General features: G+C 69.2%; 47 protein-coding genes, 1 tRNA gene and 1 riboswitch. Of the genes, 30 read left to right on the top strand and 18 right to left on the bottom strand.

Annotated features, from left to right (window positions below; genetic code table 11):
- Positions 1–51: 51 nt before the first annotated feature.
- Entirely contained in the window at positions 52–417 is a 366-nt protein-coding gene (locus ACFVUT_RS36135) for a hypothetical protein (protein WP_389660260.1), read from the bottom strand.
- 402 nt (positions 418–819) lie between these two features.
- Between ACFVUT_RS36135 and ACFVUT_RS36130 the strand changes: the two genes are divergently transcribed.
- The gene (locus ACFVUT_RS36130) at positions 820–3,219 is read left to right on the top strand and encodes an immune inhibitor A domain-containing protein (protein WP_389660257.1); all 2,400 of its coding nucleotides are present in this window, start codon (positions 820–822) and stop codon (positions 3,217–3,219) included.
- A 124-nt stretch (positions 3,220–3,343) separates the two neighbouring features.
- On the top strand, positions 3,344–3,679 hold the full coding sequence (locus ACFVUT_RS36125; RefSeq protein WP_389660254.1) for a hypothetical protein: 336 nt from the start codon (positions 3,344–3,346) through the stop codon (positions 3,677–3,679).
- A gap of 129 nt (positions 3,680–3,808) precedes the next feature.
- Here ACFVUT_RS36125 and ACFVUT_RS36120 read toward each other — a convergent pair whose 3' ends face one another.
- A complete protein-coding gene (locus ACFVUT_RS36120; protein WP_389660251.1) occupies positions 3,809–4,393 on the bottom strand; it encodes a nicotinamidase in 585 nt (194 codons plus the stop codon).
- A gap of 203 nt (positions 4,394–4,596) precedes the next feature.
- The gene (locus ACFVUT_RS36115) at positions 4,597–5,925 is read right to left on the bottom strand and encodes a nicotinate phosphoribosyltransferase (RefSeq protein WP_389660248.1); all 1,329 of its coding nucleotides are present in this window, start codon (positions 5,923–5,925) and stop codon (positions 4,597–4,599) included.
- An 87-nt stretch (positions 5,926–6,012) separates the two neighbouring features.
- Here ACFVUT_RS36115 and clpS point away from each other — a divergent pair, with 87 nt between their 5' ends.
- The 7 genes from clpS to ACFVUT_RS36080 all read left to right on the top strand — a co-directional run bounded on the left by clpS (position 6,013) and on the right by ACFVUT_RS36080 (position 10,780).
- Complete coding sequence (gene clpS, locus ACFVUT_RS36110; RefSeq protein WP_389660245.1) at positions 6,013–6,318, top strand: ATP-dependent Clp protease adapter ClpS; 306 nt, start codon at positions 6,013–6,015, stop codon at positions 6,316–6,318.
- Between the two features lie 46 nt (positions 6,319–6,364).
- Positions 6,365–6,949 (top strand): DUF2017 domain-containing protein, encoded by a 585-nt coding sequence (locus ACFVUT_RS36105; RefSeq protein WP_389660242.1) that lies wholly within the window; start codon positions 6,365–6,367, stop codon positions 6,947–6,949.
- Positions 6,950–7,174: 225 nt separating this feature from the next.
- The gene (locus tag ACFVUT_RS36100; protein WP_389660272.1) at positions 7,175–8,614 is read left to right on the top strand and encodes an amino acid permease; all 1,440 of its coding nucleotides are present in this window, start codon (positions 7,175–7,177) and stop codon (positions 8,612–8,614) included.
- Between the two features lie 108 nt (positions 8,615–8,722).
- Positions 8,723–9,154, top strand: a complete 432-nt coding sequence (locus ACFVUT_RS36095; RefSeq protein WP_389660239.1) for a Mov34/MPN/PAD-1 family protein — start codon at positions 8,723–8,725, stop codon at positions 9,152–9,154.
- Positions 9,155–9,322: 168 nt separating this feature from the next.
- The gene (locus ACFVUT_RS36090) at positions 9,323–9,448 is read left to right on the top strand and encodes a putative leader peptide (protein ID WP_389660236.1); all 126 of its coding nucleotides are present in this window, start codon (positions 9,323–9,325) and stop codon (positions 9,446–9,448) included.
- 103 nt (positions 9,449–9,551) lie between these two features.
- Entirely contained in the window at positions 9,552–9,830 is a 279-nt protein-coding gene (locus tag ACFVUT_RS36085; protein WP_389660233.1) for a MoaD/ThiS family protein, read from the top strand.
- Positions 9,830–10,780: a PLP-dependent cysteine synthase family protein gene (locus tag ACFVUT_RS36080; protein WP_389660230.1), complete on the top strand. Its 951-nt coding sequence runs from the start codon at positions 9,830–9,832 to the stop codon at positions 10,778–10,780. The genes ACFVUT_RS36085 and ACFVUT_RS36080 overlap by 1 nt, the downstream gene beginning before the upstream one ends.
- A 276-nt stretch (positions 10,781–11,056) precedes the next feature.
- Here ACFVUT_RS36080 and ACFVUT_RS36075 read toward each other — a convergent pair whose 3' ends face one another.
- Complete coding sequence (locus ACFVUT_RS36075) at positions 11,057–11,329, bottom strand: type II toxin-antitoxin system PemK/MazF family toxin (protein ID WP_389671126.1); 273 nt, start codon at positions 11,327–11,329, stop codon at positions 11,057–11,059.
- Between the two features lie 406 nt (positions 11,330–11,735).
- Between ACFVUT_RS36075 and ACFVUT_RS36070 the strand changes: the two genes are divergently transcribed.
- On the top strand, positions 11,736–12,488 hold the full coding sequence (locus ACFVUT_RS36070; RefSeq protein ID WP_389660224.1) for an MBL fold metallo-hydrolase: 753 nt from the start codon (positions 11,736–11,738) through the stop codon (positions 12,486–12,488).
- A gap of 53 nt (positions 12,489–12,541) precedes the next feature.
- On the opposite strand, the gene ACFVUT_RS36065 is transcribed toward ACFVUT_RS36070, so the two are convergent.
- Positions 12,542–13,852 (bottom strand): PTS transporter subunit EIIC, encoded by a 1,311-nt coding sequence (locus tag ACFVUT_RS36065; RefSeq protein ID WP_389660221.1) that lies wholly within the window; start codon positions 13,850–13,852, stop codon positions 12,542–12,544.
- Between the two features lie 223 nt (positions 13,853–14,075).
- Here ACFVUT_RS36065 and ACFVUT_RS36060 point away from each other — a divergent pair, with 223 nt between their 5' ends.
- The 4 genes from ACFVUT_RS36060 (at position 14,076) to rdgB (ending at position 16,537) form a co-directional block, all read left to right on the top strand.
- Complete coding sequence (locus ACFVUT_RS36060; protein ID WP_014156020.1) at positions 14,076–14,309, top strand: glucose PTS transporter subunit EIIB; 234 nt, start codon at positions 14,076–14,078, stop codon at positions 14,307–14,309.
- Positions 14,310–14,606: 297 nt separating this feature from the next.
- Positions 14,607–15,344, top strand: coding sequence for a ribonuclease PH (gene rph, locus ACFVUT_RS36055; protein ID WP_389660216.1), 738 nt, complete (start codon positions 14,607–14,609; stop codon positions 15,342–15,344).
- 176 nt (positions 15,345–15,520) lie between these two features.
- Positions 15,521–15,913: a hypothetical protein gene (locus ACFVUT_RS36050; RefSeq protein ID WP_389660213.1), complete on the top strand. Its 393-nt coding sequence runs from the start codon at positions 15,521–15,523 to the stop codon at positions 15,911–15,913.
- 21 nt (positions 15,914–15,934) lie between these two features.
- Positions 15,935–16,537 (top strand): RdgB/HAM1 family non-canonical purine NTP pyrophosphatase, encoded by a 603-nt coding sequence (gene rdgB, locus ACFVUT_RS36045; protein WP_389660210.1) that lies wholly within the window; start codon positions 15,935–15,937, stop codon positions 16,535–16,537.
- Between the two features lie 52 nt (positions 16,538–16,589).
- Here rdgB and ACFVUT_RS36040 read toward each other — a convergent pair.
- The 4 genes from ACFVUT_RS36040 to ACFVUT_RS36025 form a co-directional block, all read right to left on the bottom strand.
- A tRNA-Leu gene (locus ACFVUT_RS36040) sits at positions 16,590–16,664 on the bottom strand.
- A gap of 11 nt (positions 16,665–16,675) precedes the next feature.
- A complete protein-coding gene (locus tag ACFVUT_RS36035) occupies positions 16,676–17,512 on the bottom strand; it encodes an HNH endonuclease (protein ID WP_389660207.1) in 837 nt (278 codons plus the stop codon).
- A complete protein-coding gene (locus tag ACFVUT_RS36030; RefSeq protein ID WP_389660204.1) occupies positions 17,509–18,129 on the bottom strand; it encodes an HNH endonuclease in 621 nt (206 codons plus the stop codon). The genes ACFVUT_RS36035 and ACFVUT_RS36030 overlap by 4 nt, the downstream gene beginning before the upstream one ends.
- Positions 18,130–18,332: 203 nt before the next feature.
- Positions 18,333–20,414: a beta-galactosidase gene (locus tag ACFVUT_RS36025; RefSeq protein ID WP_389660201.1), complete on the bottom strand. Its 2,082-nt coding sequence runs from the start codon at positions 20,412–20,414 to the stop codon at positions 18,333–18,335.
- A gap of 297 nt (positions 20,415–20,711) precedes the next feature.
- Between ACFVUT_RS36025 and ACFVUT_RS36020 the strand changes: the two genes are divergently transcribed.
- The 3 genes from ACFVUT_RS36020 to ACFVUT_RS36010 are packed head-to-tail and all read left to right on the top strand — an operon-like array spanning position 20,712 to position 24,078.
- Complete coding sequence (locus tag ACFVUT_RS36020; protein WP_389660198.1) at positions 20,712–21,851, top strand: Gfo/Idh/MocA family protein; 1,140 nt, start codon at positions 20,712–20,714, stop codon at positions 21,849–21,851.
- A complete protein-coding gene (locus ACFVUT_RS36015) occupies positions 21,848–22,831 on the top strand; it encodes a sugar phosphate isomerase/epimerase family protein (protein WP_389660195.1) in 984 nt (327 codons plus the stop codon). Before ACFVUT_RS36020 ends, ACFVUT_RS36015 begins: the two co-directional genes overlap by 4 nt.
- A complete protein-coding gene (locus tag ACFVUT_RS36010; protein WP_389660192.1) occupies positions 22,816–24,078 on the top strand; it encodes an ROK family protein in 1,263 nt (420 codons plus the stop codon). Before ACFVUT_RS36015 ends, ACFVUT_RS36010 begins: the two co-directional genes overlap by 16 nt.
- 89 nt (positions 24,079–24,167) lie before the next feature.
- Here the strand turns inward: ACFVUT_RS36010 and ACFVUT_RS36005 are convergent, their stop codons facing one another.
- Both ACFVUT_RS36005 and ACFVUT_RS36000 read right to left on the bottom strand, forming a co-directional pair.
- Positions 24,168–25,142, bottom strand: coding sequence for a sugar phosphate isomerase/epimerase family protein (locus ACFVUT_RS36005; protein ID WP_389660189.1), 975 nt, complete (start codon positions 25,140–25,142; stop codon positions 24,168–24,170).
- Positions 25,139–26,590 carry an FAD-dependent oxidoreductase gene (locus ACFVUT_RS36000; RefSeq protein ID WP_389660186.1) on the bottom strand — a complete coding sequence of 484 codons (1,452 nt, stop codon included), beginning with the start codon at positions 26,588–26,590 and terminating at the stop codon, positions 25,139–25,141. The genes ACFVUT_RS36005 and ACFVUT_RS36000 overlap by 4 nt, the downstream gene beginning before the upstream one ends.
- A 248-nt stretch (positions 26,591–26,838) precedes the next feature.
- On the opposite strand from ACFVUT_RS36000, the gene ACFVUT_RS35995 reads away from it, so the two are divergent.
- From ACFVUT_RS35995 to ACFVUT_RS35985, 3 genes are read left to right on the top strand one after another with little or no spacing between them, the layout of a single operon-like run.
- Positions 26,839–27,798, top strand: a complete 960-nt coding sequence (locus ACFVUT_RS35995) for a carbohydrate ABC transporter permease (protein ID WP_389660183.1) — start codon at positions 26,839–26,841, stop codon at positions 27,796–27,798.
- The gene (locus ACFVUT_RS35990) at positions 27,795–28,685 is read left to right on the top strand and encodes a carbohydrate ABC transporter permease (RefSeq protein ID WP_389660180.1); all 891 of its coding nucleotides are present in this window, start codon (positions 27,795–27,797) and stop codon (positions 28,683–28,685) included. Before ACFVUT_RS35995 ends, ACFVUT_RS35990 begins: the two co-directional genes overlap by 4 nt.
- 24 nt (positions 28,686–28,709) lie before the next feature.
- Positions 28,710–30,062 (top strand): ABC transporter substrate-binding protein, encoded by a 1,353-nt coding sequence (locus ACFVUT_RS35985; protein WP_389660177.1) that lies wholly within the window; start codon positions 28,710–28,712, stop codon positions 30,060–30,062.
- Between the two features lie 193 nt (positions 30,063–30,255).
- Here the strand turns inward: ACFVUT_RS35985 and ACFVUT_RS35980 are convergent, their stop codons facing one another.
- The 3 genes from ACFVUT_RS35980 to bcp all read right to left on the bottom strand — a co-directional run bounded on the left by ACFVUT_RS35980 (position 30,256) and on the right by bcp (position 33,421).
- A complete protein-coding gene (locus ACFVUT_RS35980) occupies positions 30,256–31,149 on the bottom strand; it encodes a trypsin-like serine peptidase (protein WP_389660174.1) in 894 nt (297 codons plus the stop codon).
- A gap of 136 nt (positions 31,150–31,285) precedes the next feature.
- On the bottom strand, positions 31,286–32,782 hold the full coding sequence (gene proP, locus ACFVUT_RS35975; protein WP_389660171.1) for a glycine betaine/L-proline transporter ProP: 1,497 nt from the start codon (positions 32,780–32,782) through the stop codon (positions 31,286–31,288).
- A gap of 171 nt (positions 32,783–32,953) precedes the next feature.
- Positions 32,954–33,421 carry a thioredoxin-dependent thiol peroxidase gene (bcp, locus tag ACFVUT_RS35970; RefSeq protein WP_389660168.1) on the bottom strand — a complete coding sequence of 156 codons (468 nt, stop codon included), beginning with the start codon at positions 33,419–33,421 and terminating at the stop codon, positions 32,954–32,956.
- 128 nt (positions 33,422–33,549) lie between these two features.
- Between bcp and ACFVUT_RS35965 the strand changes: the two genes are divergently transcribed.
- From ACFVUT_RS35965 to ACFVUT_RS35955, 3 genes are all read left to right on the top strand, one after another.
- Positions 33,550–33,870 carry a DUF3618 domain-containing protein gene (locus ACFVUT_RS35965; RefSeq protein WP_389660165.1) on the top strand — a complete coding sequence of 107 codons (321 nt, stop codon included), beginning with the start codon at positions 33,550–33,552 and terminating at the stop codon, positions 33,868–33,870.
- A gap of 61 nt (positions 33,871–33,931) precedes the next feature.
- The gene (locus tag ACFVUT_RS35960; protein WP_389660162.1) at positions 33,932–34,270 is read left to right on the top strand and encodes a GroES family chaperonin; all 339 of its coding nucleotides are present in this window, start codon (positions 33,932–33,934) and stop codon (positions 34,268–34,270) included.
- Positions 34,271–34,458: 188 nt separating this feature from the next.
- Positions 34,459–34,522, top strand: a riboswitch (guanidine-III (ykkC-III) riboswitch).
- Positions 34,523–34,558: 36 nt separating this feature from the next.
- Positions 34,559–34,879 carry a DMT family transporter gene (locus tag ACFVUT_RS35955; RefSeq protein ID WP_389660159.1) on the top strand — a complete coding sequence of 107 codons (321 nt, stop codon included), beginning with the start codon at positions 34,559–34,561 and terminating at the stop codon, positions 34,877–34,879.
- Here ACFVUT_RS35955 and ACFVUT_RS35950 read toward each other — a convergent pair.
- A complete protein-coding gene (locus tag ACFVUT_RS35950; RefSeq protein WP_389660156.1) occupies positions 34,873–37,272 on the bottom strand; it encodes a transglycosylase domain-containing protein in 2,400 nt (799 codons plus the stop codon). The genes ACFVUT_RS35955 and ACFVUT_RS35950 overlap by 7 nt on opposite strands.
- Before the next feature lie 172 nt (positions 37,273–37,444).
- On the opposite strand from ACFVUT_RS35950, the gene ACFVUT_RS35945 reads away from it, so the two are divergent.
- From ACFVUT_RS35945 to ACFVUT_RS35930, 4 genes are all read left to right on the top strand, one after another.
- Complete coding sequence (locus ACFVUT_RS35945) at positions 37,445–38,245, top strand: ABC transporter permease (RefSeq protein ID WP_389660269.1); 801 nt, start codon at positions 37,445–37,447, stop codon at positions 38,243–38,245.
- Positions 38,246–38,309: 64 nt separating this feature from the next.
- A complete protein-coding gene (locus ACFVUT_RS35940; RefSeq protein ID WP_389660266.1) occupies positions 38,310–39,155 on the top strand; it encodes an ABC transporter permease in 846 nt (281 codons plus the stop codon).
- A gap of 92 nt (positions 39,156–39,247) precedes the next feature.
- Positions 39,248–40,258, top strand: a complete 1,011-nt coding sequence (locus tag ACFVUT_RS35935) for an ATP-binding cassette domain-containing protein (RefSeq protein WP_389660263.1) — start codon at positions 39,248–39,250, stop codon at positions 40,256–40,258.
- A gap of 183 nt (positions 40,259–40,441) precedes the next feature.
- The gene (locus ACFVUT_RS35930) at positions 40,442–41,140 is read left to right on the top strand and encodes a DUF1707 domain-containing protein (RefSeq protein WP_389660153.1); all 699 of its coding nucleotides are present in this window, start codon (positions 40,442–40,444) and stop codon (positions 41,138–41,140) included.
- A 224-nt stretch (positions 41,141–41,364) separates the two neighbouring features.
- Here the strand turns inward: ACFVUT_RS35930 and ACFVUT_RS35925 are convergent, their stop codons facing one another.
- Together ACFVUT_RS35925 and ACFVUT_RS35920 are read right to left on the bottom strand one after the other, a co-directional pair.
- Positions 41,365–41,577, bottom strand: a complete 213-nt coding sequence (locus ACFVUT_RS35925; protein ID WP_389660150.1) for a DUF397 domain-containing protein — start codon at positions 41,575–41,577, stop codon at positions 41,365–41,367.
- A 2-nt stretch (positions 41,578–41,579) separates the two neighbouring features.
- A complete protein-coding gene (locus ACFVUT_RS35920) occupies positions 41,580–42,458 on the bottom strand; it encodes a helix-turn-helix domain-containing protein (protein WP_389660147.1) in 879 nt (292 codons plus the stop codon).
- Between the two features lie 222 nt (positions 42,459–42,680).
- On the opposite strand from ACFVUT_RS35920, the gene ACFVUT_RS35915 reads away from it, so the two are divergent.
- Positions 42,681–42,998, top strand: coding sequence for a recombinase family protein (locus ACFVUT_RS35915; RefSeq protein WP_389660144.1), 318 nt, complete (start codon positions 42,681–42,683; stop codon positions 42,996–42,998).
- Positions 42,995–43,567 (top strand): ATP-binding protein, encoded by a 573-nt coding sequence (locus ACFVUT_RS35910; protein ID WP_389660141.1) that lies wholly within the window; start codon positions 42,995–42,997, stop codon positions 43,565–43,567. The genes ACFVUT_RS35915 and ACFVUT_RS35910 overlap by 4 nt, the downstream gene beginning before the upstream one ends.
- Positions 43,568–43,663: 96 nt before the next feature.
- Here the strand turns inward: ACFVUT_RS35910 and ACFVUT_RS35905 are convergent, their stop codons facing one another.
- Complete coding sequence (locus tag ACFVUT_RS35905; protein ID WP_389660138.1) at positions 43,664–44,914, bottom strand: SGNH/GDSL hydrolase family protein; 1,251 nt, start codon at positions 44,912–44,914, stop codon at positions 43,664–43,666.
- A 196-nt stretch (positions 44,915–45,110) separates the two neighbouring features.
- Between ACFVUT_RS35905 and ACFVUT_RS35900 the strand changes: the two genes are divergently transcribed.
- Positions 45,111–46,493 (top strand): DUF445 domain-containing protein, encoded by a 1,383-nt coding sequence (locus ACFVUT_RS35900; protein WP_389660135.1) that lies wholly within the window; start codon positions 45,111–45,113, stop codon positions 46,491–46,493.
- The last annotated feature ends 156 nt before the right edge of the window (positions 46,494–46,649 follow it).

Raw genomic sequence — 46,649 nt, 5'->3', positions numbered from 1 at the left:
CTCCGTACGGACCCGATCACCGGGTCCGTACGGAGACCGAGGCCGTACGCGTCAGTTCCGCAGGGAGTGCTCGCCCAGGAGTTCGTCCACACGCGCCGCGGCGCGCTGCTCGGCCGTGCGGACCGGCCGGACCGGGGCCTGGGTTCCGTCGAGGGCGAGACCCTCGGCCTCGACGGCGGCGGAAACCGCATCCTGGTTCGTACGGGCTGCGGCCCCGGCCTTCGCCGACTTCGCTGTTGCCGCCCGGGCCGGGTGGGGTACGGTCACGGCCACCAACAGACCGAGCGCGAGCGCCGCGGCTGCGATGACAGCGATGCCGAGGCCCGACTCCGTACGGGAGAGCAGCAGCATGGCGAGGGTCGAGAAGACGACGGTGACCGAACCGTAGGAGAACTGTGCGGCAGTGATACGCGGCATGTCGGTATCCGTCCTCGGGGCATCGGATGGGCAATCGCTCAACAAGGACGCCCTGTCAAGCGACTCTACGACGGTGGATGCCCGAGAGGAACCGGTAGTAAGCGTCACCTAACCCGCGGTACCGGTGCACGGGGGGCGCACGGAGTCACTCCGATCCCCGCCTGCGGGGCGTGACGCGCCGGTTGCCCGCCTGATGGCCGTCAGCAGCCGTCCGACAGCCGTTCAGCGGCCGTCCGGATAACGGAAATCCACTCCTGCATAGTGCACTTGGCCTGTGCAAGTCAAGATCTGTCTTTTCTCGCGTAACTCCGGTCGAATGTCGTCACTTGTGACGCGTTACCGCGCGCGGCCCTCCACACCCCCTCAGGCCGCAGCCGCGGGCGCCGGGGAGGACTGCATCAAGTGACCACTAAAAGACGGGCGCTTCGCACCGCAGCGGTTGTCGTGGCCATGGCCGCCACGGCCGCCACGGCGTCGGCATTCGCCACCGCCCAGGCGGATGAACACATATCCGGGGCGAAGACGACGGTAGTCGACCGCCGTGACCCGGGCTCGGCCCAGGGCACCTCGCACGATCTGGAGGGCCCCTTCAGCGAGCAGCAGGCCGCCCAGCGTCAGGCCGCTCTGGAGCAGGTCATAGCCGGCGACAAGAAGGTGTCGAAGCGGGACGGCTCCAAGGTCGTCAAGCTCGACGACAAGAAGTACGTCGAGCTCGGCCGTGAGAAGACCGACAAGATCTTCACGATCCTGGTGGAGTTCGGCGACCAGGTCGACGACACGACCATGTTCGACCCGGACGGCGACGGTCCCGAGCCGGCCGTTCCGAAGTACGGCGGCACTCCTGGCCCGCTGCACAACACGATCGCCAAGCCGGACCCCAAGAAGGACAACAGCACCGCCTGGCAGGCCGACTACAACCAGGCGCACTTCCAGGACCTCTACTTCGGTACGGGTGCCGGGAAGAACTCGCTGAAGACGTACTACGAGAAGACGTCCTCCGGGCGCTACTCGGTCGACGGCGAGGTCTCCGACTGGGTCAAGGTCCCGTACAACGAGGCGCGTTACGGTTCCAACTACTGCGGCTCGACCAACTGCGCCAACGCCTGGGACATGATCCGCGACGGCGTGAACGCCTGGGCCGCCGACCAGAAGGCCCAGGGCCGTACTCCCGAGCAGATCAAGACGGACCTCGCGCAGTACGACCAGTGGGACCGTTACGACTACGACAACGACGGCGACTTCAACGAGCCCGACGGCTACATCGACCACTTCCAGATCGTCCACGCCGGTGAGGACGAGTCCGCGGGCGGCGGCGTCGAGGGCACCAACGCCATCTGGGCGCACCGCTGGTACGCGTACGGCACCAACGCCGGTGCGACCGGCCCGGAGGACAACAAGGCCGGCGGCACCCAGATCGGCGACACCGGCCTCTGGGTCGGCGACTACACCGCGCAGCCCGAGAACGGCGGCCTGGGCGTCTTCGCCCACGAGTACGGCCACGACCTCGGCCTGCCCGACCTGTACGACACCACCAACCGCGCCGAGAACTCGGTCGGTTTCTGGTCCCTGATGTCGGCCGGTTCCTGGCTCGGCACCGGCAAGGGCCAGATCGGTGACATGCCCGGCGACATGACCGCCTGGGACAAGCTCCAGCTGGGCTGGCTCAACTACGCCGAGGCCAAGGCCGCGACGAACTCCACCCACAAGCTGGGCGTGTCCGAGTACAACACCAAGGACAAGCAGGCGCTCGTCGTCACGCTGCCCGACAAGGCCGTCACCACCGCTGTCACCAAGCCCGCCGAGGGCTCCACGCAGTGGTGGAGCGACATGGGCGACGACCTCAACAACACCCTGACCCGCTCGGTCGACCTGACCGGCAAGTCCACCGCCTCCCTGGACCTCGCCGGCTGGTGGGACATCGAGAAGGACTACGACTACCTCTACACCGAGGTGTCGGAGAACGGCGGCACCAGCTGGACGGCGCTCGACGGCACGGCCAACGGCAAGGCCATCCCGCGCGACGCCAGTGACAAGCCGGCCCTGACCGACGTCTCCGGCGCGTACCAGTCCCTCTCCTACCCGCTGGACGCCTACGCGGGCAAGAAGATCGACATCCGCTTCCGCTACACCACCGACGGTGGCGCGGGCGGCATCGGCTTCGCCGCCGACACCATCGCCGTCACCGCCGACGGTGCCGTGGTCTTCTCGGACAACGCCGAGGGTGACGACAACGGCTGGACCGCCAAGGGCTTCTCCCGCGTCGGCGAGTCGTTCACCAAGGACTACCCGCAGTTCTACATCGCGGAGAACCGCCAGTACGTCAGCTACGACCAGACCCTCAAGGTCGGCCCGTACAACTTCGGCTTCTCCACGACCCGTCCGGACTGGGTCGAGCACTACCCGTACCAGAACGGTCTGCTCATCTGGCTCTGGGACACCTCCCAGAAGGACAACAACGTCTCGACCCACCCGGGCAAGGGCCTGATCCTGCCGATCGACGCCCACGCCAAGCCGCTGAAGTGGGCGAACGGCACGGTCATCCGCAACAAGATCCAGCCCTTCGACGCGCCCTTCAGCCGGTACGCGACCGACGGCTTCACGCTCCACAACGCCGACGTCGCGGTGAAGATCAAGCCGCAGCTCGGCATCCCGGTCTTCGACGACCACAAGGGAACCTACTGGTACGAGGAGAACAAGACCGGAAGTGTTCAGGTCGCTGACACGAACACCCGGATCACGGTCGTCAGCGAGCCGCGCGACGGCTCCACGATGATCGTCAAGGTGGGGGCCTCGCACAAGTAACCCCGCATCACCGCAGGTCAGAGCTTGATCGGCCGTCGCCCTCTAGCGGGCGGCGGCCGATCGTGTTTAGGTGCCTCTTATTCAGATCCTTATTGACACGACGTCTCACGGGGGAGCGCGGAGCATGGCAGGCGGAGGGTTCAGCAAGTTGCCGAACGGCAGTGTGGTGGTCGCCATCACCCTGACCGGCCCGACGGACGGAACGGGTCCGGGCGCACCCGTCCGGGTCCTGGTCCACGCGGCCAGCAGAACCCGCGCGCTCACCCGGCTGCGCAATCTGGGGCTGCGCGCCGTCTACCTCCGCGGCAACGCCGAGCCCCCCACCCCGGACGAGGTCACCGCCGTGCTGCACCACCCGGACGGGGTGCTCTGGCGCGGGCGGCCGGAGCAGGCCCAGGAGCTCTGGCACCCGATCCGGGCGCTGCTCCGCCCGCCCGTACCGGCCCGCCGCCCGGCCTGAGGCACGGGGCACGGGGGCTCGGGGGCACGGGGGCACGGGGCTCGGCGCACGGGATGCGGGGCTCGGGGACACGGCGCTCGGCTTCTGCCGGGCTCGTACCGGGCTTACGCGCGGCTCCTGGCCCCGCCGCTACACCACGGCTTTGCCGGAGAGCTTCACGCCGGACCTGCGGAGCTCCTCAAGGGCCCTCTCCGTGGTCTCCTCCGCGACACCCGCGGTCAGGTCGAGCAGCACATGGGTGGTGAAGCCCGCCCGGACCGCGTCGAGCGCGGTCGCCCGCACGCAGTGGTCGGTCGCGATGCCGACCACGTCGACCTCGGTGACGCCGCGGTCGCGCAGCCAGTCGGCCAGCCCCACGCCGTTCTCGTCGAGACCCTCGAAGCCGCTGTACGCCGCGGCGTAGGCGCCCTTGTCGAACACGGCGTCGATCGCCCCCGAGGCGACCGCGGGGGCGAAATTGGGGTGGAAGCCCACCCCCTCCGTACCGGCGACGCAGTGGGCGGGCCAGGAGTGCTCGAAGTCCGGGTCCGCGGAGAAGTGGCTGCCCGGGTCGATGTGGTGGTCACGAGTGGCCACCACGTGGCGGTATCCGGCCTGGGCCTCGCCGATCAGGTCGGTGATGGCGGCGGCGACGTCCGTGCCCCCCGTCACGGCGAGGCTGCCGCCCTCGCAGAAGTCGTTCTGGACGTCCACGACGATCAAGGCGCGGTGCATGGCGGGTGTCCTTCGGTGGGGGACGGGTCGGCGGTCATGGCATGGGCGGTCTTCGAGGCTAGTGCGCACCGGACATTTCGGAGCGGCTCGGGGAGGGGCGCGGCGGACGAGCCGGTCGTCGGCGGACGTCATCGGATCCGCCCGGCGCTCGCGGGCGAAGCGGTCGCCGGACGACGCCCGTCACTTTCCCCTCACCCGCTCCCTCACACATACTCCGTAGGAATCACCGGCTCTCCGCGGGACAGCTGGATCGCCGACATCGGCAGTCCCGCCCGCGCCGCGATGTGCCGCTCACGCGCCGTGTCCAACGGTTCACGGGCGATCGCCCGGCCGCCCCTGACCAGCTCTACCAGCAGCTGCCGGTCGGCCAGCTCCGGCGGTACGGGACCGGTGCCGATCACCTCCGCCTCGGCGACCCCGTACTCGTCCAGCCGGCGCGCGGCCCACTTGCGACCGCCCACCGACGACTTCGCGCCGAGCGACTTCTTGGCGACCGGGTGCAGCGGCTCCGCCGGGTCGGCGGACCCGGCTCGGGCGACCAGCTTGTAGACCATGGAGCAGGTGGGCTGCCCGCTGCCGGTCACCAGCTGCGTGCCCACCCCGTAGGCGTCGACCGGCGCGGCGGCCAGCGACGCGATCGCGTACTCGTCCAGGTCCGACGTCACCACGATCTTCGTATCGGTGGCGCCCAGCTCGTCCAGCTGCTGCCGGACCCGGTGGGCGACCAGCAGCAGATCCCCGGAGTCGATCCGTACCGCCCCCAGGTCGGGCCCGGCGATGTCGACGGCCGTACGGACCGCTTCGGCGACGTCGTAGGTGTCGACCAGGAGCGTCGTGCCCCGGCCCAGCGAGTCGACCTGGGCCCGGAACGCGTCGCGCTCGGTGTCGTGGAGCAGCGTGAAGGCGTGGGCGCTCGTCCCGACGGTCGGGATGTTGTAGCGGAAGCCCGCGGCCAGGTCGGAGGTGGTGTCGAAGCCGCCGACGTACGCGGCACGCGCCGACGCCACCGCGGACAGTTCATGTGTGCGTCGTGCACCCATCTCGATCAGTCCGCGCCCGCCCGCCGCGGCGGACATCCGCGACGCGGCGGCGGCGATCGCCGAGTCGTGGTTGAGGATCGACAGGATCACCGTCTCCAGCAGGACGCACTCGGCGAAGGAGCCCTCGACGCGCAGGATCGGCGAGCCGGGGAAGTACACCTCGCCCTCCGGGTAGCCCCAGATGTCACCGGTGAAGCGGTAGTCGGCCAGCCAGGCAAGGGTGGGCCCGTCGACGATGTCCTGTTCGCGCAGGAAGGTGAGCATCTCGTCGTCGAAGTGGAAGTTCTCCACCGCGTCCAGCACCCGTCCGACGCCCGCGAGGACGCCGTAGCGCCGCCCCTCGGGCAGTCGGCGGGTGAAGGCCTCGAAGACCGAGTGCCGGTCGGCCGTGCCGGCCTTCAGCGCGGCCTGCACCATCGTGAGCTCGTACTGGTCGGTGAAGAGCGCGGTCGACGGCACACCGACCCGTCGCCCAAGGTCCGCAGAGTTCATGTTCGGGATGCTACCCCTATTTCGTCAAAGTGACGAGATCTCGGGTCGCTTGTGCATCGGCCCCTCCCGGGTGGCAGCATGGGGTAAGTGAGCGTCGCCCCCACAGAGATCGAGCGTCCCGAATCGGCCGAGGAGACTGTCGTCGTCCCCGAGCCCGACGTCCCCTGGGTGACGCTGGTCCACAACGACCCGGTCAACCTCATGAGCTATGTGACCTATGTCTTCCAGGCGTACTTCGGCTACTCCAAGGACAAGGCGCACAAGCTCATGCTGGACGTCCACCAGAAAGGCCGCGCCGTCGTCTCCAGCGGCACCCGCGAGGAGATGGAACGCGACGTCCAGGCCATGCACGGCTACGGGCTGTGGGCCACCCTCACACAGGACCGCAACTAGTCCGGATCCCTTCCTGCCCCGCCCGACCCACCATCGGAGAGAACCCATGGCCGGCCATTTCGAGGCCACCCCCGGCGGCGGTGCGGCCGTCGCGCTCGACGAGGTGGAGATCGCGATCCTGCGCTCCCTCGCCGTCCAGCTCCTGGAGCTGATCGGACCCGGCGACGAACCCGCCGAGGGCGCGGACCCGCTCGCCGCCCTCTTCGCCGAAGGGCCCAGCAAACCGCCCACCGATCCCGCCCTGGCCCGCCTCTTCCCCGACGCGTACGGCGACGACGACAACGAACTGCGCGCGGCCTCCTCCGAGTTCCGCCGCTTCACCGAGAACGATCTGCGCGCCCGCAAGCGCGGCGACGCCCTCGCGGTCGTCCGCACCCTGGACGCCCTCACCATCGGCGGCGACGGCGGCGCCGTACTGGAACTCACCGGTGACGAATGCCGCAGCTGGCTCGGCGCGCTCAACGACCTCCGCCTCACCATCGGCACCCGCCTGGAAGTGTCCGACGACGACGAGGACCAGGCGGGCTCGCTCTACCGGCTCCCCGACAGCGATCCGCGCAAGCCGATGGTCATGGCCTATCTCTGGCTCGGCGCGCTCCAGGAAACCCTTGTGGAAACCCTGATGCCGTAACTCCAGCGAGCGGGAATGTGTTTCACCCGGGTGCGGACCCTCCGAACGCTCTTTCCTTGTGTCCGTCCGGCGCGCGCTCGCATACATGGAGCGCTCGCATCACCTGAACGGACTTCCCGCGGGCGCCAGGAAACCCCTCTCCGCTTTCTCCCGCCGAATGCGCCGGATACTGTCCGATGAATCGCCTCGACGGCGCGGATCGGCGTGGAGAAAGGCGTGACACACATGTCATCGGCGCAGACAGACAAGGGACAAGGCGACCGTCGGCCCGTGGCGGCCCCGCAGGCCGGCACGACGGGCGAGGGGTACCGGCGATCCCTGGGTGCCCGCCAGATCCAGATGATAGCCATCGGCGGGGCCATCGGAACGGGCCTCTTCCTCGGCGCGGGAAAGGCGATAGCCAAGGCAGGACCCAGCCTCGTCCTCGCCTACGCCGTCGCCGGCCTGGTGATCTTCTTCATCATGCGTGCCCTGGGCGAACTCCTCATGTACCGCCCCGTTTCGGGCTCCTTCTCGGAGTACGCGCGCGAATTCGTCGGCCCCTTCGCGGGTTTCGTCACCGGCTGGACCTACTGGCTGTTCTGGGTCGTCACCGGAATCACCGAAGTCACCGCAGCCGCCCAGTACATGACGTTCTGGTTCAGCATTCCACCATGGGTTTCGGCGCTGATCTTCACCATCATCCTGTACGGCGTGAACCTGATCTCCGTAAAACTCTTCGGTGAACTCGAATTCTGGTTCTCGATGGTCAAGGTCACTGCCATCGTCGGCATGATCCTCATCTGTGCCGGAATTCTGACCCTGGGCTTCTCCGACGCCGGGGACACCGCGTCCGTCACACATCTCTGGAGCGACGGCGGCTTCTTCCCGCACGGCGTCACGGGCACCCTGATGACCCTGCAGATCGTGATGTTCGCCTTCCTTGCCGTGGAACTCGTCGGAGTCACCGCAGGGGAGTCCAAGGACCCGCAGACCGTCCTGCCCAGGGCCATCAACACCGTGCCGTGGCGCATCGCCGTCTTCTACGTCGGCGCCCTCGTCATGATCCTCTCCGTCGTCCCGTGGACCGAGTTCCAGCCCGGCATCTCGCCGTTCGTCGCCGCCTTCCAGAAGATGGGCCTCGGCATCGGCGCCGGCATCGTGAACTTCGTCGTGCTGACCGCCGCCCTCTCCTCCTGCAACTCCGGCATGTACTCCACCGGCCGCATGCTCCGCGACCTCGCGCTCAACGGCCAGGGCCCGCAGCTCTTCACCCGGCTCACCAGGAACGGCACCCCGCTCGTCGGCACCACCTTCTCCGCCGCCCTGATGCTCGTCGGGGTCTGGGTCAACTACCGATGGCCCGGCGACGCCTTCACCTACGTCGTCTCCTTCGCCACCATCTCCGGCATGTGGGCCTGGATCATGATCCTCGCCTGCCAGCTCCGCTACCGCGGGCTCGCCGACCGCGGCGTGCTGCCGCAGTCCACGTTCCGGGCCCCCGGCGCCCCGCTCACCAGCGTCTTCGCCCTGGCCTTCATCGGTGTCGTCATCGTGATGATGGGCATCGACAAGGACACCAGGATCTCGCTGTACTGCGCCCCGCTCTGGGCGGCCGTCCTCGGCGTCTCGTACCTGGTGCTCAAGGCCCGCGACCCCGGGAACAAGACCTTCGCGAAGAACTGAACGAAGCCTCCTCCCCGGACGGCCCGCTGCCCCCACGGCCGCGTCCACCATGCGGGCCCCCTCGTACCACGCCTCGGTACGTCGGGGCCGCATGCCTATCCTGGCGCCATGCTGACCATCACCCAGGCGCTCCACGACCAGATCGTCGCGCACTCCCGCGCCGACCACCCCGACGAGGCGTGCGGCGTGGTCGCGGGACCGGCCGGAACCGGTCGAGCCGAACGGTTCATCCCCATGCTCAACGCCGCCCGCTCACCCACGTTCTACGAGTTCGACTCGGGCGACCTGCTCAAGCTCTACCGGGAGATGGACGACCGGGACGAGGAGCCCGTGATCGTCTACCACTCCCACACCGCGACCGAGGCCTACCCCTCCCGCACCGACGTCACGTACGCCAACGAACCCGGCGCCCACTACGTCCTCGTCTCCACCGCCGACACCGACGGCGCCGGCCCCTTCCAGTTCCGTTCCTACCGGATCGTGGACGGCGAGATCACCGAGGAGGAGGTCGAGGTCGTCGAAGCCTACGAGGCCGCCTGACATCGACCAGGGCATCGCTCGCAGCACCCGATCCCGGCACCCGATCCCGGCACCCGACCGCCGGACGGGACCGCGTCCCACACGGTCCCGTCCACCTGTCGAACACCAACCATCCAGCAGGTGAGATCACATTCCGATGTACGGACCGGGAATCGATACGATGACCCCATGGTTCTCCATGACGTGAGCGAACAGACGCCGGGCACGCTGCTCGTCGCGCGGCTGCACGTCGACCTGTGCAGGCTCTCCAGCGCCATCTGTACGAGCCGCCTGCCCGCCGGCCGCACGGCCTGAGCCGGGCTCGCGGCCCGAGCACCCCTTCATCCTGCACCACCCCCGCGCGGGGGCAGAGCCGCGCGCCCCACGCCACCTTCCGCTTTCGACAGGAGCGCACATCATGGCCATCGAGGTCCGCATCCCGACCATCCTCCGCACCTACACCGACGGCGCCAAGGCCGTCCAGGGCAACGGAGCGACTCTCGCCGACCTCTTCACGGATCTGGACAGCCGCCACAACGGCATCCGCGAGCGCATCGTCGACGGCGACCAGCTCCGCCGCTTCGTGAACGTCTACCTCAACGACGAGGATGTCCGCTTCCTCGACGGCATCTCCACCGAGCTCAGCGACGGCGACAACGTCACCATCCTTCCGGCCGTCGCCGGCGGCATGAACTGATGCGGTACGACAGCCCGCTCGCCGCGGTGGGCAACACCCCGCTCGTCCGCCTGCCCCGGCTGTCGCCGTCGGAGGACGTCCGCATTTGGGCCAAGCTGGAGGACCGCAACCCCACCGGCTCGATCAAGGACCGCCCCGCGCTCCACATGGTCGAGCAGGCGGAGAAGGACGGCCGGCTGACGCCCGGCTGCACCATCCTGGAGCCCACCAGCGGCAACACCGGCATCTCCCTCGCCATGGCGGCGAAGCTCAAGGGCTACCGCATCGTGTGCGTCATGCCGGAGAACACCTCCCAGGAACGACGCGACCTGCTCACCATGTGGGGCGCCGAGATCATCTCCTCCCCGGCGGCGGGCGGCTCCAACACCGCCGTACGCGTCGCCAAGGAACTGGCCGCCGAGCACCCCGACTGGGTCATGCTCTACCAGTACGGCAACCCGGACAACGCCGGCGCCCACTACGCCACCACCGGCCCGGAGATCCTCACCGACCTGCCGTCCGTCACCCACTTCGTGGCAGGTCTCGGCACCACCGGCACCCTCATGGGCGTCGGCCGCTACCTGCGCGAACACAAGCCGGACATCAAGATCGTCGCCGCCGAGCCGCGCTACGACGACCTCGTCTACGGCCTCCGCAACCTCGACGAGGGCTTCGTGCCCGAGCTCTACGACGCCTCCGTCCTCACCACCCGTTTCTCCGTCGGCTCGGCGGACGCCGTCACCCGCACCCGCGAACTCCTCCAGCAGGAAGGCATCTTCGCGGGCGTCTCCACCGGCGCCGCACTCCACGCCGCGATCGGAGTGGGGAACAAGGCCGTCAAGGCGGGGGAGTCCGCCGACATCGTCTTCGTCGTCGCCGACGGCGGCTGGAAGTACCTGTCGACGGGCGTCTACACGGCCCCGACGACCGAGGCGGCCATCGAAACGCTGCACGGCCAGCTCTGGGCCTGAGGGCGCAGGGCGTCGCGTCCGTACCTCCGCGGGCTCATGGGGCTCGGAACGAAACGCCGTAGTGCCGGGGGAAAGGGACCAGGCCGTGTCGTCGAACGACACGGCCCAAGAGCGGTCGTCGTGCGCCCACCGGGGATCGCGGGACAGCCCCGAGGCACCGCACCGCACCGGATCGCCGAGCGGCCGAGTAGCTCCGCTGCTGGGCCGCCTCGGCGTCTCGGAATCGCACGCATCACACCGGGTCCGCTTTCCGGCCGAAGGCCACCCGGCAGGCTTTCATCCGAGCGTCCGCACCCGCTCCCACACCGCCGCGTCCACCACACCCACCCGTCGCCGGAACTCCCGCACGGCCATCTCCCGCACCTCGTCCGTCTCCAGGAAGCTCGTCCGCCCCCGCGCATCCCCCACGGTCCCCGCCGGCAGCGCGATCACTCCGGGCCGCCCCTCGTGGTACTTGCTCGTGATCTTCGCGACGCGCGCCGAGCCGTCCCGCACCGACAACACCAGGCACGGCCGGTCCTTCGCCCCGGGCCCGTCCTCGTACGGCACCTCGGCCCACCAGATCTCACCCGGCCGCGGCCTCCGCTCCGGCCCACGCCCCGGCCCCGCCGGCGGACGCGTACGCCCGCCCGGACGCCCACCCGAACGCGTCCCCGCCGATCTGCCGGAACGACCCCTCGGCCGCCGCCCGCCCCGCCCCCGCCCATCAACCACCGCCGAGACGAGCCCGAGCAGCACCACACCAGCGAACGCGATCCACCACCAGGACATGTCCATGCCCCGACCGTACCGGCGTCCCCCGCCTCTTCCATCGAACCGGTGACAGAGCAGGTGAGTTCCCCCACAACGGACGGCCGTGGAGGAGCGACCGGCAGTTTCGCACCTTACGCTCGACAAACCGCTCAACAGACCGCACGAACCCTCCCCGTTCCCACGTCTCGGAGGTTCACGCTCCATGAAGCTCACCGTCGTCGGCTGCTCCGGCTCGTTCCCGTCCGCGGGATCAGCATGTTCGAGCTACCTCGTAGAGGCCGACGGCTTCAGGCTGCTCCTCGACATGGGCAACGGCGCCCTCGGCGAGTTGCAGCGCCATGTAGGTCTCTACGACCTCGACGCCATCTTCCTCAGCCACCTCCATGCCGATCACTGCATCGACATGTGCGCGTACTTCGTCGTCCGCTACTACCGGCACGACGGCGGCCGTCCCGCCCCGATCCCGGTCTACGGCCCCGACGGCACCGAGCAGCGGCTGACCACCGCCCACGCCGACACCCCGTCCGAACGCGCGATGAGCGAGGTCTTCGACTTCCACACACTGAAACCCGGCTCGTTCGAGATCGGCCCCTTCTCGGTCCGTACGGAGAAGGTCTGCCACCCCGTCGACTCGTATGCCATCCGGATCGAGCACGGTGGCCGCTCGCTCACGTACTCCGGCGACACGGGTGTCTGCGACGCCCTGGACGAGCTTGCCGAAGGCGCCGACCTGTTCCTCTGCGAAGCATCGTTCATCCACGGCAAGGAGGACATCCCGGACCTCCACCTCAACGGCCGCGAGGCGGGCGACATCGCTGCCCGCGCCGGAGTGGGACGTCTCGTCCTCACCCACATCCCGCCGTGGACCGACGCCGATCACAACCTGGCCGACGCCCGCCTCCTCTTCGACGGGCCGGTGGACGTGGCGGCACCGGGCGCGGTCTATGAGGTCTAGGCCGTGTCCGGCAAATCCCGCCTGCCCGGTCGGGCCGAAGCCCCTTTCACGTGCTACTTCGTGAGGTTCCTCTCGATCTCCTCCTCCAACTCGTCGGGCTCTCGGCCCGGCGTCTGGAGATTGAATCTGGTGATCGCGAACCGGAAGATCGCGTAGTACGCGGCGGCGAATACCAGGCCGATCGGAATGATCAGCCACGGTTTGGTCGCCAGGCTCCAGTTGATGACGTAGTCGATCAGCCCGGCAGAGAAACTGAAGCCGTCCTTGACGCCGAGCGCCCAGGTCACCGCCATCGAGACACCGGTGAGCACCGCGTGGATCGCGTAGAGCAGCGGTGCGACGAAGAGGAACGAGTACTCGATCGGTTCGGTGATCCCCGTCACGAACGAGGTCAGGCCGACCGAGAGCATCATGCCGCCCACCGCCTTCCGGCGATGCGGCTTGGCGCAGTGGTAGATCGCCAGCGCCGCCGCGGGAAGAGCGAACATCATGATCGGGAAGAAGCCCGACGTGAACTGACCGGCCGTCGGATCCCCCGCCAGGAACCGGTTGATGTCACCGTGCACGACCGTCCCGTCCGGCTTCGTGAAGTCGCCGAACTGGAACCAGACGAAGGTGTTCAGGAACTGGTGCAGACCGATGACCAGCAAGGCACGGTTGGCGATACCGAAGATGCCCGAACCCACCCAGTCCAGATCCACCAGCCACTTGGAGAAACTGGTCAGGCCGTCACCGATCGGCTGCCAGAGCCACGCGCACAACGCCGCGAAGAGAAGGCCGACGAACGCCATGAGGATCGGGACGAGCCGGCGGCCGTTGAAGAAGCCCAGCCAGTCCACCAGTTTGACCCGGTGGTAGCGCTGCCAGAACCAGGCGGACAGCAGGCCCATCACGATCCCGCCGAACACCCCGGGATTCTGGTACTCCGCAGCCGTGACCTTGGCGTCGCCGGTGACGCAGGTGCCGAACCAGGTGCCGCCCGAGGTGAACGTCGATCCCGGCGCGCAGTCCACCGGGAAGGCGTGAAGTACCGCGTAATAGACGAGGAAGCCCGCCACGGCGGCGAGTGCGGTCGAACCGTCCGACTTCTTCGCCATGCCGATGGCGACGCCGACGCAGAACAGCAGCGGCAGGCCCAGCCCCGAGTCGAGCAGCGCGCCGCCCGCCGCCGCGAACACCTTGGCGACGTTGTTCCAGCCCAGGCCCTCGTCGCCGAATACGTCCGGCTGGCCCAGCCGGTTGAGGATGCCCGCCGCCGGCAGCACGGCGATCGGGAGCTGGAGGCTGCGGCCCATCTTCTGGAGGCCCTGGAAGAAGCTGTTCCACCACGTCTTCTGTGGCACTGCGGCGCTGCTTGAACTCATCGGCGTCCTCCCCGGAACACGGTGCGTTCGTCGGCCCACACGCAAGGGTGTAGACCAATTGAGGTGTGGCGCGTAACCCGCCTGGAAGACAGGGCGCCGCTGATCGTCATCCTTGGGGAGGGGTCAGCCACTCGCCCGCGAAGCTGGGCCAAACGTGCGTTACGGTGACGAAACGGACCCATGGTGGGTCGTCACATGCGTGGGAACATCCAGGGAGAAGGCCATGGCCAGCAAGGCTGAGAAGATCGTCGCCGGGCTCGGCGGTATCGAGAACATCGACGAGATCGAAGGCTGCATCACGCGCCTGCGCACCGAGGTCCATGACCCCAGCAAGGTCGACGAAGCCGCACTCAAGGCCGCCGGAGCCCATGGCGTCGTCAAGATGGGCACCGCGATCCAGGTCGTCATCGGTACCGACGCCGACCCCATCGCCGCCGACATCGAAGACATGATGTGACCGGCCGCCGAACCCTTCACTGAGCCCGCGCCCCTCAGCGCCACGCAGGCCCCGCCCACCCGGCCGGGGCCTGTACCGCCCCGAACGACAGCCACCCCGGCGGACCCGAGCCCGGCCGCACGCGACCGGCAGCCACCCCAGCCGACATCCGAACGGGCTGAACGGGCTGAACGGGCCGAAACGACAGCCGGAACCTGAACGGGCCGAAACGACAGCCGGGCTCTCCCGCGGTCACTGTCCGGAGCACTCCTCGGCACCCGAACGGCCGTCACCCGGGCACCCGATAAAGTCGACGCCATGTCTCGCATCGACGGCCGCACCCCCGAACAGCTCCGTCCCGTCATCATCGAACGCGGATGGAGCAAGCACGCCGAAGGCTCCGTGCTCATCTCCTTCGGCGACACCAAGGTCTTCTGCACCGCCTCCGTCACCGAAGGCGTCCCCCGCTGGCGCAAGGGCAGCGGCGAAGGCTGGGTCACCGCCGAATACTCCATGCTGCCCCGCTCCACCAACACCCGGGGCGACCGCGAGTCCGTACGCGGCAAGATCGGCGGGCGCACCCACGAGATCAGCCGACTCATCGGCCGCTCCCTGCGCGCCGTCGTCGACTACAAGGCCCTCGGCGAGAACACCATCGTCCTCGACTGCGACGTCCTCCAGGCCGACGGCGGCACCCGCACCGCCGCCATCACCGGCGCCTACGTCGCCCTCGCCGACGCCGTCGCCTGGGCCCAGCGCAAGAAGCTCATCAAGCACGGCCGCAAGCCGCTGACCGACACCGTCTCCGCGATCAGCGTCGGCATCGTCGACGGCGCCCCCCTCCTCGACCTCTGCTACGAGGAGGACGTCCGCGCCGAGACCGACATGAACGTCGTCTGCACCGGCGACGGCCGCTTCGTCGAAGTCCAGGGCACCGCCGAGGCAACCCCCTTCGACCGCAAGGAACTGGGAGCCCTCCTCGACCTCGCCACCGCGGGCTGCGCGGAACTCACCACCTTCCAGACAGAGGCACTCGCCCGCACCCTCGGCGCGTGACACCCGCCCGCACCCGCGGCGCGTGACACCACCCCGCACTTCCGGCGCGTGACGCCGTCGCTCGACCCGGACGAAGAAGCAACCGAATACGCACCGCAACGCGTCGTTACGAGCACGGGCGCACGGGTCGAACCGTGCGCCCGTCCGTGTATCCGCACTCGGGGAGGAACCCCACCATGGCCAAGGCCACCCGCCGACGCCGCACCACCGTCGCGCTGACCCTGACCACTCTCACCCTCACCGCCGCAGTCGGCTGCGGAGCCGTCGACAAGGCACTCGACTGCGTCCGCACCGCCGACGCCATCGCCACCAGCGTCAGCAACCTCCGACAAGCCGTCTCCAACGCCTCCAACGACCCCACCCAGGCATCCGAAGCACTCGACGAGATCGACAAGGAACTGGGCAACCTCGACGACACGACGGACAACACCGACCTCTCCAAGGCCGTCGACGACCTCCAGGCCGGCGTCAAGAACGTCCGCGACTCCATCGACCAGGGCGACACCACCCCCGACCTCACCCCGGTCACGGACGCCGCCAAGGAGATAGGCAACGTCTGCACCCCCTGACCACCCCCGATACTGGGTGACATGACCCGCCTGATTCTCGCCACCCGCAACGCCGGAAAGATCACCGAACTCCACGCGATCCTCGCCGACGCCGGCCTCGACCACGAACTCGTCGGCGCGGACGCGTACCCCCACATCCCCGACGTCAAGGAAACCGGCGTCACCTTCGCCGAGAACGCACTCCTCAAGGCCCACGCCCTCGCGAAGGCCACCGGCCATCCCGCCGTCGCCGACGACTCCGGCCTCTGCGTGGACGTGCTCGGCGGCGCCCCCGGTATCTTCTCCGCCCGCTGGGCCGGCACCCACGGCGACGACCGCGCCAACCTGGGCCTGCTCCTGGCCCAGCTCTCCGACATCGACCACCCCCACCGCGCCGCCCACTTCGCCTGCGCGGCAGCGCTGGCCCTGCCCGACGGCACGGAACGCGTGGTCGAAGGCCGCCTGGTGGGCACCCTGCGCCACACCCCGTCCGGCACGAACGGCTTCGGCTACGACCCGATCCTCCAGCCGGACGGCGAGACGCGCACCTGCGCGGAACTGACCCCGGCGGAGAAGAACGCGATCAGCCACCGGGGCAAGGCGTTCCGTGCGCTGGTACCGGTGGTGCGGGAGCTGGTGGGGTGACATGCAGATGGTCGCCACCGTCGAAACGAAGGTGGCGACCATTTCTTGCCTGTGGGCCCGGTGGGACTCGAACCCACGACACACCGGACCTAAACCGGCGCCCTCTGGCCAGCTGGGGTACGGACCCGCACGCCCACTCTACTGTGCGCGGCCACGTCGGTTCGAGAAGGATTCGGTCTGGCTGTGGCAGGACGGACACAGGTATCGCAGGTTCTCGCGGCGGTTGTCGATCGGGTCGCCGTTGATGTGGTCGATCTCCAGGACGAGTCGTTTGCCCTGCCAGAGATCGCCGATACCGCAGGCGGCACACTCGTGCGGGACACCCAGATCATCAAGGGCACGGCGTAGAAGAGCAGTTCTCGTCCGGGGTGCGGGTGGGGCCGGCCGTCTCAGAATGTCCATCGCGGACTTGCGGTACGGGGAGGAGGTTCCGAGGAAGTGGCCTTGGCCTGTGAAGTGGTCGGTTGAGATGCCGTGTGCTTCGATGCTCCGTTTCACGAGAGCGCGACCGGCACCGTTGTCGGCGAGGCCGAGGAGCTTGAGTGTGTTCGCGAGGCTCAGTGATGTCTCCACGGCTGAGGCCAACGCGGCTCGGTCCAGAACGCCAACTGCGTATCGGCGACCGCGAGTGAAATGCGAGGTGTCGATGTTGTATTGATCGAGTTTCTTGCGGATATGGCCGTACGGACTGTCCCGCGGCGGGAGGTCCAGGTACTCCAGCACTTCTCGGATGCTGTGGGAGTGTGCCGCGGCTTTGGCGAGAAGTTCTTTCGAGTACGAGCGGCGTTCTCGCTCCGGCAGTGGTTCCTCGCGGAAATGGGACACGTCTATGCCGTAGTGCCGCAGTCGCCGGTTCAGGTAGCTGCGCGATCCGCTGCCGAGCGTGGCGCCGAGTCTGCGCATCAGATCCACCATGCTGGACGACTCGGCGGCGGCTGCTGCCAGCCGGTCGCGCGTGTACGGGGGAGCGCTCACGCCGCCCTCCGCTTCCGCCCGCGATACGTGTCCGTCGCAGAGTGGCAGTTGGGGCAGAGGAACTGCAGGTTTTCGGCTCGGTTGTCCCACCAGTTGCCGTTCCTGTGATCGACCTCGAGCCGCAGTGGTTTGTCGTTCCATACGGTGCCTGTGCCGCACTCTGTGCAGCGCTCCGGTATCCCGATCCGAAGGAGTTCCCGACGGAGCCGTGCGCCGTCCGTCCGCCCGTCTCGTGGAGAGCCCAGCATGAGCGGTTTGTTGCGTGAGCCTCCGGGGTTGCCTCGGCGCACCGCGAAATGGGATACATCAATGCCCAGAGATGCGATCCGCCTGCTGATGTGTGTGTGGCTGCCGCCCACAGGGCTGATCCCCAGTCGTCGCAGGACCTCCGTGACCGAGGAAGAGTGCGCGACCGCCTCCCTCAGGGCCTCTTCCGTGTAGCGCACCCATTTCTTCTGCAGGTGCGAGGTGTCGATCTTCGCCTCAGCCATCTTCTGGCGCAGGTAGCGCCTGCTGCCCGCCGTGGGAGTGCCCCCGCACCAGCGGACCGCGTCGTCGAAGTTGGTCACCTCACGTGCTGCCTCTTCGAGCAGCTCACGGGTGTATCGAACCGCCATCGATCCCTCCGCATCCGACCGCGCGTTCGCAGCCTCGTACGGAGCAACGAACCGTTTGCCGGATGGGTGCGTCCGAAATGCGGTGAGATGTGGAACGGCCCGTCCCGCTTCGGCTGAAGAGGCACGGGCCGTTCCCGGGGGCGGGGTTTGGAGGCAGGCGTCCGGGGCGGTGAGCCGTCCAGCGGGCGCTGGGCCGTGCGCTTCTACACGGCCGTGCGCTTCGAAGTGGCCGTGTGCTCCGAAGCGGTCGCGTCCTTCGGGGCGTCCTCCCGTACGACCGTGAAGCCGCGCGCCGGCAGATCGAAGGGGCCGGTGCGGGGGAGCCCGGTGGTGAGGTCGTGGCCGTGTGCGGTCAGGGTGACCGGGTGGTGGTTGTGGTTGAGGAGGAAGAGGTGGCTGCCGTCCGGGCCGGTGCGGCGGACCGCCTCGACGCCCTCCGGAACCTGCGCGGTGGGCCGGACGTCCTCGGGGAGGAAGGCCCGCAGCAGTGCGTCGACGGCGTCGGGGTCGAGGTGGGCGGAGACGTACCAGGCCTCACCCCGGCCGTGCGCGCGCCGTGTGACGGCGGGCAGCCCGGCGAGCGGACCCGTGGTGTACGCGGCGACGGCGGTCGCGGCCGTGGTGTGGACGTGCTCGCTCCAGGCGGTGTACGACCAGCCGTTGTCGAGGGTGTCCCGGGTGTCGTCGAGCAGCGGACGGAACTCCTCGACGTACACGCCCAGCAGATCACGGAAGGCGCCGGGGTAGCCGCCGAGGCGGACGCGGTTCGTGGGGTCGACGATGCCGGAGAGGTGGGTGACCAGGGCATGGCCGCCCCCGTGGACGTACTGCTCCAGGCGCTCGGTGAAGTCGTCGTGGGTCAGGTACAGGGCGGGCACGACGACCGCGGCGTACGAGGTGAGGTCGGCGGTGGGCGGGACCACGTCGGCGAGGACGGCGCGGCGCCACAGTGCCGCGTGGTAGCGGCGCGGGATCTCGGTGATGTCGAGGTCCTGGTGGGGGCGCGCGGTGGCGTTCCAGGCCCACGCGGCCTCGTCGTCGACGAGCAGCGCGACACGGGCGGGCTCGACGGTGCTCCCGGCGACCGGTGCCAGGGCGCGCAGGGTGGCGCCGAGCTGTGTCACCTCCTTCCAGACACGGGAGTGGGTGCCGGCGTGCGGAAGCATCGCCGAGTGGTACTGCTCGGCTCCGGCGGCGGACTGGCGCCACTGGAAGAAGAGGGCGCCGTCCGCGCCGCGGGCGATGTGGGCGAGGGAGTGCAGGGCGAGGTCGCCGGGGTCCTTGGCCAGGTTGCGGGGCTGCCAGCTGACCGCGCTCGCGGCGTGCTCCATCAGCAGCCAGGGCCGGCCCGAGGCGAGGCCGCGGGTGCGGTCGGCGCTGAAGGCGAGTTCCTGCTCGCGGTCGGGGTCGGCGGCGATCGTGTAGTGGTCGGTGGAGACGAGGTCGACCGCCCGCGCCCAGCGGGTGTGGTCGACGACATGGGGCCCGGCGCCGACCATGAAGTTGGTGGTGGCGGCGCGGTCCGGGGACAGCTCGCGCAGGACGGCGCGTTCGGCGGCGTACTGGTCGAGCAGGGCGTCGGAGGAGAACCGGGCGAAGTCCAGGACGAGGCCGGGGTTGGCGGACATGCCCGCGTCACCGGGTGGCTGGATCTCGTCCCATTCCTGGTACTGATGGCTCCAGAACGCGGTTCCCCAGGCGTGGTTGAGGGCGGCGAGACTCCCGTGCCGTTCGGCCAGCCAGGTACGGAAGTGGCGGGCGGAGTGCTCGCAGTGGCACAGCCGGTTGCCGTTGCCGTACTCGTTGCCGACGTGCCACATCCGGACGGCCGGGTGGGCGCCGTAGCGTTCGCCGAGGGCGCGGACGACGCGCAGACTGTGCCGGCGCCAGTCCGGGTTGCTCGGGCACCAGCCGAGCCGGCCGCCGGGGGCCAGCCGGGTGCCGTCGGCACGCACGGGCAGGATCTCGGGGTGGCGGCGCAGCAGCCATGAGGGCGGGGCGGCCGTCGGGGTGGCGAGGTCGACGCCGATGCCCGCCTCGTGGAGGCGTTCCAGCAGGTCATCGAGCCAGCCGAAGTCGAAGACGTCCTCCTGGGGTTCGAGCGCCCCCCAGGCGAAGACCCCCACCGTGACCAGGGTGACGCCGGCCTCCCGCATCAGGGTGACGTCCTCGCGCCGTACCTCCTCGGACCACTGCTCGGGGTTGTAATCCCCTCCGTAGGCGAACCCGCCCGGCTTCCAGGGCATCCGGGGGTGCTGCGGCTGCGGCTGCGACCGGCCGGTCATACGGGGTCTCCTTGTACGGCGTCGAGAGAGAAGGAACAGGAAGGGAAGGGGAGAGGGAAAGGGGGAGGGAAGGGGGGGATGGGGGAAGGCGAGAAGGAGGGGAGGCGAGAAGGGGCATCGGAAGAGGGCGGGACGAGGGCGGGACGAGGGCGGGAAGAGGGCGGGAAGAGGGCGGGACGAGGGTGCGCCGGGCGGATCGGGGTATCCGCGGGCCGCCCGGGAGGAGGATCCGTACCTGCCGTCCGCCCCACCCTAGTTTGTTGGACACGCAAACATAAGTATGTCATGCTGCCGGGCATGTGGGAAGCCGAAAACAGATCACGTCCCCTCCGGGCCGGCCTGATCGGCGGGGGATTCATCGCCGGCGTCCATGCCCGCGCGATCCGCGCGGCCGGGGGCCACGTACACGCGGTGGCGTCGAGTTCACCGGAACGGGCGCGCACCGCCGCCACCGAGCTGGGCGCCGGGCTGGCCCGCTCCTCCGTACGGGAACTGCTGGCGGACGAGTCGGTCGACGTCGTCCACGTGTGCAGTCCGCACGGCACACACGCCGGGTACGCCCACGCCGCGCTGGAAGCGGGCAAGCACGTGGTGTGCGAGAAGCCGCTCGCGGTGGCCGCGGACGAGGCGGCCCGGCTGACGGCGCTCGCGGCCGAACGCGGCCTGGTGGCCACGGTGCCGTTCGTCTACCGCTACCACCCGATGGTGGTGGAGGCCCGCTCCCGGGTCGCCGCCGGTGCACTGGGACCGCTGGTCGGCATGCGCGGCGCCTATCTCCAGGAGTGGCGGCTCGCCTACTCCGAGGACGGCTGGTGGACCGACCCGGAGGCGACCGGTCCGTCCCGGGCGTTCGGTGACATCGGATCCCACCTGGGCGACCTGCTCACCTTCGTGGGCGGCCAGGACGTGGTGCGGGTGTCGGCCGCGACCCGGACCGTGCTGCCCGAGAGCCCCGGCGGCCGGCCGCTGCGCACCGAGGACATCGCGGCGCTGACCGTCGAGACGTCGGGCGGCGCGATCGGCTCCCTGATGGTGTCCCAGATGACGCTGGGCCGGAAGAACCACCTCACCCTGGAGGTCTTCGGCCTCGACGGCAGCCTCGCGTTCGAGCAGGAGAGCCCCGAGACCCTCTGGTACGCGGACCGGTCCGGGCTGCGGCCCGTCCAGCGCGACGCCCCCGCCCTCTCGCCCGCCGCGGCCCGGCTGTCGGTGCTGCCGGGAGGCCATCCGATGGGCTACCAGGACGCGTTCGACGCGTTCGTGAAGGACACCTACGCGGCCGTGCGCGGCGCCGACCCCGAGGAACTGCCCCGGTTCCGGGACGGGTTGCGGGCCGCGCTGCTGACCGAGGCGGTCGTCGCCTCCGCCGCCACCGGGACCTGGGCCGACGTCCGCCGCACGGCCGACCGGCCGCTGGAAGGAGTACGACACGCATGACGACGAACACCGAGAACAGGCCCGTCACCCTGTTCACCGGCCAGTGGTACGACGTACCGCTGGAGACCATCGCCCGCGACGCCGCCTCCTGGGGCTACGACGGCCTCGAAGTCGACTGCGGCAACCACCTCGACGTGGCCCGCGCCGAACAGGACCCCGGCTATCTCGACGAGTTCCGTGCCCTGCTGGACCGGCACGGGCTCGGCCTGTGGGCCATCTCCAGCCACACCGCGGGCAACGCCGTCGGCACCCCCTCCTTCGACTTCCGGCACCGACGCGAACTGCCCGCGCACATCTGGGGCGACGGTGAGGGCGACGGCATCCGGGCACGCGCCGCCGAGGCCATGAAAGCCACCGCGCGGGTGGCGCGGCGCCTGGGCGTGGACCGCGTGGTCGGCTTCGCGGGTTCCTCGATCTGGCCGTTCGCGGTGGGCTTCCCCGGCGTGGACGACGAGGTGATCGAGCGCGGCTACGAGGACTTCGCCCGGCACTGGAACCCCGTGCTCGACGTCTTCGAGGGCGAGGGCGTGCTGTTCGCCCACGAACCGCACCCCGGTGAGATCGCCTACGACTACTGGACGGCCCGGCGCGCCCTCGAAGCGCTGGACCACCGCCCCTCCTACGGCTTCAACTGGGATCCCAGTCACATGATGTGGCAGGGCGTCGACCCGGTCGTCTTCATCACCGACTTCGCCGACCGCATCCACCATGTCGACTGCAAGGACGTCCGGTTGCGGCCGGGCGACGCCCGCAGCGGCCTGCTCGGCTCCCATCTGCCCTGGGGCGATCCGCGTCGGGCCTGGGACTTCGTCTCCGTCGGGCACGGCGACGTTCCGTGGGAAGATGCGTTTCGCGCCCTCAACACCGTCGGCTACCGCGGCCCGATCTCCGTCGAGTGGGAGGACATGGGGATGGACCGCGCGCACGGTGCCAGGGACGCGCTCACCCGTATCCGTTCGTATCAGTGGCCGACGCCCTGATCCCCGGCCCAGAGAAGGGCGGCACCGTGGTTCCAGCGGCCGAACCGGTCACCCGCACGGCCCGCCGCGCGGGCGGTGCCACCTCCGACGACCTGCGGCGGCAGAACCTGGCCCGGCTGCTCGGCATCGTGCACCGCAGCAACGGCCTGATCCGCGCCGACCTGACCCGGCGCACCGGACTGAACCGTTCGACGGTGGGCGTCTGCCTCACCGACCTGGTGCAGCTCGGTGCGGTCGAGGAAGGACTCGGGGCCTCCGCGACCGGCAAGGGCAGGCCGAGCCCGGTCATCACCCCGGCCCCCGACATCGTGGCGCTCACCGTCAATCCCGAGGTCGACGCCATCACCGTCGGGCTGGTCGGCCTCGGCGGGCAGATCCGCGAGCGCTGGCGGGTGGAGACCGAGCAACGGCTCACCGTCAAGGACGTGGTCGACCGCACCGCCGCCGCGGTCCGTGCCCTGTTGTCGGGCCGGGCGCTGCGGGTCGCCGGGCTCGCCGTCGCCGTACCGGGACAGGTCCGCAGCCACGACGGGCACGTACGGGACGCGGTCCAGCTGGGCTGGCACGAGGAACCCCTCGCCACCGCGCTGGCCGATGCCACCGGCCTGCCGGTCCGGGCCGCCAACGCCGCCGCCCTCGGCCTGTCCGGAGAGGTCGCGTTCGGCGCCGGACGCGGCATCGAGGACCTGGTGTACTTCATCGGCGGTGCCAGCGGCATCGGCGGCGGAGTGGTGTGCGGCGGCCGGATACTCCAGGGGTCGGCCGGATACGGCGGCGAGCTGGGCCACTTCTACGTCGGCGGCCGGCACCTGGCCTGCCCGTGCGGCGCGTCGGGCTGCCTGGAGTCCGAGGTGCTCCAGCACGAACTGCTGGAAGCGTTGGGCCTGCGCCCGCACGAGGCGGACCAGCTCGACGCGGCCCTCGCCCGCAGCGACGACCCGGCCGTCCGCGAACTGGTCCGCCGCGACCTGGAACTGCTCGGCATCGCGGTCCGCCAGGCGGTCAACGTGTTCAACCCGGCCCGTGTGGTGCTCGGCGGCTTCCTCGCCCCGCTGTACCGCAACCGCCCGCCCGACACCGAACTGGGCGGCGACGCGATCCGTGCGAGCCGCGAGTCGGTGCGGGTGGCCGCCGCCGAACTCGGCGCCGACCAGCTCATCATCGGCACCGCCGAACTCGCCTTCGCCGCACTGCTCGACGACCCCGCGGGCCATCCGCCGACCCCGGCGGCAGAACTCCTGCGCTGACGTGCGCCCGCCGGTGCTCCGACGGGCGCGTGGAGCGGACCCGGGAGCGGACCGGGAGGCGGAGGCGTCGGCAGGGCGCCCCTGACCGTTCAGCCCGTCGCCGCGTTGCGCAGCGCCGTATCCAGCCGCCGTACCCAGGCGGCGCTCCGGGCCAGGCCGGCGCGGGGATCCAGCCGGGAGTGGTCCACCTCGACGACGATCCAGCAGTCGTCGTCGGCACCCAGGCCGGCCACCAGGGCGATCAGGTCCAGGTCGCCGTCGCCGGGCTCCCGCCACAGACCGCCGGCCACCGTGGACCGGTAGTCGAGACCGGCCTGACCGCCCGTCCGCGCCGCCGCCAGCGACATGTCCTTCACATGCAGTCCGGCCACCCGGTCGCGGTATCGGCCCAGGATGTCGGACAGCGGCGCTCCGGCCCAGGCCAGATGCCCGGTGTCCGGCCCGAAGGCCAGGTCCGGCCCGGCCGCGTCGAGCACCGCGGCGGTCTCCCGCGCGGTCTCGACCCAGGAGCCCACGTGCGGATGCAGGGCGGGTACCACCCCTTCCGCGCGCAGCGCCCCGGCGGCCTCGGCGAGATGGGCCGCGACATGGGCCAGCCGGTCGGGCCGTGCGTCATGACCGCGCGCGGGACGGGCCATCCGTGGCGCCGAGAGGTCGACGTCCAGGGCGGTGAAGGCCAGGGCGCAGCCGCAGGCGGCGAGCCGTCCGGCCTCGCGGCGCACCCGTTCGACGTCACGGCGCCGGACCGCCGGGTCCTCGTCCCACACCAGGGCCGCGTAGCCGGGGCCGGGGCGCAGCCCGGCCGCCGCCAGCCGGGCCCGGTACCGGGCGGGCGGCTCGTCCGCCGGTGGCGAGGTCTGTACGGCCCCGAACCCGGCCTCGGCGACGGCCTCCAGGATCTCCTCGACGGACGGTGCCGCGGTGAAGTCGAACCAGCCTTCGGCGGTGGCGTAGAAGTGGAGCGGGTTGACGGCGACGGGGTGCCGTCCGGCGTGCCCGGCGCCGACCGTCCCGTCCGCCCCGGTCGCGTCCGCCCCGGTCCTCTCCGCCCCGGTCCCGTTCACCGGCCGGCCGTGAGGGCGCGGGCGGTGCGCAGGGCGAGGGCGACCACGTTCAGGGTCGGGTTGCTGGTGGTGCTGGTGCTCACCACGCCGTTGCCCGCCACATAGACATTGTCTGTGCCCCAAACTTTTCCATGGGTGTCGGCCACCCCGGTCTCCTCGGTACCGAGGCGGGTGGATCCCATCAGGTGCAGACTCCCGCCGGGAGGTGCGACCGAGACGCTCAGGCCGTACGAGGTGTCCCGGAGGGTGTCGGCGACCCGGACGTGGTCGGCGGTCGCCTCCCGGATCCGTTCCCGGTCGGCCGTGGACAGCGCGAACCGGGCGGTGACGGCGGGCAGCCCGAACGGCCCGGTGCGCTCGGCGTCGAAGAGGAGCCGGTTGGCGGGGTCGGGATCGACGGCGACGAACTGTCCGATGTCGGCGGTGTGCCGGGCCGGGACACCGGGATCGAAGCCGGTCACCTCGGTCCAGCCGGGGACGACCTGGGTGTGCCGGGGGCGGACCTCGCTGGAGGGGATCCACACGCCGAACGAGGCGTCGTCGTCGGGCACCCGCGCCAGCAGGGCCGGGTCCAGCCGGATCCGGGAGGTCACCATGGAGTGGTCGGTCAGATACCGGCCGAGGGCCGGCGGGCGGATGCCCGAGGCGTACAGCACCGCGGGCGCGGCCAGCGCGCCGGCCGCGACCACGACCGCGCCCGCCGGGACCGTGACCTCCGGGCCTCCGGTCGCGGGCGCGACGACCACCCCGGTCGCCCGGCCCCCGCTGGTCCGGACGCACCGCACGGCGTGACCGGTCAGCACCTCGACCGCGCCCGGGCGGCCGGCGTCGGTGTCCAGCAGGGCGTCGATCCCGGCGTACCGGGCGGTGCCGTCCGGCTCGACGCGCAGGCCGATGGGCAGCGGCTGCACCTCACGCCCGGCCGGCAGCCCGGTGAACTCGGCGGTCAGGGCGTCGGTCAGCAGCCGCTGACGGACGCCGCCGGCCCCCACCGAGGTGGTGGACCACAGCCGCTCGGCCGCCTCCCGCCACAGTCCGCGCATCTCGTCGGCGTCGATACCGGGCTCGGCCTCGGTGGTGTGGTCGGGGATCGCGCAGACGTGGGACCAGTAGGGCATCATCCCGCCCACCGCGTGCGCGAACCGCTGTCCGCGCAGGTCGGGCAGGGTGCTGTCGGCGTGGCCGTACGGCACGAGCGCGGCCAGCACACGCGGTCCGAAGCCGGCCGAGAGGTCTTCCTCGACCGGGTGGACGTTGCGCAGGTGCGCGCCCGGCTCCAGTCCTGCGGGGACCTCGCCGGGTTCGATCACGAGGACCGACAGGCCCGCCCGGCTCAGTTCGCCCGCGACGGCTGCGCCGCCCGCACCGGAGCCGATCACCACGATGTCCGCCCGCGGCTCCCGGTCCGCGGGTACCTCGCGTCGCAGCCGCACGTGGTCCAGGGGCATCAGCGGGTCCTTTCCTCTGGCCCGACCTGGGCTTTTCCGTTCGGTCGGGCGGATTCGCGCCGAATGCTTGCACGGCGTGTCTGTAACCTGCTAGACATGTTGCCCCCAACAACAAACTAATTCAAGCCACTTGTTCGCCGCGAAGAAGACCGGTCAGGGAGGTCCCGCGTGAGAGTGACATCGGGTCAACGGAACAACAGTGGAACGGACAGGATGTTCTGGTCCCGACCTGAGTGGAGCGGGGCGCAGTGCCCGCGCCGGTGAGCGTCGCGGCAGCCGCGGGCGTCCAGGACGACACGCCCGCGTCCAAGCCGCAGCCCACGGCCGCGGTGACCCGCGCCCGCAGGTCCTGGACCGGATTCTGGTTCTTGCTGCCGTTCCTGATCGTCTTCCTGGTAGTGATCATCGGCCCGGTGCTCTACGCGATCTGGCTCAGTCTCTTCCGGGACCGGCTGATCGGCGGCACCGTCTTCGTCGGCTTCGACAACTACGTACGGGCACTGACGGACGGGGCCTTCGGTTCCTCGCTCCTCAGGGTGATCGGCTACATGGCCGTCCAGGTGCCGGTGATGCTGCTGCTGTCGGCCGGAGCCGCCCTCGCCCTGGACAGCGCCCGGCTGCACTTCGCCCCGGTCTTCCGCATCGTGCTGTTCCTGCCGTACGCCGTACCCGCCGTGGTGGCGGCCCTGATGTGGGGCTTCATCTACGGCACCAAGAACGGGCTGTGGGGCGACCTCGGGGACATCACGGGGCTGAGCCTGCCTGACCCGCTGGCCTCGAACTACGTGGTGGTGGCCATCGGCAACATCTCCACCTGGGAGTTCGTCGGCTTCAACATGCTGATCCTCTACTCCTCGCTCAAACTCGTGCCCACGGAGCGGTACGAGGCGGCGACCATGGACGGCGCCGGCTGGGTGCGGGTGATCCGCCACATCAAGGTGCCCGCCATGAAGAATTCGCTGGTGCTGGCGGTCGTCTTCTCGGTGATCGGCAGCTTCCAGCTCTTCAACGAGCCGAGCGTGCTGAAGAACCTGGCGCCCAACTCCATCTCGTCCACCTACACGCCCAACATGTACGCGTACAACCTGTCGTTCGCCGGTCAGCAGTACAACTTCGCGGCGGCGATCTCGATCCTGTTGGGCATCGTCACCATGATCGTGGCCGCCCTGATCCAGCGGGCCGGCCGGCTCGGGGAGGAAGGCCGATGAGAGGGCTCGCCCTGGGCCGTGCGGCGTCGCCGACGCACCGCCGCAAATCGGTGGTGCTGACCGCCGTCATGACCCTGCTGCTGATCTACACCCTCATCCCGCTCATCTGGCTGGTGGTGAACGCCACCAAGACCCGGGAGAGCATGTTCAGTTCGTTCGGGCTGTGGTTCTCCGGCGACTTCTCGCTCTGGGACAACATCCACGACACGTTCACCTACGCCGACGGAGAGTTCGGCCGCTGGCTGCTGAACACCCTGCTGTACGTGGTGATCGGCGCGGGCGGCGGCACCCTGCTGGCCACCCTCGCCGGGTACGGCCTCGCCCGCTTCGACTTCCCCACCAAGCGGCTGATCCTGCCGGTGATGCTCGGCGCCATCGCCATCCCGGCGACCGCGCTCGCGGTGCCCACGTTCCTGCTGTTCAGCAACGCGGGCCTCACCAACACCCCCTGGGCGGTCATCCTGCCGTCCCTGGTCAACCCGCTCGGGCTCTACCTGGTGCGGTTCTTCGCCGAGGACGCGGTCCCCGAGGACGTGCTCAACGCCGCTCGGATCGACGGCGCCGGGGAGTTGCGGATCTTCCGCTCCATCGCGCTCAGGCTGCTGATGCCGGCCCTGGTCCCGGTGTTGCTGTTCAGCTTCGTGACCTCGTGGAACAACTACTTCCTGCCGCTGATCATGCTCAATGACTCCACCTGGTTCCCGCTGACCGTGGGCCTGAACAACTGGAGCATGCAGAACCAGCAGGCCGTGACCGCCACGGGCCACCCCATCGATTCGATCATCGTCACCGGCTCCCTGCTTTCGGTGATCCCCACCATCGTCCTCTTCCTGGTGCTCCAGCGGTACTGGGAGTCCGGGTTGGCGGCGGGCAGTGTCAAGGAATAGCCGGGACCGGCCGAGGAGAATGTGATGCGACAAGGAAGGCTCCGGGCACTGCTGCGCCGGACACGGCCGGCCCTGGTCCTGGCGGCGGTGGCGGGCATGGTGCTCACCGGCTGCGCCCCCGAACCACGGCACGTGGTCCTGGACACCACCCAGGCAGAGATCGACAAGGCGCTGCACACGCCCACCACCCTGAAATTCTGGTCCTGGTCGCCGCAGGCGGCCGAGATGGCGAAGGCGTTCGAGAAGCAGTATCCGGACATCAAGGTCGAGGTGACCAACGTCGGTGGCAGCGACGTCGCCTACACCAAACTGCAGAACGCCATGAAGGCCGGCTCCGGCATTCCGGACGTGGCCTACATGGAGTACCTGGCGATGCCGCAGTTCGCCCTCCAGAAGTCCCTGACCGATCTGTCGCGGTACACCGACGAGGGGCTGGCCGACCAGTTCTCCGAAGGCGTGTGGTCGCAGGTCGCCGTCCGGGACGGTGTCTACGGGGTGCCGCTCGACTCCGGCCCGCTGGTCCTCTACTACCGGGCCGACGTGTTCGAGAAGTACGGGCTGACCGTGCCGCGCACCTGGGACGAGTACGTGGCCGACGCGAAGAAGCTGCACAAGGCGGACCCGTCGAAGTACATCACCGCCGACACCGGCGACGGCAACGGCGTCTCCGCGATGATCTGGCAGGCCGGCGGCAACCCCTTCACGTCCTCCGGCGCGGACCTCTCGGTGAACCTGTCCGACACGGGCAGCACCCAGTACGCCGACATGTGGGGCGAACTGCTGACGGAGGGCCTGATCGACAACAGGGTCGCCCAGTGGTCGAGCGAGTGGACCACGGGCATGGGCGACGGCACCTACGCCACCTGGGTGGCCGGTGCCTGGGGCGGCTCCGCGCTCGCCTCGCATGTGCCCGCCGGATCCGGGAAGTGGCGGGTGACCACCCTTCCCGGCTACACCTCCACCACCGCTGCCAGCGGACAGAGCGGCGGTTCCGGCCTGACGATCCCCGCGGGCAGCAAGAACCAGGCCGCCGCGATGGGCTTCATCCAGTGGATGACCACGAACGCCACGGCCATGAAGATCTACACCGACGCCGGCCAGATGCCCGCCGTGGACAGCGTGCTCAACTCCTCGTCCTGGCTGAACCGCAAGGACGCCTACCTCGGCGGCCAGCAGGCCGGCAAGGTGTACGCCGCGGCGTCGGCGGCCGTCCTGCCGAACTGGGAGTACCTGCCCTTCGAGCCGTACGCCAACAGCGTCTTCGCCGACACCGTGGGACGTGCCTTCGCCGGGTCCGTGTCACTGCGGCAGGGGTTGCGCGACTGGCAACGGAAGATCGCCGACTACGGCAAGGACCAGGGATTCACCGTCCACTGAACCGGGCCCGTGACGACCACGCCCCGTACCCGCGCCGCCGCAAGGCGGGTGGGGACGGGGCGTGCGTCAACGGCCGTGGGCCGCGTTTCATCAAGCATGTCCTGCGTTCCGCCGTCCTGCTGACGGACCCTCGACGGCGGGATCAACGGCTCCGCGATTCCCATTGCGGCAGGCCATCAAAGATGACTCGCTGTCAATTAATCAAGTCCTCATAAGCATTCTCGGCATATACCTCATTGATCTGACCGCCAAGGAATACCTCATTGTTGATAATGTTTTTTCCGTGAGTTATGCCGATCACTTGATCCGATCCGTCGAAGGGGGTTTTGATGGCAGATCCGCTGCCGCCGAGGGGGTCGACGCCGCAAAGAAGGGTCCATGTCCCTGGTGCCGAACTGGAGTATGGGGAAGTAACTCCACCACAAGACTCCTGATCATAACTACCTACATAGTACACAACATTGACGGGTCCAGAGACGTCGCTCGGATCAACGAAGGCGAGTCCGTAGCCGCCGACCTGGCTAAGCAGTGATCTATCGTTTTCATTAAGGGTGGTCGTGGCGAATGCAATGTCTCCAACAGGTGTGTTGGGATTATTGGGGTCGTAGTTACCGGCTAGGACTCTCCCGTTCATGCCGAATGTCCCGAAGGGCCTACTGCCGTTGTTGTAGCCAGGGATAAAGACTTGGTTCGTCGCGGTGTTCCCTGCGCTCCTGATGCAATGAGCAGCGGTCTCGATCACTCCCGATCTCTTTCCTGACACCACGGAAGTGGCGGTGCAGAACGCATCTTTGCCGTCAAGTGTGAAGAAAAGCGCTCCGACTCTATTGTCCAACACGGCCTGAGTCCGCAACGTCTGTCCGTCCGCCGACACGCCATTTGTGGCGGCCACGGTTGCACGCGTCCGTTCAGGCGTCCAGTAATCCAATGCCTCCTTGGCATGGGGGTCCACCGGTACGGATATGGGTGATAGTGTCGGCTCCTCCGCTCCTCCCGCATTTCCAGCCGCACCCGCAGATGCGGCGTTGAGCGCGCCCATCGTGAGCGCCAGAGATGCAACTACGAGTGCAGTTCTTGATTTCTTCATCGATTCCTCCTGAGTAGAAATATGGACTCGGTTGTCGAGGAGCACGTCAAGTCTGCCGCGCTGGGGGCAACGCACCTATCCACGTTCGGGCGCTCGTTGCCTCTGCCGTAATGGGTATGCCCGTGCCCGGCCCGGGTCAGAACTTCGGATCGGGTGTCTGTGCCGCGCACAGTTCCGCCGCCTCCTCCTCCGTCGCCACCGACGGCGGTGAGCCGTCCAGCGGGCGCTGGGCCGTTTCCTTCATGCAGGCCACGGCGATCACGCCGACCAGGGCCGCCGCCATCGCGTAGTACGCGGGCATCAGGTTCGTACCGCTCCAGCTGATCAGTGCCGTGATCACCAGCGGGGTCGTGCCGCCGAAGAGGGAGGCCGAGAGGTTGTAGCCGACGGAGAGGGAGCCGTAGCGGACGTGGGTGGGGAAGAGCGCGGGGAGGGCGGCGGACATGGTGCCGAGCATGCAGACGAGGGAGAGGCCCAGCATCAGCATGCCGGTGGTGATGGCGGGGATGCCGCCCTGGCGGATCAGGAGGAAGGCGGGGAGGGAGAGGACGAAGAAGCCGAGCATGCCGGTCATCAGGAGCGGCTTGCGGCCGAAGCGGTCCGAGAGCTTGCCGACCTGACTGATGATCAGCATCAGGAAGACCATGACGGCGAGCAGGATGAGCAGGCCGTGGGTCTCGCTGTAGCCGAGTTCGTCGGAGAGGTACGTCGGCATGTACGACAGCAGCATGTAGTCGGTGATGTTGTACGCGCCGACCAGGCAGATGCACAGGATCAGTGTCGGCCAGTACTGCCGGAAGATCTTGGCGAGGTCGCCCTTGGCGGTGGTTTCGATGCCGTCTGCGGCCTCGGTGGCGTGGGCCGTGCCGCCTTCCAGCTTCTGGAAGGCGGGGGTTTCGTCCAGGCGCAGTCGGAGGTAGAGGCCGACGAGGCCGAGGGGGCCCGCGACGAGGAACGGGATGCGCCAGCCCCAGGCCGTCATCTGGTCGGTGTCGAGCAGCGCGGTGAGCGCGGTGACGAGTCCGGCGGCGCCGACGTAGCCGGCGAGTGTGCCGAATTCGAGGAAGCTGCCGAAGTAGCCGCGGCGTTTGTCGGGGGCGTATTCGGCGATGAAGGTGGAGGCGCCGCCGTACTCGCCGCCGGTGGAGAAGCCCTGGACGAGACGGAAGAAGATCAGCAGGGCGGGGGCCCAGAGCCCGATGGAGTCGTGCGAGGGGATGACTCCGATGGCGAAGGTGCCGACCGCCATCATGATCATGGTGAGGGCGAGCACCTTCTTGCGGCCGATCTTGTCGCCCATGGGGCCGAAGAACATGCCGCCGAGGGGGCGTACGAGGAAGGCGACGGCGAAGGTGGCGAAGGAGGAGAGGAGCTGGGTGGTGTCGTTCCCGGACGGGAAGAAGACGTGGCCCAGGGTGACGGCCAGGTAGGAGTAGATCCCGAAGTCGAACCACTCCATGGCGTTTCCGAGTGATGCCGCCTTCACTGCCCGCTTGACCGCCCGATCGTCGGTGACGGTGATGTCGGTCCGGCGCAGTCTGGGGTTCTTCCGTTGCCGGATGGCGCGGAAGAGGGTGGGGTGGCGTTTGATCGCTTCCGGATCGGCCGCCTGTTGGGGGTCGGAGGCCGCCATGGCTGGGTCCTTTCCTCGGGTGTGTCTGTCAGGAAAGGCTTCTGCGCGGTCATGGCGGCCGCAAACCGAATCGTGGCGGGATTGGGATGTCCCTCACATGGCCCCGGACCTCCGGGGCGGCTTCGGGCGGACTTGTCCCGGACCTCCGCGGCGGCTTCGGGCGGACCGGGATCAGATACCGAGATCCTTGATGATCTTCGCTACGTGGCCGGTGGCCTTGACGTTGTAGAAGGCTCGTTCGACTTTGCCTTCTTCGTCCACGACGACGGTGGAACGGATGACGCCGGTCACCGTTTTGCCGTAGAGCTTCTTCTCACCGAAGGCGCCGTATGCGGCAAGGGTCTCCTTGGTGGGGTCGCCGACCAGGGTGACTGCGAGGTTTTCCTTCTCGCGGAACTTGGTGAGCTTTTCGGGCTTGTCGGGGGAGACGCCGATGACGTCGTATCCGGCGCTCGCGAGGAGGTCCAGGTTGTCGGTGAAGTCGCAGGCCTGCTTGGTGCAGCCGGGGGTGAGGGCGGCCGGGTAGAAGTAGACGATGACCTTGCGGCCCTTGTGGTCGGCGAGCGAGATCTCGTTGCCGTCGGCGTCGGGGAGGGTGAAGGCGGGGGCGGTGTCGCCGGGCTGGAGTCGCTCGCTCATGGTTCTCCTCAGGTGGCGCGTGGGATGTACGGGACCGAGCGTAATAGGGGTGCCGCCGGGTGCGGGGGCGGTGGAGCTGACAGACTGTCGACGAAGGTTTACTGGACGAGGATCACGGAGGCGGCGCGGTGTCGGATGCCAGGACCCCTGCGCAGATCGAGGCGGACATCATCAGCAGGCGTGAGCAGCTTGCGGTGGTGCTCGACGAGATCGGGGTGCGGGTGCACCCGAAGACGATCATGGGTGATGCGAAGGCCAAGGCTGCCGAGGCCGTGGACCGGACGGCCGGGCGGGCTTTCGTCGCGGTGAATCGGACGGTGTCGGATGTGAAGGCGCAGTTCGTGTCCGAGGACGGCGCTCCGCGACTGGAGCGGGTGGTGCCGGCGGCGCTGTTCGCGGTGGGTGTCGTGGGGCTGCTGGTGGTGTCGAAGCGGCGGCGGAAGAAGTGATGTGGGGGTCCGTGCACCCCGGAGGCGTACGGATCCGCGGTGAGCAGGTAGGTTGCGGGGCGTGAGCGAGAACACCGACGACAAGCTGCCCATCCGCATGCTGCATGACCGTGTGCTGGTCCGGTCCGATGTGCCGGAGGGCGAACGGCGCTCGGGTGGCGGCATCCTCATTCCGGCGACGGCCGCGGTCGGTCGTCGGCTGGCCTGGGCCGTGGTGGTTGCGGTGGGGCAGAACGTGCGCACGGTCGAGCCGGGCGACCGGGTGTTGTACGACCCCGAGGACCGTGCGGAGGTCGAGGTGCGCGGTGTGGCGTATGTGCTGATGCGCGAGCGGGATCTGCATGCGGTGGCGGCGGACCGGTTCGAGGGTTCGGTGGATTCCACCGGGCTTTACCTGTAGGCGGCCTTTACCTGAGAAGCGGGTCCTGTCCGTAGGCGGGTTTTCATCAAAGGCGGGCTGCGGGCTGTGGGCGGGCTGCGGGCGGACTCCGTCCGTGGCGGGGCTCTGTGTGCGGTCCGGCTCGTTCTGTGGCCGGAGGCAGCGGTGAGTGGGGCCTGGTGACCGGTGTCACCAGGCCCTTTGCATGTTCTTTGCTAGGGTGGATGGCCCCGACGAGACGCGCCGTACCGGGTTCGGAAAAGACGACGCACCTGTGTTCGCGTGTTCTGACTCGTCGGAGGTGCCGTCATGGCGTGGGTTCTGCTGGTTGTCGCCGGTCTGCTGGAAGTGGCCTGGTCGATCGGGATGAAGTACACCGAGGGGTTCACCCGGCTGTGGCCGAGCGTGTTCACGGGCCTGGGGATCGTCGCGAGCATGGTGTTGTTGTCCCATGCGGCGAGGACGCTGCCGATCGGTACGGCGTACGGCGTGTGGGTCGGGATCGGTGCGGCCGGAGCGGCGGTTCTGGGCATGGTGGTGCTGGGTGAGCCGGTGACCGCTGCCCGGATCTTCTTCGTGTCCCTGTTGCTGGTGGCCGTGGTGGGGCTGAAGGCGACCTCGGGTCACTGAGGCGGCGTGGGGGTGCCCTGCGGCGCCGGTGCGGCCGGTGCCGGAGCGGCCGGTGGTGCCGCGGGGGTCGATGGTGCCGCGGGGGTCGGCGGTACCGGGGTGCCGGGGGCGCCGGGAAGGAAGTCGTAGCCGTCTCTGCCGGTGTCGTCGTCCCTGCGGGGGCGGCGGTGGTCGTGGCCGCCGGCGGGGTTGCGGCCGCCGTGCGTGCCGTCGTTCTCCATGTCTCCTTCGATGCTTCCCGGACCCGGCGGGGTGCTTCCGGAGCCGTTGAACGGGGAGTCGGACGGTGTCCCGGTGGTGCCGGGGCCGGTGCTCTCCTCGTCGGGCGGAATGGTTTCGTCGGCGCCGCTTTCGAGGGAGAGATCGAAGTCGTTGACGGTGGTGCCGCGCAGTGCGGCCTCGGTGTACTGGGCCCAGGTCTGGGCGGGTGGGCCGCCGCCGCTGACGCGGGACAGTCCGAGGGCCCCGTAGAGGGGTTTCTGCGCGCCGGTCTCGGGGTCCTGGCCCATGACGGCGATGACGGTGGTGAGGTCCGGGGTGTAGCCGGCGAACCAGGCCGCCCTGTCCTCCTCGGCGGTGCCGGTCTTGCCCGCGGCGGGCCGGCCGGCGGCCTGGGCGGCGGTCGCGGTGCCGCCTTCGACGACGCTCTGGAGGATGGCGGTGGTGGTGTCGGCGGCTTCCCGGCTGACGGCCTGTCGGGTCTTCTGGCCGGGGACCTCCAGGTCGGTGCCGTTCTTGCTGATCTTGTCGACGAGGATGTACGCGCTGTGCCTGCCGTGGTTGGCGAGGGTGGCGTATGCCTCGGCCATGTCCAGGACGCTGGCGGTGGCGACGCCGAGCGCGATGGACGGTGAGGGGGTGAGGTCGGGGGTGCTCGGGGGGATGCCGAGGTCGATGGCGGTCTGCCGGACCTTGTCGGGGCCGACGTCTTCAGCCATTTGGGCGTAGACGGCGTTGACGGATTTGTCGGTGGCGATGCGGACGGTGATGGGTCCGTAGCTGACGTCGTCCTCGTTGGAGGGGGAGTATCCGGTGGGTCCGTCGGGGCCCTGGACCATGCGCTTGTCGGTGCCGTCGTAGAGGGTGTGGGGGGTGATGCGCCGGCCGTCCCGGGTGGTGGAGTCGTGGGCGACGGCGGTGGTGAAGACGAACGGTTTGAAGGTGGAACCGACCTGGTAGTCGCGGCGGGTCGCGTTGTTGACGTACTGCTTGGTGTAGTCGACGCCGCCGTACATGGCGACGACCCGGCCGGTGTCGGAGTCGATGGAGGCGCCGCCGACGCGGACGTTGCGGTCGGCGGTGCGTTCCGTGCTCGTCTGGGAGATGACGTTGTCGTCGACCGACTTCACGAGCGCGTTCTGCTTCTTCTTCTCCAGGGTGGTGGTGATGCGGTAGCCGCCGGTGGCCAGCGTGTTCTCGTCGATGATCTTGTTGTTGGTGAGGTAGTCCTCGATGGCCTGGACGAGGTAGCCGCGTTGTCCGGAGAGTCCGGTGGAGGGCTTGACCTTGCCGGGTTCGGGGAATTCCGTGGCGGCGCGTTCGTCGGCGCCGAGCCATCGTTCCTTGACCATGCCGTCGAGCACGTAGTTCCAGCGGCCGAGGGCCGCGGTCTTGTTCTCGGGGTGGACGACGACGTCGTACGCGCTGGGGGCGTTGAGCAGGGAGGCGAGGTAGGCGCCTTCGGCGGTGGTGATGTCGCCGACGTCCTTGCCGTAGTAGGCCTGTGCGGCGGCCTGGATGCCGTAGGCGTTGCGGCCGAAGTAGCTGGTGTTGAGGTAACCCTCGAAGATCTGGCTCTTGGACTGTTCGCGGTTGAGTTTGACCGCGATGAAGAACTCCTTGGTCTTGCGGATGACGGTCTGTTCCTGGCCGAGGTAGTAGTTCTTGACGTACTGCTGGGTGATGGTCGAGCCGCCCTGTCTGCCCTTGCCCGTGAGGGTGTTCCAGCCGGCTCGGGCCATGGCTCCGAGGTCGACGGCACGTTCGGAGTAGAAGTCGCGGTCCTCGGCGGCGAGGACCGCGCGCTGGACGCGGAGCGGGACCTGCGCGAGTTTGACGTTCTCCCGGTTGACCTCGCCGGAGCGGGCCAGGACGCTCCCGTCCTTGTAGAGGTAGACGTTGGACTGCGCGGTGGCGCTGGCGTTGGCGGCCGGGATGTCGACGAGTTCGTATCCGGCGATGAGACCGCCGACCAGGAGTGCGGCGAGAAGGAGGACGGCGCCGAGTGCCGTCCGCCAGCTGGGGACGGCGCGGCGCCACCCGGTGCGCCGGGGATTCCCGGCCGTGCCGCCCGCGTCGTCCTGTCCGCTGTGGTCGCCGTGGGCGGACGGGTTCCTGGGCTCCCAGCCCCGGTGCTCGTGCTTCCCGTTCGGCTGCTGTGGCTCGTCGCTCATGTCCGTGCAGACTCCTCGGCCGCGGTCAGTTCCCCCATAGTGCCCTTTTCTGGGTAATAAGCCCCGGATCGACCCCTGAAAAGCGGTCGCGGTCGCTGTCTTCGCTGCTCTAGAGTCGTGCGCTTTGGCGTCCAGCGCCGTTGGACGTCCGGGCTGTGAGGGGGTGGACGAGGTGCGGTTGTACGCGGTGGTGGCGGCGGGTGGGTTCCGGCGCTACGCCACATACCGGAGCGCGACGGCGGCGGGAGTGTTCACCAACACCGTCTTCGGTTTCATCATGGCGTACACCTATGTGGCGCTGTGGGACGAGCGTCCGCGGCTCGGCGGCTACGACCTGCCCCAGGCGCTCACCTACGTGTGGCTGGGCCAGGCGCTGCTGATGACCTGCGCCATGATGGGCGGCGGTTTCCAGGACGAGTTGGTCGAGCGGATCCGTACGGGTGATGTCGCGGTCGATCTCTACCGGCCGGTCGACCTCCAACTGTGGTGGCTCGCGGGTGACGTGGGCCGTGCGGCGTTCCATCTGCTGGGCCGTGGCGTCGTGCCGATGCTGCTGGGCTCGCTCGCCTTCGATCTGGCGCTGCCCGCCTCGCCGGGGATCTGGCTGGCGTTCCTGGTCTCGGTCGCGCTCGGTGTCCTGGTCAGCTTCGCGATCCGCTATCTGGTGGCGCTCTCGGCGTTCTGGCTGCTGGACGGGGTGGGGGTGGCGCAGATCGCGTCGCTGGCCGGGATGTTCTTCTCCGGGATGCTGCTGCCGCTGACGCTGTTCCCCGGGGTGCTGGGCGAGCTGGCGCGCGTGTTGCCGTGGTCGTCGCTCCTCCAGGTGCCGGCCGATGTGCTGCTCGGCAAGAGCACGGGGTGGGGTCTGGTGGAGGCGTACGCCTTCCAGGGCGGCTGGGCGCTGGCCCTGTTGCTGCTGGGGCGATCGGTGCAGTCGGCGGCGACGAGGAGGGTGGTGGTTCAGGGTGGCTGAGACAACCGGTGCGGCGGGGGCGGCCGGGGCGGTGGACACGCCCGAGGCGGTGGACGCGCGCGAGGTGGTGAGCGCGCCCGAGGTGGTGTTCGTCGAGCGGTCGGCGCTCGTCGACGGGGTCCGGGCGTACGGGCTGATCGCGGCGATGTGGTTGCGCTCGACGATGGCCTACCGTGCCTCGTTCGCGATGACGGCGTTCGGGAGCTTCGCGGTGACCGCCTTCGACTTCATCGCGATCCTGATGATGTTCTCGCACGTGGACGCGCTGGGCGGTTACACACTGCCGGAGATCGCGCTGTTGTACGGGGCCACAGGAACCGCGTTCGGTCTCGCCGACCTCGTGATGGGTTCGATGGACCGGCTGGGGCGGCGGGTGCGTGACGGCACGCTGGACACCCTGCTGGTGCGGCCGGCGCCGGTGCTCGCCCAGGTCGCGGCGGACCGGTTCGCCCTGCGCAGAGTGGGGCGGATCACCCAGGGTGCGCTGGTTCTCGGGTACGCGCTGGTGACGCTGGACATCGGGTGGACGCCGCTGAAGGTGGCGATGATTCCGCTGATGCTGCTGAGCGGCGCGGCGATCTTCGCGTCGGTGTTCGTGGCCGGGGCGGCGTTCCAGTTCATCGCGCAGGACGCCTCCGAGGTACAGAACTCCTTCACGTTCGGGGGAAACACGCTGCTCCAGTACCCGCCGTCGATCTTCGCGACGGATCTGGTGCGCGGGGTCACGTTCGTGGTGCCGCTGGCCTTCGTGAACTGGCTCCCCGCGCTGTACGTACTGGGCCGGGACTATCCGCTGCGCCTGCCGGACGGGGTTGCGTTCCTGCCACCGGTGGTGGCGGGGCTGTGCTGGCTGCTCGCGGGTCTGGCGTGGCGCAGGGGCCTGCGGGCGTATCGGAGCACGGGAAGTTGACGGGAACAACAGGGGCAGGGCCGGGCAGGGCGAGCGCAAGGGCAGGGGCATCGGACATGAACACAGAAACCGACACCGACACTGGTACGGGGATGGGGACGGGTACGGGCACGGGTTCGGGCGCAGATCCCGACACCGCCTTCATCACACTCGACCACGTCGAAAAGGTCTTCGACGTGCGCCGCAAGACCGGCTTCCTGCGCAGCGAACGCCATCAGGTGCGGGCGGTCGACTCCCTCAGCTTCCGTGTCGCACGCGGCGAGATGGTCGGCTACATCGGCCCGAACGGCGCCGGGAAGTCCACCACGATCAAGATGCTGACGGGCATCCTCACTCCGAGCGGTGGCCGGCTGAGAGTGGCGGGCATCGACCCGTCCAGGGAACGCATGAGGCTGGCGCACCGGATCGGTGTGGTGTTCGGCCAGCGCACCACGCTCTGGTGGGATCTGCCGTTGCGCGACTCGTACCGGCTGGTGCACCGGATGTACCGGATTCCCGATGCCCGGTTCCGCGAGAATCTGGCACGTTGTGTAGAACTCCTCGATCTTGCCGAGTTGTTGGACGTTCCTGTGCGGCAGTTGTCGTTGGGCCAGCGGATGCGCGGCGATATCGCGGCGGCTCTGCTGCATGATCCCGAGGTGTTGTATCTGGACGAGCCGACGATCGGTCTCGATGTGGTGTCCAAGGCCAAGGTCCGTGGATTCCTGCGGGATCTGAACGCCGAACGCGGCACGACCGTGCTGCTCACCACGCACGACCTGACGGATATCGAGCAGCTCTGCAAGCGGGTGATGGTGATCGACCACGGCCGTCTGATGTACGACGGGGCGCTCGCCGGGTTGCATGAGGTGGGGGAGAGCGAGCGGATGCTGGTGGTCGACCTGGAGCGCCAACTCCCGCCCATTCAGCTGGAATCGGCGCCTTCGGTCCGTACGGTGAAGGTGGAGGGGCCGCGTCAGTGGTTGGCCTTCCCGGCCTCGGAGTCGGCCGCACCGCTGGTCGCCCGGATCGCCGCGGACTACCCGCTGGTCGATCTGTCGGTACGGGAGCCGGACATCGAGGCGGTGATCGCGAAGATGTACGCGTCGGCCGACAGCATGTAGGCGGTGGCGGTGGCGGTGGCGGTGGCGGTGGCGGTGGCGGTGGCGGTGGCGGGTGGCGGGTGGCTCGGTGGCCGGCGGCAGGTGGCAGGTGGCAGGTGGCGGGCGGCTCGGTGACGTGTGGCTCGGTGACGGGGAGCGTATGCGTTCAATAGGCTGAGCGGTATGACAAGTGACCTTCCCGATATGCGTGCTTCCGATGCCGAGCGTGAGCGGGTGGCCGAGACCCTGCGCGAGGCGGTGGCCGAGGGCCGCCTGGAGATGGAGGAGTTCGACCAGCGGCTCGAAGCGACCTACAAGGCGCGCACGCACGGGGAGTTGACGCCGCTCGTCCGTGACCTTCCGGCACCGGGCACCCAACTGCCTCCGGTGGGCCCCGCCCCGGTTCCTGCGGCGGCCGGTTCGGCGGTGCGCTGGGCGGACCGTATCGGCAAGCCCGCCACGTCGCGCGGCGCGTTCGCATTCTGGGGAGGGTTCCGCCGACAGGGCAACTGGACGGTGGGCCGGAAGTTCACCGCGTTCGCGATGTGGGGCGGCGGTGAGATCGACCTGCGCGAGGCCCATTTCGAGGACCGTGAGGTGGTCATCCGCTGCTTCACGCTCATGGGCGGTATGCATGTCACGGTCCCGCCGGAGCTGAACGTCGAGGTCAGGGGCATCGGCATCATGGGCGGCTTCGGCGAGCGCACCAAGGACGAAGCCGTAACGTCCCCGGACTCCCCCCGCGTGCGGATCACCGGCTTCGCGCTGATGGGAGGCGTCGGAGTCGAGCGCAAGCGGAGCAAGGCGGAGAAGCAGCGGCTGAAGGACGCGGAGAGGGCGCGGGAGTTGGAACGGGAGCGCCCCCACTCGCGCGAGCAGGGGCGGCTGGAGAAGGGCGAGTAGCACGGCGACCGGTCCTGTCCCGAGCGGTTCCCGCGGTCTGCCCGCTGTCAGAGTTCGTCCGAGGCGGGCGGGTCGTGTCGCCGGGCCGACAGATCCCCCGCGCTGCCGCGCCGCAGACGGCCGCGCGGGAGTGCGGACGTTCCGACAACGCGCTCGCGCGACTGAAGAGCGCCCGACCAGGACAACTGGCCGGGCGCTCGTGATGCCGCGTGCGGGTGCTCGTGCTACGACCGCTTGAATTCGCCGTCCACCACGCCGCCCTCGAACGCGGCCCACTCGCCGGGGGTGAAGACGAGAGCGGGGCCGTTTCCGTTGTCCTTGCTGTCACGCATGGCCACGCGGCCATCGCCGAGGAACGCGACCTCGACGCACTCGGCCTGGCCGTTGCTGCGGCTGCTCTTGCGCCACACCGCGCCCGTCAGGTCGGAACTCTTCACTTCTACAGCTCCCTTGTTGCTTGGAGTAGAAGGCTCTGTGTCTCCTCGTGGTTCAAGGCAGAGCCCCAGATCGCCTTGAAGGCTGCGTCGTAGCGATCGATCTCATGGGGCTTGTCGAGATACAGAGCCCCGGTGAAGCCCTCCACGTAGACCGTGGGCGGCTCCGTGTCCCGACCGTCGCCGTTGGTCGGGAAACGCATCTTGACGAACGGGCCGGACATGATGCCCGCGTGCAGGCCCGCACTGAACGGCACGACGCGGACGGCCACGTTGTTCAGCTCGTTCAGCTCGACCAAGCGTTGCAACTGGTCGCCCATCACTTTGGTGCCCCCTACGGGGCGGCGAAGAACGGCCTCGTTGAGAGCGACTTCTACCGTGGGCGCCGCCGTCACTCTGGTCAGGAGTGCTTGCCGTGCGATGCGCACCTCTACGCGCCGCGCGATTTCCTCGTCAGGCACGCCGGGGTTGTCGTTACGCATCAAGGTCTCGGCGTATGCCGGTGTCTGGAGAAGCCCCGGCACCAGTTCGGATGAATACCAAGACAGGCGTTCGGCAGCTTCTTCGAGCCCGATGTAGAGGTCGAAGCCCTCGGGGATCACGTCGCCGTAGGCGTGCCACCAACCCCGGTTCTTCGTCTCCTTGGCCAGACCCATCAGGCCCTTGGTCAGTTCGCCGTTCGCCCCGTACACCTTGCACATGGCTTCGACGTCGAGACTCCGGAGCGATACCTGACCGGTCTCGATGCGCCAGATCTTGGGTTCCGACCACTCCAACTGCTTGGCGGCGGCGCGCACGGTCAGGCGCGAGGCGTTGCGCAAGTCGCGCAGGTGCCGACCGAGTTGCCGTCGGGGAACCGTCGAACCAGTCGTCGCACCATTCACGGGTGGCCCCGCCTTCCTTCAATACGGATGCCTCTTGCACCCGGAATGTAGTCGCCAGGGGTTCCTATCCGCAATGTCGCATGTGCGTTCGGGTGCTGCGGATCGGATATTTAAAAACGTAGTCTTGCATAACAGAGTCCTGCGATGCTTCACTCGTAACCCAACAGCACCGCCGCGAACACGCCGTGTGATCGCGGGCATGGCGAGGGAGTACGTAGCGCGATGAATCCGCTGATCTTTGGCTACATGCGTGTGCCCGACGACATGAGCGACGAGGAGGCGCGGCAGAAGCAGGACGACCTGAACACCTACGCCGAAAACAACGGCTTCCAACTGGCGACGGTGTTCCACGAGTACGTGCCGGGAGCGCAGTCGGCGTTCACCGAGTTGGTCGAGGCGGTCCAGCACGCCGAGGCGAAGCATGTGGTCGTGCCGTCCTACCGGGACTTGGCACTCAACAAGTCGCTTCAGGACGCCATGCTGACGCACCTCTCCTGCTTCACCGGTGCGGAAGTCGTCAGTTTGGACGAGTGCTCGTGACGCGCCCGGAGGCGCCGTACCGGCCGCAGAGTGTGCGCTTTCTCGATCAACTGTCCCTGGTCGCCGTACGTTCAGCCGTTTCGACGTCGCGTCACTTCCTGCGACTCACCCTGTCCAAGTGGCAGGCGGCGTTCATCGAGGACGACGCCCTTCTGATCGCCTCGGAACTCGTGACCAACGCCATCGCGGCCACCGGGATGCCGGCCGGGAATCTGACGTGGGAAGAGCTCGAAGAGCTCGACCTCGTCCACGTGCGCCTGGTTGGGCTGGAGGACAGTGTCGTCATCGAGGTCTGCGACGTGTCGGATGAACCGCCCACGCTCAAGCACGCCGACGACGACGCCGAGCACGGGCGCGGTCTTCTGCTCGTTCAGCAGCTTGCCAAGCGCTGGGGTTCCTACCGCACCGCGAGCGGCAAGGTGGTGTGGGCGGAACTGGCCGTTGGTCCGCCGCAACCGGCACCGCTGCCGAAACGGCGGAAGTCCGAGCGGCCTGTGGCCGGTCCGGCAGCACAGTCGGACGCCGGGCTTCTGCAGCGCGTGTTGGCGGGGCTTGAAACGGCCTTATGACCGCGAACTCCGACGCCGCCCGGAAGTTTCCTGGTTCCGGGCGGCGTCTCCCTCCCTGGGCGGGCCGGCCCCGCCGCTCCCGCGGCCGGCCCGCGGTCAGAGTTCGTCCGAGGCGGGCGGGTCGTGTCGCAGGGCCGTGAGGTCCACCAGCGAGCCCAGCCGCTGGTATCCCGTGTCGTTCAGGTGGAGATGGTCGCCGCTGTCGTAGGCGGGCAGCAGACGGGCCGTGCGGTACGGGTCGCGGGCCGCGCGGTCGAAGTCGACGACCGAGTCGAAGACTCCGCCCGCCCGGATGAGCTCGTTGACCCGTTCCCGTACGGCGTCCCGCTCCGGTGTCCAGCCGCGGTACCCCTCGTACGGCATCAGTGTCGCCCCGACGGTCCGCAGTCCGTGTGCGTGGGCGCGCAGGGTCAGGGACCGCAGGGCATCCACGATGCGCTGCGGGTCGGTCTCCTGCGGGTACTGCTGCACGTCGTTGATGCCGAGCGCGATGACGACCGTCCTCACGCCCGCGACATCCAGTACGTCGCGGTCGAAGCGGGCGCTCGCCCGCACGCCGTGGCCGTCGCGCAGGAGGCGGTTGCCCGCGATGCCCGCGTTGGCCACCGCGTACTGGCCGCGCAGCCGGTCGGCGAGCACATCGGGCCAGCGGCTGTTCGCGTCGAGGGTGGAGCCGGAGCCCGCGGTGAGCGAGTCCCCGATCACCGCGATCGTTCCGTCGGCGCTCACGTTGTGGACGTCGACGGCGGTGAGGTAGCGCCAGTCGGTGGTGCTCCGGGTGCCCCGCTCGTCCTCCACGTACGACGTCTGGTGGGAGCCCGTGTGCAGGGTGACGGGCCCCTCGGCGGCAGGGGTGCGCAGGGTGACGACGAGATCGGCGTCGGCGACGACCGGCACGACGACCGGATCGCTGACGATCTGTCCTCCCGCGGCGATGGTCACGACGGTGGCGCCCTGGAAGGTCACGGGGTGGGAGGCGATCGCGGCCTGGTCCACCACCAGCGGGTACGTGCCGAAAAGGTTGGAGAGCGTGATGCGGGCCGCGTCGCCGTTGACGCTGGTGTGCACGACGTTACGGATGGTGCGCCGGGTCGGGGCGTCGCCGTCGTACGGGTCGATCACCCCGGCCGTGGGCGCCGCCGTCCAGGTGCTGAGCCAGAGACCGGCGGAGTGCGCCGGTGCGGCGGGTGTACGGGCCACGGACCGCGGGTCGGGTGCGGCGACCGACTGTGACCGGGCGCCGGCGCCGGGGGCGAGCAACGAGCCGGCGAACGCCGCGCCGGCGGCGAGCGTGGCGGTGCCCGCCAGGAGGGCGATGAGCAGGGCGGACCCCTGGCGCCTGGACATGGGCGGTGTGTCTCCTCGTGGTTGGTCGGTCGGGCCGGGGCGGACCGGTCGGGTCGGTCGGGCCGGTCGGGTCGGTCGGGCCGGTCCCATGATGGGGCAAGGTGCCGGGAACTCGACGTGCGGCCCGGGAGTAGGTCAGGTAAGGACAATGCGTACGGTGCAGCGGGGGCGGTGTGTACGCGGACGGGTGGAGCGGATGGAACGGATCGACGGGACCGGACCCGGGGAACAGGGCGCGGGGCAGCCGGAGCGTGCCCGGGAGCGGGTGGCGGGCGCGGCCCGCTCCGTACCCGGTGGCCGCCAGGCTCCTCTCGCCTCGTTCGCGTACACCGCGGCCGACGAGGAGAAGCGACGCGGCGTACGCCGGATGAAGACCACGGCCACGGGCCTCCTTCTGCTGGTCGCGCTCGTGTACGTCCTCGCCACCTGGGCGAAGAGCGCGGGTGTGAGCGGCTGGCCGGGCTTCGTCGCCGCGGCTGCCGAGGCGGGCATGGTGGGTGCGCTGGCCGACTGGTTCGCTGTCACGGCGCTGTTCAAGCGTCCGCTCGGCCTGCCGATCCCGCACACCGCCATCATCCCCACGAAGAAGGACCAGCTCGGGGCCTCTCTGGGTTCCTTCGTCGGCGAGAATTTTCTCTCCGGCGATGTCGTGCGCGGCCGTATCCACGCCCTGGGCGTCGGTGGTCGGCTCGGATCCTGGCTGGCCGAGCCGGAACACGCCGACCGGGTCACCGCCGAGCTGTCGACCGCGCTGCGCGGTGCGCTGACGGTCCTGCGGGACTCCGATGTGCAGGCCGTGGTGGGTGAGGCGATCACCCGGCGGGCCAACGCGGCGGAGATCGCCCCCGGCCTCGGCAAGATGCTGGAGAAGATCGTCGCCGACGGTGGCCACCGCAAGATGGTGGATCTGGTCTGTGTGCGCGCCCACGACTGGCTGGTGCTGCACGAGGATTCGGTGATGAACGCGGTGCAGGGCGGGGCCCCGGGCTGGACGCCGCGGTTCGTCGACAAGCGGGTGGGGGAGCGGGTCTACAGGGAGCTGCTGCGCTTCGTCACGGAGATGCGGGACATGCCGGGGCACCCGGCGCGCGGTTCGATCGACACCTTCCTGACGGACTTCGCGTCCGACCTCCGGACGGACGCGGACACCCGGGCTCGGGTGGAGCGGCTGAAGTCGGAGATCCTGGGGCGCGGCGAGGTCCAGGACGTCATCGCGTCGGCCTGGTCGTCGGTGCGCACGATGGTGATCGCCGCGGCGGAGGACGAGCAGAGCGAGCTGCGGCTTCGGGCGCGCGCTTCACTGCTGACGTTCGGCGCGCGGCTGGCGACGGACGGACGGATGCAGGCCAAGCTGGAGGGCTGGCTGGAGGACGCGGCGGTCTATGTCGTCACGACGTACCGCGCGGAGATCACGTCGCTGATCAGTGACACGGTCGCGGGGTGGGACGCGGACCAGACGTCGCGGAAGATCGAGGCGCACATCGGCCGTGACCTGCAGTTCATCCGGATCAACGGCACGGTGGTGGGTGCGCTGGCGGGGCTGCTGATCTATACGGTGTCGTGGGCGCTGGGGGCGTAGGGGCCTTGGGGCGCCGGGGTGCCGGAACGGGATCCGGTGCGTACTGGTCTGTCGTGCGGGTGCGGGTGCGGGTGCGGGTGCGGGTGCGGATGTGTCCCGTCCCGTCCTGCCGTACGAATACGGGCCCGGGTGGCGCGGGGAGGGAGTGTCCCTCCC

The organism is Streptomyces sp. NPDC058051, assembly GCF_042885475.1.
Classification (GTDB): domain Bacteria; phylum Actinomycetota; class Actinomycetes; order Streptomycetales; family Streptomycetaceae; genus Streptomyces.
The sequence above is the reverse complement of the archived record's forward strand: the minus strand, read 5'-3'. Positions and strand labels throughout refer to the sequence as shown.

Bases quoted from the DNA above. Each gene is read 5' to 3' on its own strand.
- ACFVUT_RS36120 (WP_389660251.1), bottom strand. From the start codon at position 4,393: ATGCACCGCGCCTTGATCGTCGTGGACGTCCAGAACGACTTCTGCGAG.
- rdgB (WP_389660210.1), top strand. From the start codon at position 15,935: ATGACCCGCCTGATTCTCGCCACCCGCAACGCCGGAAAGATCACCGAA.
- ACFVUT_RS35905 (WP_389660138.1), bottom strand. From the start codon at position 44,914: ATGTCCAGGCGCCAGGGGTCCGCCCTGCTCATCGCCCTCCTGGCGGGC.
- ACFVUT_RS36050 (WP_389660213.1), top strand. From the start codon at position 15,521: ATGGCCAAGGCCACCCGCCGACGCCGCACCACCGTCGCGCTGACCCTG.
- ACFVUT_RS35935 (WP_389660263.1), top strand. From the start codon at position 39,248: ATGGGGACGGGTACGGGCACGGGTTCGGGCGCAGATCCCGACACCGCC.
- ACFVUT_RS36030 (WP_389660204.1), bottom strand. From the start codon at position 18,129: ATGGCGGTTCGATACACCCGTGAGCTGCTCGAAGAGGCAGCACGTGAG.
- ACFVUT_RS35955 (WP_389660159.1), top strand. From the start codon at position 34,559: ATGGCGTGGGTTCTGCTGGTTGTCGCCGGTCTGCTGGAAGTGGCCTGG.
- ACFVUT_RS36085 (WP_389660233.1), top strand. From the start codon at position 9,552: ATGGCCATCGAGGTCCGCATCCCGACCATCCTCCGCACCTACACCGAC.
- ACFVUT_RS35915 (WP_389660144.1), top strand. From the start codon at position 42,681: ATGAATCCGCTGATCTTTGGCTACATGCGTGTGCCCGACGACATGAGC.
- ACFVUT_RS36105 (WP_389660242.1), top strand. From the start codon at position 6,365: ATGGCCGGCCATTTCGAGGCCACCCCCGGCGGCGGTGCGGCCGTCGCG.
- ACFVUT_RS35990 (WP_389660180.1), top strand. From the start codon at position 27,795: ATGAGAGGGCTCGCCCTGGGCCGTGCGGCGTCGCCGACGCACCGCCGC.
- ACFVUT_RS36100 (WP_389660272.1), top strand. From the start codon at position 7,175: ATGTCATCGGCGCAGACAGACAAGGGACAAGGCGACCGTCGGCCCGTG.
- ACFVUT_RS36065 (WP_389660221.1), bottom strand. From the start codon at position 13,852: ATGAGTTCAAGCAGCGCCGCAGTGCCACAGAAGACGTGGTGGAACAGC.
- proP (WP_389660171.1), bottom strand. From the start codon at position 32,782: ATGGCGGCCTCCGACCCCCAACAGGCGGCCGATCCGGAAGCGATCAAA.
- ACFVUT_RS35950 (WP_389660156.1), bottom strand. From the start codon at position 37,272: ATGAGCGACGAGCCACAGCAGCCGAACGGGAAGCACGAGCACCGGGGC.
- ACFVUT_RS36115 (WP_389660248.1), bottom strand. From the start codon at position 5,925: ATGAACTCTGCGGACCTTGGGCGACGGGTCGGTGTGCCGTCGACCGCG.
- ACFVUT_RS36080 (WP_389660230.1), top strand. From the start codon at position 9,830: ATGCGGTACGACAGCCCGCTCGCCGCGGTGGGCAACACCCCGCTCGTC.
- ACFVUT_RS36060 (WP_014156020.1), top strand. From the start codon at position 14,076: ATGGCCAGCAAGGCTGAGAAGATCGTCGCCGGGCTCGGCGGTATCGAG.
- ACFVUT_RS36095 (WP_389660239.1), top strand. From the start codon at position 8,723: ATGCTGACCATCACCCAGGCGCTCCACGACCAGATCGTCGCGCACTCC.
- ACFVUT_RS36070 (WP_389660224.1), top strand. From the start codon at position 11,736: ATGAAGCTCACCGTCGTCGGCTGCTCCGGCTCGTTCCCGTCCGCGGGA.
- rph (WP_389660216.1), top strand. From the start codon at position 14,607: ATGTCTCGCATCGACGGCCGCACCCCCGAACAGCTCCGTCCCGTCATC.
- ACFVUT_RS36000 (WP_389660186.1), bottom strand. From the start codon at position 26,590: ATGCCCCTGGACCACGTGCGGCTGCGACGCGAGGTACCCGCGGACCGG.
- ACFVUT_RS35980 (WP_389660174.1), bottom strand. From the start codon at position 31,149: ATGAAGAAATCAAGAACTGCACTCGTAGTTGCATCTCTGGCGCTCACG.
- ACFVUT_RS35985 (WP_389660177.1), top strand. From the start codon at position 28,710: ATGCGACAAGGAAGGCTCCGGGCACTGCTGCGCCGGACACGGCCGGCC.
- ACFVUT_RS35900 (WP_389660135.1), top strand. From the start codon at position 45,111: ATGGAACGGATCGACGGGACCGGACCCGGGGAACAGGGCGCGGGGCAG.
- ACFVUT_RS36025 (WP_389660201.1), bottom strand. From the start codon at position 20,414: ATGACCGGCCGGTCGCAGCCGCAGCCGCAGCACCCCCGGATGCCCTGG.
- ACFVUT_RS35930 (WP_389660153.1), top strand. From the start codon at position 40,442: ATGCGTGCTTCCGATGCCGAGCGTGAGCGGGTGGCCGAGACCCTGCGC.
- bcp (WP_389660168.1), bottom strand. From the start codon at position 33,421: ATGAGCGAGCGACTCCAGCCCGGCGACACCGCCCCCGCCTTCACCCTC.
- ACFVUT_RS36135 (WP_389660260.1), bottom strand. From the start codon at position 417: ATGCCGCGTATCACTGCCGCACAGTTCTCCTACGGTTCGGTCACCGTC.
- ACFVUT_RS36125 (WP_389660254.1), top strand. From the start codon at position 3,344: ATGGCAGGCGGAGGGTTCAGCAAGTTGCCGAACGGCAGTGTGGTGGTC.
- ACFVUT_RS36020 (WP_389660198.1), top strand. From the start codon at position 20,712: ATGTGGGAAGCCGAAAACAGATCACGTCCCCTCCGGGCCGGCCTGATC.
- ACFVUT_RS36015 (WP_389660195.1), top strand. From the start codon at position 21,848: ATGACGACGAACACCGAGAACAGGCCCGTCACCCTGTTCACCGGCCAG.
- ACFVUT_RS36090 (WP_389660236.1), top strand. From the start codon at position 9,323: ATGGTTCTCCATGACGTGAGCGAACAGACGCCGGGCACGCTGCTCGTC.